Below are 57,671 nucleotides of genomic sequence, written 5' to 3'. Positions count from 1 at the left end.
GATCCTTGGGAAGGCCGATCAGGTCCACGCGGCCATCGGCGCGCGGCGTGATGTCACGCGCAACGGGGACCGGGTCAACCTGCCCGGGGATGCTCATCAAATTCGTGTCTGCCATGGGTGGCGGGCATATAGGCGCGGGAGAGCGAGATTGAAAGCCCGTGCGCGGGCGCGAAAAAATACTTCGCGCGGCTTACGGTTCCTTACGTCCGCCGAAAATGCGGCGCCACTCGTCGAAATTTTGTGCAACGCACAACTCATCGCTCGAAAGCGTCTTCTCGTCGCAGTTTATGTGGCTAAAAAATCACGTTTTTTGGTTGTACTATATTCAGGAAACCGGATCGGGTTTCGTGCCGTTTTGAGGGTCCACGCGGTCGCAAATGACGGCGGACAACAAAAACGGAGAATATCCAATGAAGACCACCGCAGCACTTCTCGTCGCAGGCTCGATGCTTGCCGCTGCTACCCCTGCCATGGCGCAGGAAAGCGAAAATTTCGATGGCTTCCGCCTCGAAGCTCTTGCCGGTTACGACGTAAGCCAGGCCGGCAGCAGCATCGATGACGATGCCAATCCGAACAACGACCAGTCGATCGACGGCCTGAGCTATGGCGTCGGTGCAGGTTACGACTTCAATGCCGGCGGCGTGGTCCTCGGACTCGAAGCCGAGTACACCGGTTCGACTGCGGAAACCGAGTTCGAAGACGGCGATTTCGAAGGCATCGGCCTTGGCAATGTCGAAGCGGGCCGCGATCTTTACCTCGGCGCACGCGTCGGTGTGAAGGCTGCTCCCGACCTCCTCGTCTACGCAAAGGGCGGCTACACCAACGCCACCTTCAACCTGCGTTCGAGCGACGGCACCACCGAGTTCGACAGCGACATCGACACCGATGGCTATCGCGTCGGTGCCGGCATCGAATACGCGCTGAGCGGCAATACCTTTGCCAAGGTCGAATATCGCTATTCGAACTACAGCGATGCGGAAATCGACTTCGAAGGCGATGCGCCAGACGTGTCGATCCCCGATATCGACCTCGACCGTCACCAGGTCATGGCCGGCTTCGGCATGCGCTTCTAAGCGTCTGTCGGAACTGAACAATCGGGCCGGGAGCGTGCATGCGCTTCCGGCCTTTTTCATGCGCGGCTCAGGAGCAGGCGAGAGTGGCCGCATCGATGGCGGTGGCCGCTCCGGCGAGGGCGTAAACGTCGGAGAAGCGCCGCCCGCGCGTATCGGTGGCGTAGATGCGCAGGCTATCGGCAGATCGGATGGCAGCGACGATGGCTGCGTCTCCTGCCGCATCGCGAGCCCAGGCATCGGCCTTGCCGCCGCTCATCGCGTAATTGCGGCGATTGATCCGCACGATCACGCTGGTCCCCTGTCGCCGCTCGCGCGAGAGGCGAAAGTGGACTTGGCCGCGGATGCGGCGGGCGGGCCAGCTTGCCACGGTGGCATAGGGCTGGAAGCTGCTCGATGCGGTGTTCGGCTCTGCTTCGGCAATCGCGTAGCAGCGCGGGACCGAGGCATCGCGGAAGGCGCCCCATGTACCGAAAACGCCGAGGCTGTCCTTGGCGGCCAGCGGCGCGGCAAGGGCAATCAGGGCGAGGGCGGGAAGGGCTATCTTACGCATAGTCGATCGCCATGACTTCCCATTCCTTGTCGCCCGAGGGAAGCTTGACCACGCGCAAATCCCCGACCGAGGCGCCTTTGAGCGCACGGGCGAGGGGGCTCGACCAGCCGATCCGGCCCGCGCTTGCGTCCTGCTCGTCGTCCCCCACAAGTGTGACGGTCTTGCGCGTGTCGTCCTCGTCGGCGAGCTCGACGCTCGCGCCGAAGAAGACGCGTGATTTATCGGGTTGGTCCGCAGGCGAGAGGACCTTGGCCGCCTTCATCCGGCGCGCAAGGTGGCCCAGCTCGCGGTCGATCTCGCGCATGCGCTTGCGTCCGTAGAGATAGTCGCCATTCTCGCTGCGATCGCCGTTTCCGGCGGCCCAACTCACGATCTCGACGATCTCCGGCCGTTCCTTGCCGAGCAGATGGTCGTAGCGCGCCTTGAGAGCGGCATAGCCTTGCGGCGTAATCGGATTGGTCTTGCCCTGCATTATGCGGGGCGACCTAGCTGAACTCAGCGCGGAAGGTAATGCTTGATGTCGCGCTGGTAGGCGGCCGACTTGTCGGGGTGCATATTGGCATAGCTCACCGCGTTCCCGATGACCCGCATGACATAATAGCGGGTTTCGAAATTGGCGGGGATCTTCTCGATCCAGGTGACCCAGTCGACGGCGCCCGTGCGCGGATCGCCGTTGAGGCGCAGCCACTCGTTCACCCGTCCCGGACCGGCATTGTATGCAGCCAGGGCGAGCGGATAGGCTCCGTTGTAGCGGCTCATCAGGCGCGCGAAGTGCTGGTCGCCGAGACGGATATTGTAGCCCGGATCGTCGGTAAGACTGGCCGACATGTACTGGATTCCGGCCTTGCCCGCTTCCTCGCGCGCAGTGCCCGGCATCAGCTGCATCATCCCGCGCGCGCCAGCGTGGCTGACGCGGGTGCGGTCGAATTCGCTTTCCTGCCGCGCGATGGCGTGAACCATGGTCCAGTTTGCGCCGTAATGCGTGTCAACCGTGGGGAAACCCAGCCGTTCGAAACCGGCAATACCATTCTCGCCCGCAACCATGCCAGCGACGACAGCCATCTCATTCATACCGGTTTCGCGTGCCAGTTCTGCCACGAGCGACATTTCGGCAGGTGTCTCGGCCTTCTCGGCGATAGCTTCGAAGAACGCGCGTTCCGTGCGCCAATCGCGGCTGTTGCGAGCGATATCGCGCAGCGCCTCGGTAAGCGGGGCGGAGTTGAATGCGCGGCGGGTTTCCTCGTCCACGCCGGCGGTCATCAGCGGCGCGAATGTCGGGGCGGGCTTGCCCATCTCAGAGAGGGCCAGCTGGCCATAGTAATAGTCGGGATAGGCCGCGGCCATTTCCCAATAGCGCTGTGCTTCGGACTGGTTGCCCGAGCGCGCGGCAGCGCGGCCGGCCCAGTAGAAGCCCTTGGCACGGGTGAGCGGAGTGCGACCTGCAGCGCCGTAGCGATAGAACAGCGGTGCGGCCTTGGCGCCGTCACCCAGCGACCAGAGCGCCTTGGTGCCGCCAAGCCACATGAGGTCGGTATATTTGTCGCGCAGCGTGAAGGAGCCGTTCGAAATGTCGGTTCCGGGCGCAAAGAGGTCGTCCACCTTGGAGGCGATGTTCACCGCGCTGCGGGCGTCGGCACCCTGCGCGATGCGCAGGCTCTCGCTGACGAAATCGGTCCCGTCGAAGGCGGGCGAAGCGAATTGCGCGCGCGTCGAAAGCAGGTTGATAGCCGAGGGAAGCTGCCCACTGCTGCGATAATATTTCGCCAGATTGTAGACATAGCCGCTGTCGTTCAGCGCACCATCGGGGACGGTCAGACCAGCCGCGCTCGGCGTGCTACCTTGAAGCAGCGCAAGCCGCGCCTGTGCCATCTGACGGTAGGCGGGCGATACACGAAGGATCTGGCGCGAAGCGGCCTCGAGATTCCCCTGCCACAGCAGCGCATCCATGCGTGCGTCATGGTCGGCGGGGGTGAAGGTCTGCGCGAACAGGCCCTGCATATAGGCTTCGGCAGGGCCGCTCATCGTGCCGCCGCGCCATGCCTTGCGCGCCATGTCGGCCGCTTCGGGCCGGTTCATGGCGGCGAGGGCAAGCGCGTAACGACCGCGTGCGCTGTTGGTGATGGGCGGATTTGCGTCGAAGAACTGGACCAGCGCCTGCGGGGTCACCGCATCGCGATCGAGCGCGTCCTCTGCGCGGCGCTGCAACAGCTCCTGCTTGGGGAAATTGGGATAGTTGGTGATAAAGCCGGCATAGGTGGCGAAGGATAGATTGTCCGCCTTCGTCAGATATTCCCACTGGCTGACGGCCTGCCCGGCACGCGTCGGCGCCTGCGCAACCATCGAATTGTCGCGATCAGGCCAACTTGTCGGAGTTTGCGCCTGCGCAGCCACGGGGAGCGCCAGCGCGCTGCCGGCGAGAAGTGCGAAAGAAAATACTGTTTTTCGGCCCATACTGGACATTATGCCCGGCCCCTCCTTATCAGGCGGTGAACAAAAGTTACCGCGGGTGCAATATTGCGCCCGTTTTTCATATAACTAACGCAGGACTCAGGAAAATGTTCTCAGGCTCGATTCCGGCTCTGGCGACTCCTTTTCGCGACGGATCGTTTGACGAAGCCGCTTTCCGCAAGCTGGTGGACTGGCAAATCGAAAACGGCAGCAAGGGGTTGGTCCCCTGCGGGACGACGGGCGAGGCTTCGACCATCTCCAATGCCGAGCATCACCGGGTGATCGAAGTCTGCATCGAGCAGGCCGCCGGACGCGTGCCGGTGATCGCCGGTTGCGGTTCGAACGACACGCGCAATGCGCTGCTGCACATGCAGTTCGCAAAAAAGGCGGGCGCTGCGGCGGGCCTCTGCGTCGCGCCCTATTACAACCGGCCGAGCCAGAGCGGGCTGATCGCCCATTTCAGCCATTTGGCCGAAAACAGCGACCTGCCCATCGTGCTCTACAACGTGCCTGCGCGCACGGTGACCGATATCGAGGACGAGACCGTTTGCCAGCTGGTCAACAAATACCCCGACCGGATCGTCGCCATCAAGGACGCCAGCGGCGATCTGTCGCGCGTTGCCGACCACCGCATGGGGATCGGACGCGAATTCTGCCAGCTGTCTGGCAATGACGAACTATGGCTGCCACATAGCGCCGCGGGCGGATCGGGCTGTATTTCGGTAACCGCCAATGTCGCACCCAAACTCTGTGCCGAATTCCACGAGGCCATCGCCGCCGCAGACCTAATAAAGGCGCGCGAGATCAACGACCGGCTCTTCCCGCTGCATTACGCCATGTTCTCCGACGCGAGCCCCGCTCCTGTGAAATACGCGCTTAGCCGCGTGCACGACTGGTTTTCGCCCGACGTCCGCCTGCCGCTGTGCAATGCGAGCGAAGAAAGCCGCAGGCAGGTAGATGAGGCGCTGGAGATCGCTGGGATCCTCTAGGCTTGGCATAAACGGTTCCAGCGCCTAGATGCGCCCACCGTTATGGCCCGTCCCAAACCCGCCACGTTCGACAAGCAGAAGACCGTCGCCGATAACCGGCGTGTGCGGTTCGACTATCATGTCGAGGAAACTTTCGAGGCTGGGCTCGCGCTGCAGGGGACCGAGGTGAAGGCACTGCGGGCGGGCGAGGCGAGCATCAAGGAAAGCTACGCCGAGGTGCGCGACGGGCAGGTGTGGCTGATCAACGCCAACTTACCCGAATATTCGCATGGCAACCGCCTGAACCACGAACCGCGCCGGCCGAGGAAACTGCTGCTCCATGCGCGCGAGATCGAGAAATTGTTCGGTGCCGTGGAGCGCAAGGGCATGACGCTGGTCCCCCTGTCGATCTACTTCAACTCGACCGGGCGGGCGAAGGTCGAGCTCGCACTTGCCAAGGGCAAGCAGGCGCATGACAAGCGCCAGACGATCAAGGATCGCGACTGGAAGCGCGACAAGGCGCGGCTGATGCGTGAAAAGGGATAAAAAACCTTCTGCCTTACCCCTTTCGCAAAGCCCATGTGCTAACCACATCGAACATCATGCCGTATTCGCTTCACAATCCTTGTTTCCGCCCCTTGCGCCTGCAAGCTGCTGCGCGCATGGCAAAGGCGTGGCAGTGAGCGGGTTCAAGTCCAAGACTTTCCTTGCGGATTTTATCCGTAAGCACATGCCTACGCGCGAAGAAATGGCGAAAAACCGTTTCCTCAAGCCGATCGCACACCGTTTTCTGTCACCCGAACTCTGGCGTTTCACCCGTCGCAGCGTGCCGCGAGGGGTGGCATTGGGCCTCTTTGCGGCCTTTATCGTGCCGCTCGGCCAGATTTTCCTGGCTGCCTTTATGGCGCTCCCCGCTCGCGCCAACGTCCCGCTAGCGGCGCTCGTGACGTTCGTCACCAATCCCTTCACGCTGCCATTCTGGCTCGTTTTCGCCAACCAGACGGGTCGCTTCGTTCTCAACATCGATGCCGCGGTCGGCACCGGTGCGGGGCAACTGGCCGAAGATAGCGGAGCGCTCGCGCGCTGGCTCGAACTCGGCGGAGTTACTGCTTTCGGCTTCCTTGTCCTGGCAATCGTGACCTCGGCCGTCGGCTACCTTGCCGCAAGTTTCGCATGGCGCTTCGTGGTCGCACGCAAGCGCGAGCGGCGCCTCGTGCGCATGGAAAATCGACTCGACGACCGTCTGGAGGACAAGGGCGAATGAGTTTCGGTGCCGATACCGAAACGGACGGTCTGCCACCGGTTCCGCTCATCCTCGGCATTTTGCTCGCATTCGCGGTTTCGGTGGGCTTCGTCTGGCTCGCCGCCGGCACTGCACTGGCAGCCGCAGCATATGGCGGCGCGTTGATCGTCGTTGTCCTGACCCTCCTCTTGGTCCCGCGCTATTCGAACAAGTCGGCAGAGGAAGTGACCGGACAGCCGGACTGGAGTGTCACCGCAGCTGCCATCCAGAACCGCCGCCGCGGCGTTGCCGTGGTGGACCGGGCCAACCGCCTCACCTGCGCAAACTCGACCTACGAGCGCTGGTTCGGTGCCGACCTCGCTCCTCACGAATTGCCTTTCTCGGAGGAAGCAAAGGGAAAGATTGCGGAAGCAGCTCGTCAGGCATGGCGCGAAGGGCACGCCGAATGCACCGAACTCGAACTTTCGATGGGCGAGAAATCCTATAGCCTCGTGATCGAACGGGTCGGGCGCGGCGAGGATTTCCTGGTCTGGCGCTTCGGGGAAATCCTCCGGGAACGCACTTATGACGGAATGCAGGAGCGCATTGCCGGGCCGCTCGGACACATCATGTCGCGCTCGGGCATCGAACTGGCGCTCGTCGCGCCCGACGGCATTGTGCAGGTTGCCACGCCCGGCCTCGGAGAACGGGCGACCGGCACCAAGGATAGCTCGCTTGCCGGGCAGGAATTCGTCCAGCTCCTTCGCTCCGACGACCGGGATCGCATCTTCTTTGCGCGCGAGGGCCAGCAGGGTTCGCCGCAGACGCTCGTGCATATCCCCCTCGATCCGCCGACCGACAAGGAAGGCGAGGCCGCGCCATCGCTCATGCTGCTGGTCGACAGCACGGTGGGCATCGGCGGCGGCTGGCAGGGCAGTGGCAAGGCGGCGATCCCGCAGCTCGAGGCGCTCTTGTCCGCTCTCCCGCTTGGCCTCGCGCTGACCGACCGCGACGGGCGCTTCCTCTTCGCCAACAAGGCCTTCCTGCGCGCGGTCGAGCGTGAGGAACTGGGCCTGCCTCAATTTCCCTCCGACCTCGTGGTGCGCGAGGACAAGGCTGCCATGGCCGATACCGTGCGCCGCTTCGCCAAGGGCGCGACCGCCAGCGGCGACATGGCGGTGCGCCTCGCCAACGACAAGGAAGAGCCGGTCTCGATCGGCCTTGCCGGTGTGCGCGGGCTGGGCGATGCAGCAGTGCTGCTCTCGATCAGCGATTCCACCGAGGAAAAGCGCCTCCGCCGCCAGGTCGCGCAGGCCACCAAGATGCAGGCAGTTGGCCAGCTCGCAGGCGGTGTCGCGCATGACTTTAACAACGTGCTGACCGCGATCATCGGCTATTGCGATCTCATGCTGCTGCGCCACACGCCGGGCGACAGCGACTATGACGACATCCAGCAGATCAAGGCGAACTCGAACCGCGCAGCCAGCCTGACGCGCCAGCTGCTCGCCTTCTCGCGCCAGCAGACCTTGCGCCCCGTTGTGCTGCAAATGCCCGACGTGGTCAGCGAAGTCAGCCAGCTGCTTAAGCGCCTGATGGGCGACAAGATCGAATTCTCGGTTCGCCACGACCGGGAACTGGGCCCCGTTCGGGCCGACCCTCAGCAACTCGAGCAGGTCATCATCAACCTTGCCGTGAATGCGCGCGACGCGATGCAGAGCCATGCCGCGAAGACGGGCAAGCAGGACTGGAAGGGCCGCCTCACGCTCGCAACCCGCCGCGTTTCGGCGCGCGACGTGCGCAAGATGGGCATCGATATCATGCCCGCCGACGATTACACCGTGCTGATCGTTCAGGACACGGGCGGCGGCATTCCCGCAGAGCACCTCAACAAGATTTTCGAGCCCTTTTTCACCACCAAGGAGCAGGGCAAGGGTACCGGCCTCGGCCTTTCGACCGTCTACGGTATCGTCAAGCAGTCGAACGGCTTCATCTTCGCCGACAATGTCACCGATGCCAGCGGCGAGGCGGCAGGTGCGCGCTTCACCGTCTACCTGCCGGTCCACAAGGGCGAGATCCCTGCCTCCATGCGGGGCGACGAGCCCGAGGAAGCCAAGGCCAGCGAATGGTCGGGTGGCGGCAAGCTGCTGCTGGTGGAAGACGAAGACATGGTCCGCGCCGTGGCCGAACGCGCGCTTGTCCGCGCGGGCTACACCGTCACGACTGCGCGCGACGGCGAGGAGGGACTCGCACAGGTCGCCAATGGCGATGTCGAATTCGACCTGATCGTGTCCGATGTGGTGATGCCGGCGATGGACGGCCCCGCCATGGCGCGCGCGGTGCGCAAGGTGAAGCCGAAGATCCCCATCCTCTTTATGTCGGGCTATGCCGAAGAGCAGCTGCGCAACGACATCGACATCGACAACATGCACTTCATCCCCAAGCCCTTCAGCGTCCAGCAGATCAACGCGAAAGTTTCCGAGGTGCTGGGAGAACAGGCAAAAGTGGACGCCTGAATCGCGCTAAACCGCAGATTCCTGCGGGTGAGGGCCCTGTTGGAAAAAAGTTTTGTTCCACTCTTGTTCTTGAAGAACAAACGCGGTACACCCCTTGGCAGTTGAAGAGTTCGATCGGGCTCTGGAAAAGCGAAAGGGGAATATGTCATGGCGGCCAGTCTGAAGCTTGTAGAGGATAAGAAAGTGGACGCAGACCGCCAGAAGGCATTGGACGCCGCGCTTGCGCAGATCGATCGCGCATTCGGCAAGGGTTCGGCGATGAAGCTGGGCCAGAAGGAAACGATGAATGTGGAGGCGGTCTCCACCGGTTCGCTCGGGCTGGACATCGCGCTCGGCATCGGCGGCCTGCCCAAGGGCCGCGTGATCGAAGTCTATGGTCCGGAAAGCTCGGGCAAGACCACGCTGGCACTGCATGTGATCGCCGAAGCTCAGAAGGCGGGCGGCACGGCTGCCTTCGTCGATGCCGAACACGCGCTCGACCCGGTCTATGCCAAGAAGCTGGGCGTCGATGTGGACGAACTGATCGTCTCGCAGCCCGACACCGGCGAACAGGCGCTCGAAATCACCGATACGCTGGTCCGCTCGAACGCGATCGACGTTCTCGTGGTCGACTCGGTGGCCGCGCTCGTCCCCCGTGCAGAAATCGAAGGCGAGATGGGTGACAGCCACGTCGGACTCCAGGCCCGCCTGATGTCGCAGTCGCTGCGCAAGCTGACCGGTTCGATCAACCGCTCCAAGTGCATGGTGATCTTCATCAACCAGCTGCGCATGAAGATCGGCGTGATGTACGGTAACCCCGAGACCACGACCGGCGGTAATGCACTCAAGTTCTATGCCTCGGTCCGTCTCGACATCCGCCGCACCGGCCAGATCAAGGACCGCGACGAGGTGATCGGCAACTCGACCCGCGTGAAGGTCGTCAAGAACAAGGTCGCTCCGCCGTTCAAGCAGGTCGAATTCGACATCATGTATGGCGAAGGTATCTCGAAGATCGGCGAAATCCTCGATCTCGGCGTGAAGGCCGGCGTAGTCGAAAAGTCAGGCAGCTGGTTCAGCTATGACAGCGTCCGCATCGGCCAGGGCCGCGAGAATGCGAAGACCTTCCTCAAGGAAAACCCCGAAATGTGCGCCAAGTTGGAAGCTGCGATCCGCGGCAAAACCGACGAGGTCGCCGAAGAGATGATGACTGGTCCGGACGCGGAAGACTGATCACATCGCTTCAAGCGGGAGCGCGTGCGGCACCTCATTCCCCGCCCCACGTCACAGCCGGACTGTCCCCCGGCGCTCCCGGAAACACGGAAAGCCGGTGCGCGCGCTCTCTCCCATTGCCGCCGCACCGGCTTTTCGCGTGTGTGGGCCCGATCCGCATTGAGGCTGGCTTAGTGCGTTTCGTCTCCCTAGGCAGGAAATAACCAGCAGGGGAAAGCGCATGACCATCACAGTCCACCACCTCAACAACAGCCGCTCGCAGCGCATCCTGTGGCTGCTCGAGGAACTCGGGGCCGATTACGATATCGTCTCCTACCAGCGCGATGCGACGACCAATCTCGCACCGCCCGAACTCAAAGCGGCGCATCCGCTTGGAAAGTCGCCGGTAATCGAGGACGACGGCCGCCGCGTCGCCGAAAGCGGTGCCATCATCGAATATCTTTGTGAACGGCATGGCGGCGAAAGCTGGCTTCCCGATCGATCGTCCGACGCGTGGATCGACCACCTCGAATGGATGCAGTTCGGCGAAAGCTCCTTCTTTGTCCCCGTCATGCTCAAGCTGGTCGCCGCCCGCTTGGGCGAGGCTGCGGCTCCGGCCATGCCGCGGATCGACGAGCAGCTCGCCGCGCATATCGAATACGCCGAGAACAACATCTCCGATGACCTCCACTTTGTCGGTTCCGACTGGTCTGCCGCCGACGTCATGATGAGTTTTCCTGCCGAAATCGCGGTGATGCAGGGGTATGGCGAGAAGGCCCCCAAGCTGGCCCGCTTCGTCGAGGCCATACATGCACGCCCCGCCTGGCAACGCGCCCGCGAGCGCGGCGGCGCATATTTCATGTGGTAGATGTTCTGCGGCGCATATGCGCGGTTTGACGCTTGTCGCGCGGGCCGCGATTGCCTAACTGCGCCCGCATGACGTCGACCAATGAAATCCGCCGCTCCTTCCTCGATTACTTCGGCAGCAACGATCATGCCGAGGTCCCGAGCGCGCCGCTCGTGCCTTTCAGCGATCCCACGCTCATGTTTGTCAACGCGGGCATGGTGCCGTTCAAGAACGCCTTCACCGGCCTTGAAACCCCGCCTGCACCGCGCGCCACCAGCGCGCAGAAATGCGTGCGTGCCGGCGGCAAGCACAACGATCTCGACAATGTCGGCTACACCGCGCGGCATCACACCTTCTTCGAGATGCTCGGCAATTTCAGCTTCGGCGACTATTTCAAGGAACAGGCGATCGACCACGCCTGGACGCTGCTGACCAAGGAATGGGCGCTCGACAAGGACCGTCTGCTGGTCACCGTCTACCACACTGACGACGAAGCCTTCGACCTGTGGAAGAAGCGCACCGGTTTTGCCGACGAACGCATCATCCGCATCCCGACCAAGGACAATTTCTGGGCCATGGGCTCGGATGGTCCGTGCGGCCCGTGCTCGGAAATCTTCTACGACCACGGCGACCACATCTGGGGCGGCCCTCCGGGATCGCCGGAGGAAGACGGCGACCGCTTCGTCGAGATCTGGAACCTCGTCTTCATGCAGTTCACGCAGGAAAACGACGAGATCGTCGGCGACCTGCCCAAGCCCAGCATCGACACCGGCATGGGGATCGAGCGTGTCGCGGCAGTGATGCAGGGTGTGCACGACAATTACGATACCGACACCTTCAAGGCGCTGATCGGTGCGAGCGAGGCATTGACCGGCGTAAAGGCCGAGGGCGACCAGACCGCGAGCCATCGCGTCATTGCCGACCATCTGCGCTCGACGAGCTTCCTCCTTGCCGACGGCGTGCTGCCGAGCAACGAAGGTCGCGGCTATGTACTGCGCCGGATCATGCGCCGCGCCATGCGTCATGCGCACCTGCTTGGGGCGAGCGAGCCGCTGATGCACCGCTTGGTGCCTGCGCTCGTCACCGAAATGGGCGCGGCATACCCCGAACTGGTGCGTGGACAGCCGCTGATCCAGGAAGTGCTCGAGCGCGAGGAAACGCAGTTCCGCCGCACGCTCGACAAGGGCCTCAAGCTGCTCGACGAAGCCACTGGCGACATGGGCGAGGGCGGCACGCTCGATGGTGCAACCGCGTTCAAGCTCTACGACACCTACGGCTTCCCCTACGACCTGACCGAGGACGCTCTGCGCAACCGCGGGATAGCGGTGGACAAGGACGGCTTCGATGCCGCCATGGCCGAACAGAAAGCCGCCGCGCGCGCCGCGTGGAAAGGCTCTGGCGAGGCTGCGAGCGAAGAAGTGTGGTTCGATATCGCCGAGCGCGAAGGTTCGACCGAATTCACCGGCTACAGTTCCGACACGGGCGAGGCCGCGGTGGTCGCGCTGGTGAAGGACGGCAAGGAAGTCGACAGCGCGGGCGAGGGCGACGATGTGATCGTCCTCACCAACCAGACCCCCTTTTATGGCGAGAGCGGCGGCCAGACCGGCGATGCCGGACGCATCTGGACGCCCGAAGGCCTGGAGATCGCGGTATCGACCACGAACAAGCCGCTCGGCCGCCTGCACACGCATATTGCGAAGATCGCCAAGGGTAGCGTGAAGGTCGGTGACGCCGTCCACCTCGAGATCGACGCAGATCGCCGGGACCGCATCCGTGCCAATCACTCGGCAACGCACCTCGTCCATGCCGCGCTGCGCAACCGCCTTGGCGGCCATGTGACGCAGAAGGGCTCGCTGGTTTCGGATGACCGTTTCCGCTTCGACTTCTCGCATCCCAAGCCTCTGAGCGACGAGGACATCGCTGCGATCGAGGCCGAGGTGAACGAGGAAATCCGCGCCAACGAAACCGTCGGCACGCGCCTGATGACGCCCGACGATGCCGTAGCCGCAGGTGCACTCGCGCTGTTCGGCGAGAAATACGGTGACGAGGTTCGCGTCCTCTCGATGGGCCGCAAGGGCGGCGAGGGCAAGAACTACTCGGTCGAACTGTGCGGTGGCACGCATGTCGAGGCGACGGGCGATATCGGCCTGTTCAAGATCGTCACCGAAAGCGCAGTAAGCTCGGGCGTACGCCGGATCGAGGCGCTGACCGGGGAAGCCGCACGCCAGTGGCTGCTCGCCCGCGACGAGACCGTGCGTGCCATCGCAAGCGCGCTCAAGACCTCGCCCGACGAGGCGGCTGCGCGCGTCTCCGCACTGGTCGACGAACGCAAGCGGCTCGAGAAGGAACTGGCCGAGGCCAAGCGCGCACTGGCGCTCGGTGGCGGCGGCTCGGGCGATTCCGGACCCGCGGATGAAGATATCGGCGGTGTGAAGTTCTCCGGGCAGGTCATCGATGGCCTCAACCCCAAGGAACTGCGCCCGCTGCTCGACGAGGCCAAGACCCGCATGGGATCTGGCATCGCAGCGATTTGCGCGGTGAATGATGGCAAGGGTGCTTTCGCCGTAGCCGTGACCGACGATCTGACCGAGCGCTTCAGTGCCGTCGAACTCGTGCGCGCAGGCGTCGAGGCACTGGGCGGCAAGGGCGGTGGTGGCCGCGCCGACATGGCGCAGGGCGGCGGGCCGGACGGTTCGAAGGCCGATGCTGCGATCGCCGCGGTCCGCGAGGCGCTGGCAAAAGAAAACGCCTGACCCGGCGCGTTGCCGGTCAGGCGTTCATTCTCCTCTCTCGGGAGTAATCAGGCGTTCGGCGTGCTCTTGGTTACGCCGCTCGAGCCCTGTTCGATGTCATAGCCCTCGGTATCGCCGGGCGCGCCGCGCTGGTCGGTCGGGGCCTGGTCCATTTGCGGGTCGGCCACGTTCTGCGGCTTGAACTTCTCGTCGTTCGGGGTCGGTTTCGTCGGGTCATGGTGGCTCATTGAACTCTCCTTTGCCTTATCAACGGCTTGAAAGTGCAATTGTTCAACACTTCACCGTGCCGGAGCATGGTTTCGGCGAAAGGAGCAGCGAGTTAGCCCGCCTAGCTGGCTGTACTCCGGTAAAGCGCGCGTAGTTCGCGCTCGATCCGGCCAAGTGCCCTGGTTTGGAAGAGACCCTCGCAACTGCCGGCAATTTCCGCAAGCTCAATAGCCAGTGCTTCCGCATTGGCGCGCGCCTCCTCCTTCCGTGTCTCGCGCGCCAGTTTTCGCGCAAGGAAACTGAGGTCGCTGACCGGACGCATCGCAAGGAACGCATCCACCATCCGGGCAAGTATCGAGGGGTCAGGATCGGGAGGACCGCCACCAAACAGCGTTTCGGTCACGTGCTGGCCCGCGCCGAAGCACTCGTATCGCACACATCCGGCGAAACCCTCTTCTTCCCGCGTCTCGTAGATGGTGCAGCGACCGTCTTTGCCCAGCTTCGGGCATTTCTCGCCGGCCTCCTTGCTGGCTGAAAAGCCGGGCATGTCCTCGGAAGGGTAAGCGATGCAGCACAGGGCTGCGCAGCGGCTGCAATCGGACCTCTCCTCGAGCAAGGGGGGCATGGTTCAGCCCTCCACGGTGCTCGAACGCAGCTTGGGTTTGTAATCGAGCGCGCCTTCCTGCTCGATCTGCGCGCGGAACTCGTCGCGCTTTTCGTGGATAGAGGCGATGACCGGCCCCATCGCCACACCGATATCGACCAGCACGGCCTCGGTCAGCTGCAAGGTCGCTTCCAGAGCTTCGGGGACGGCGTGGCTTGCGCCTGCGCGGTAAAGCTCGGCGGCATGGGCGATGTCGCGGGCGCGCGCGACAATCAGGAGGTCGGGATATTCCCCCCTCAGTTTGCGGACGAGGCGTTCGGCGAGCACCGGCTCGTCCATGGTGAGGACCACGGCAAGCGCATCCTCAACGCCGAGGTGGTGGAGTGCATCGCCCCTCGCGGCATCGCCGAATGTCGCGCGATACCCCTCGCGTTTGGCGCTCTCGATAAGGTCTGCGTCGCTGTCGAGCGCGATGTAGGGCTTTTCATGCTCGACGAGCATCTGTGCGATTAATCGTCCGACGCGTCCTGCGCCAACGATGATGACCTTGCGCTCGCCCTCGTCTTCTTCGGGCAGTTCGGGCGCAGGTTCGACCTTTCGAGCAACCACACGGCCCAGCCGCGCGAGAAGGGGCGTGATGGTGAGGCCGATGGCGGTCACGATCTGCCAGAATTGCGCCGTGCCTGGCTGGATAAGCAGCGCGGAGCTAGCCGCGGCGAGCACGATTAGCGTGGTTTCGGACGGGCTCGCCATGAGAATTCCGGTTTCGGCAGCGGTGCTGCGCCTAGCCCCCATCATCCGCAGCAGCACGCCGGTCAGCAGGGCCTTGAAGGTCAGGACGCCAACCACGGCCGTGGCGATCATCCCGATATTTTCCCAGATCGTGGCAAGGTCGATGCTCATGCCGATGGTGATCAGGAATACGCCGAGAGCGAGTCCCTTGAAGGGCTCCATGATGCTCTCGACCTCGGTGTGGTACTCGGTTTCCGCGATCAACAGGCCTGCTATCAGCGCGCCGACGATAGGCGACAGGCCGACCGCGGCTGTCGCCAGGCTCGATCCGATAACCACCAGCATGGCAGCGGCGAGGAAAAGCTCGGGGCTCTTCGTGCGCGCGGCCTGGGCAAACAGTCGGGGGAGGGCGAAGCGGCCGGCAATCATCATCACCGCGATGACCGCAGCGCCTTGCCACAAGGTGGTAACCAGGCCTTCCCAGCCTTCCGATGCGGCATTGGGCGCCATTGCGCCGAGGATGAAGACGATCGGGACGATCATGATGTCTTCGAACAGCAGCATGGAAAGCGCCGCGCGGCCCACGGGGCTGGTGCTGCCCGAAATGGGCAGGACGATGGCGGTCGAGGAGAAGGCAAGTGCGAAGCCGAGCGCCAGCGCACCAATCCAGTACTGCCCCATCATGGAAAGTACGATGGCGAGGATGACCCCGCCGATCAGTAGCTCCGCCGCGCCGAGGCCGAAGACCAGCCTGCGCAATTGCCACAGGCGTTTGAACGAAAGCTCAAGCCCGATGGCAAACAGTAGCAGGATGATCCCGAATTCCGCGAACAGGTCGAGGGATTCGGGATCGGATATGGTTATGTGTTCGAGCCATGGTCGCTCGAAGACCAGCTGGCCGAGGCCGTAGGGACCGACAAGTATGCCGATCAGGATGAAGCCGATAACCGGCGTGATGCGGAACCGGGTGAAGACCGGGATGACAAGCCCCGCCGCGCCGAGGATGACCAGCGCGTCGGATAATGCCGGTGATGCAAGTTCGCCCGATGCCATGGGTAGGCTCTAGCCAGCGAGTTTTACGAAGTCACGGCGCTTGTGCGGCTTAGCCACCGCCGGGATGCGCGGGGCCGAGCGGTTCGCGCCGCGGGCGCGGCTTGCCGGGGTGCTTGCCGTCCTCGTCCCACTCGATGCGGTAGAGGTCGAAACGGCGGTCGGCGAGATTGCGCACCGTGCCTTCCGCACGCGCCCATTGCAGGTCGGCCAGATTCACGTCGCTGATCGTGAGCGTCTCGACATTCTCGGTAGATTCCGCCGCAATCCCGTCGCGGGCGAAGGGGAAGTCGCATGGCGTCAGGATGCAGCTTTGTGCGTACTGGATGTCCATATTGCCGACATTGGGCAGGTTACCGACATTGCCCGACAGAACCACAAAGCACTGGTTCTCGATCGCACGCGCCTGACCGCAATAGCGCACGCGCAGGTATCCTTGGCGGCTATCGGTGCAGAAGGGCACGAAGATTATGCGTGCACCCTCGTCGGCAAGGCGGCGGCTGAGTTCGGGGAACTCGCTGTCGTAACAGATCTGCACGCCGATCGGGCCGCAGTCGGTCTGGATGACCTCGACCTTGTCGCCGCCCTTGATGTTCCACCAGTAACGCTCGTTCGGGGTGGGGTGGATCTTTTCCTGCGCGTGGACCGAGCCATCGCGCAAACAGACATAGGCGACGTTATGGATGTCACCGTCCTCCATGCGTGTCGGGTGACTGCCCGCGATGATGTTGATGTTGTAGCGCATCGCCATTTCGGAAATGTCGTCGCGCAGGCGCGGGGTGTATTCGGACAGGCGCTCGATCGCCTCGACCGGCGAGAGTTCCTTCTCCTCGAAACTCAGCAGCATTAGCGTGAAGAGTTCGGGAAAGACTATGAAGTCCGATTCGTAATCACTTGCAACATCGACGAAATATGTGACGTGGCGCATGAATTCGTCATAGTCGGCCACCTGGCGTGCTTGCAGCTGGCAGGTCGCCACGCGCACCGCCTCCACGCCTCGCGGTAGGCGCTTCTTCACCGGCTGGTCGCGCTCGACATAGGGGTTTCGCCAGACCATCATCACGGCGTTGGCCATGCTGGCCTTGTCCTCGGGCAAGTAGCCCTCGATGATCCGCTCGGGTTCGAAACCATTGGCGAGCTGGAAGCGCAGCACCGGATCGTGCAGCTTGCCCGCGATCACCTGGTCAAGGTAATCCTTTGGTCCCTCGACCTTGCGGCGCAAGCGGCGGTAGTTCGGCATCCGGCCGGCAAAGACGATACCGGTCAGGTCCTTCTCCTCGGCCAGCGCACGGCGTTCTTCATATAGCCGTCGTCCGATGCGCACGCCGCGTACCTTGGGGTCGACGCACATCTCGTAGCCGTAAAGCCAGTCGCCGGTCGGATCATGGCGGCTGCCGTAGCCGTTGCCGGTGATCTCGTCCCAGTCGTGATCCTGGAAGGCAAGCGCTTCGGCCAGCTGCATGGTCGCGCAATAGCCGACGACCTCATCGTCGAGCAGGGCTACGAAACAACCTTCCTTGAAATTGTTGATCTGCCCGCGGATCTCGCCGTGCGTATAGGCAGGCATGTCGTCGTAAACCCGGCGCACCAGATTGGCGATGCCGGGAATATCCTTGATCATCGCGTTCCGGACATCGAGCCGTTTCTGACCGAACTTTTCCGAACCCTTGCGGCGAGTGGTGCGCTTCTTCGCTGGCTGCTTGGCCATCAATACCCCGTCTAATTCTGGCGACCCCAAACGAAAACGGGGCCGGCTTTCGCCGACCCCGATGATCGGGCTTATCCGGTTAACGACCCGGAGGCGCTAGGGTTTCAGCCCCAGTTCGCCATTTCCGCTTCGAGGTTCTCGACGATCGCCTCGAAGAACTGTTCGGTGGTCATCCAGCTCTGGTCCGGACCGATCAGCAGCGCGAGGTCTTTGGTCATCTTGCCGCTTTCGACGGTCTTGATGCAGACCTGCTCGAGCGTCTCGGCAAACTTCACCACGTCGGGCGTGTTGTCGAACTTGCCGCGATACATGAGGCCGCGCGTCCAGGCGAAGATGCTGGCGATCGGGTTGGTCGAGGTCGCCTTGCCCTGCTGGTGCTGGCGATAGTGACGGGTGACGGTGCCGTGGGCGGCTTCGGCTTCCACGGTCTTGCCATCGGGCGTCATCAGCACCGAGGTCATCAGGCCGAGCGAGCCGAAGCCCTGAGCGACGATGTCCGACTGCACGTCGCCATCGTAGTTCTTGCAGGCCCAGACAAACTTGCCGTTCCACTTGAGCGCGGCGGCGACCATGTCGTCGATGAGGCGGTGTTCGTAGGTGAGGCCGTGCTTTTCGAACTCTGCCTTGTACTCGGCGTCGAACACTTCCTGGAACAGGTCCTTGAAGCGGCCATCGTACTTCTTGAGGATCGTGTTCTTGGTCGACAGGTACACCGGCCACTTGCGGTCGAGACCGTAAGCGAAGCTGGCGCGCGCGAAATCGCGGATGCTGTCGTCGAGGTTGTACATCGCCATGGCGACGCCGGGGCTCTGGAATTCGAACACGTCGAGATCGATGTTCTCGCCGTTCTCGCCTTCGAAAACGAGGCGCAGCTTGCCGGCGCCCGGGATCAGCGTGTCGGTGGCGCGATACTGGTCACCGAAGGCATGGCGGCCGACCACGATGGGATCGGTCCAGCCGGGGACGAGGCGCGGCACGTTGTCGATGACGATTGGCTCGCGGAAGACCACGCCGCCGAGGATGTTGCGGATCGTGCCGTTGGGCGAACGCCACATCTTCTTGAGGTCGAATTCCTCGACGCGTGCTTCATCGGGAGTGATCGTCGCGCACTTAACGCCGACGCCATGTTCCTTGATTGCATTGGCGGCATCGACGGTGATTTGGTCGTCGGTTTCGTCGCGCTTCTCGATCGAGAGGTCGTAATACTTCAGGTCGACGTCGAGGTAAGGAAGGATCAGCCGTTCGCGGATCCACTTCCAGATGATTTTCGTCATTTCGTCGCCGTCGAGTTCTACGACTGGGTTGGCTACCTTGATCTTGGCCATGGGTTTCCTGTCAGTTCGGGTAAATGTTGGCGGCGCTTTAGCATAGAGCCGCGCGAGGGCAAGGGAGGTGGCGGCGGGACTTGCCCTTGCACGCATGATTGCGGTAATGCGCGACCTATTCGATTCAAATGAGGGCCGCATCCGTACTTAATCGAATTATTTTAGCCGGTTAGGTGTCGGATCGTATTCGCATTCAAAAATGTTAATGAGTAATCCGACCACTACTGCCGTGCGCCCGGCCATGGAGCGTCGCCGCTTGCAGCTCTATGCGGGGCTCCTCGCGTGCGATCTCCTGGCGCTGATGGCGGCATTCGTGGTGGCTGGCGGCCTGTATCGCAATATTTGGCCGCTGCCATTTGCGGTCTCCATGGCATATGCATTCGTGCCGATCTACGCCATCATCGCGCTCTATCAGCGCTGCTATTCGCTCAAGGCGCTCGACACTTTGCGCTTCGCAGTGTCGCGCATGGGGCAGGCCCTGATCGTCAGCACCGTTCTTTGCACGGTGATGATCTTCTATTCGAAATCGGCCAGCGACTTTTCGCGCGTCATGCTGTCGCTCGCCATTGTCTTCGGCTTTCTCTTCATGGCCAGCGTGCGGGTTGCGATGCACCGCCTCCTGCGCTGGTCCTACGGTCCGAGCGTAACATCGACTCTCGTGGTGCTCGATGGCGGGCCTGCCGTCGATATTGCCGGCGCGCAATCGATCGACACCACGGGTTTCGACCTCGAAGCGGTAGCGACGGATCCTGCCAGCCTTGATCGGATCGGAAAACTGATGAGGGGACGCGACCGTGTAGTCGTCAGCTGTCCGGTCGAACGCCGTGTCTACTGGGCGGAAATCATGCGGGCTGCGGGGGTTCGCGGTGATGTCATTTCCGAAGCCTTGCAGGAGCTGGGAGCGCTCGCCCTCAAGCGCGAGAACGGCCAGTCATTCCTCGTTGTTTCGACCGGTCCGCTCAGCCTCTATGCGCGCGCCACCAAGCGGGCGATGGACCTTGCCTTCACAATCCCGGCGCTCATCCTGCTTTCGCCGCTGTTCCTGGTCGTGGCCTTGCTGATCAAGCTCGAAGATGGCGGCCCGGTATTCTTCGTCCAGCCACGCATGGGCCGCGGGAACTGCATCTTCGATATGTACAAGTTCCGTTCGATGCGCGTCGACAAACTCGATTCTGCTGGCAATACCTCGACCTCGCGAGCCGACGATCGCGTCACGCGGATCGGTAAGTTCATCCGTATGACCAGTATCGACGAATTGCCGCAACTCCTCAACGTTTTGAAATCGGAAATGAGTATCGTCGGGCCGCGCCCGCACGCACTTGGCTCGCAGGCCGAGGCTAAGCTTTTCTGGGAGATCGACGAAAAATACTGGCAGCGTCATTCGCTCAAGCCCGGACTGACGGGACTCGCCCAGGTCCGTGGGCATCGCGGAGCTACCGAGATCGAGGATCACCTCGTTCATCGGCTCGATGCAGACCTTGAATATATCCGCGACTGGTCGATCCTGTCCGATCTGAAGATCATCATGGCGACAGGTCGCGTGTTGCTGCATCCGAACGCTTACTAATTGGAAAGTGATGCAAAAATGTCATGCTCAGGGAATTGCGGGCGGCTGCGGAACCATACGGGCTTGCATGGCTTTGTGCATTGTGCGAACGCGAAAAAATCGTCGTAACAGCAATTTAACAGGTTGCGGCTAGTGCCAGTGATTGCTAGTCGTTGTGAGAATTCTCGTTAAGAAGAACTAGGAGATTACCAATGAAGACCACTCGCCTTCTCTCGGGCATCGGCGCGATCGCCATGGCTATTGCACCGGTTGCTGCTCAGGCCGGTACCCGCGCATCGGATGCAACCGTTTCGGTTCAGCCGGTCAAGATGTCGTCCGTGAGCCGCGCTTCGCAGGCTGCTGACCAGAAGAGCGAGATGGCCGGCGGCGCTGGCCTCATCATCGCTATCCTGGCTGCTGCTGCCGTGATCGTCGGCATCATCATCGCAGTTGACGGCGACGACGACATCCGTTCGACGGGCGTCTAAGCTTTTAATTAGCAAGTTTCGGTAGCCCCGCTGTGAAAACAGCGGGGCTACTTTTTTTCTGGGTCGTGAGTGAGGGGTTCCCGTGCGCGCACCGAAGACGGTCACGCGATCAGGAAGCCGTGGGCACGGTGGACGGTCGCGTTTTGCGATTCCCGCCATTTGGCCGGTAGCTGGAATTGCGCTGCTTTCGCTTTTGCTAGGCGGTGGCGGCAGTTTCTACGCGGTCATGAATTTCATCATCGAGCTGGCAGCGCTTGCTGCGATGCTATGGCTGGTGCCCAGTTTCAGGGAGCGACTTGCCGAACTCCCGCTCTCCCTAAAAGTTCTGTGCTTCTGCACCCTTTGTGTGCCGCTCCTGCAGCTCGTGCCGGTTCCTCCCGGCTTGTGGCAGAACGTACCCGGGGGTGACCTGTCGCTCGAATCGCGCGAGCTCGTCGGGGCGGCGGGCCAGTGGTTCCCGTTGAGCGTATTCCCGCTCCGCACCGCTGCAGCGCTGGCTGCACTGGTTGTCCCGTTGGCAATGCTCCTGCTCTATCGCCGCGAAACGATGGGTGTGCAGCCTGTCCTCTGGCTCATCGTCGGCCTCGGCGCAGTGAACCTGCTGGGCGGGGCAATGCAGATCGTGTCGGGCCAGCAGTGGATCATGCCCTATCCCATTGCCGAGCGAGAGCGTCTCTATGGCTTCTTCGCCAATCACAATAGCGCCGGGCTGCTGTTCGTGATCTCCACCTGTGCCCTTCTCGGTATCCGCTTCGATCGCAAGCGCGAAATGTGGAAATGGGCGGGCTGCCTGGGCTTGGCTGCCGCTTTCCTGATCGGGACGGTGCTGACCCAATCGCGCTCGAGCACGGCGCTCATGGCGCTTCCGCTTCTCGCCCTCCTGCTTCGCACGCTGGGCGAGTTCCGTCCGGCCGATCGCGGTCTCCCGCCGGTCACTTATATTGCCGGACTCGGGGCGGCAGTGATCGGCGGACTTACTCTTCTCCTGACGAGCAGCCGCGCGCAGGATCTGATCCTCCGTTTCGGGGATCTGGAAGATTCGCGCCCGCAAATCTGGGCGGACACGATGTATTCGATCGAGCGCTTTTTCCCGCTCGGAAGCGGTACGGGAACCTTCAACGAGGTGTTCCAGCTCGACGAGTCGCTGGAATACCTGCTCCCGACTATTGCCGGTCGCGCGCACAACGAATATCTCGAAGTCGGCGTGGAAAGCGGCATTATCGGGTGGGTGCTTATCGGCGCTTGGCTGATCTGGATGCTGTGGAGTACCTGGCGTTCGTGGCGTATTCAGCCAAGCGTGGCTACGCTGGCTGTTCCACTGGCGTTGCTGACCATCGCGCTTCAGTCGATTCTCGACTATCCGCTGCGCAATGTGGCGCTTCTGTGCCTTGCTGGCCTGCTTGTTGCCGTGTTAGCAGCGCAGGCTCGAAAGATTAGGGATCGGGTCATTGATTAGGAAATTTGCCGTCTTGCTTCTGGCGAGCCTATGCCTTGCGGGCTGCTTCTCGCCGAGCTCCGACTTGCCGACGGGCGAGGATGCCTATCGCATCATGCCGCCTGCCGAGGCGGGGGCAATGCAGCCAAGCTATCGCATCGGTGTGCTCGACGTGCTCTCGGTCCGCGTGTTCCAGGAACCGGAACTCTCGTTCGAGCAGATTGCCGTTGACGCCTCGGGAACGATCAACTTCCCGCTGGTGGGTGAAATTACCGCTGTCGGCCGTACGCCGATCGAGCTCAGCGAGGAGATCGAGCGGGGGCTCGGCACGCGTTTCATCCGTGATCCGCAGGTAGTCGTTGGCGTGGTGTCGTCTGCGCTTCAGCGCGTGGTCGTCGAAGGCAGCGTATCCGAACCGGGCGTGTACGAGATTGCCGGCACGTCATCGCTGCTCGAATCGATCGCGCGTGCAAAGGGCCTGACCGAGGTGGCGGTGGATGACGAGGTCATCGTATTCCGTGAAATCAATGGCGAACGCCAAGGCGCCGTCTTCAATGTGCGTCACATCCGTGAAGGGCGCGTTCCCGACCCGCAAATTCTGGGCGGCGACCGCATCGTGGTTGGTTTCTCCGCTGTCCGCGGCGTATACCGTGACTTCCTGAGAGCAGCTCCGCTGTTCAACGTATTTACAAGGTTCTGATTGTGAACTCCGAAGTAGGCAAACTTGCAGGCGGAAGCGCGCTTGTCGCCAGCAATTCCGAATGGCAGCCGGCCGTTGCTGAAAATTCCGTAACTGGCGCGGGGTTCGACATCGATTTTCGCGCCATCTGGATCGCCATCCGGCGCAACCTTGCCCTTATCATTGCAATCATGGTTCTGGCGTTGGGGCTTGGCGTGGTCGTGACGCTTCTGACAGTCCCGACCTATGTTGCGTCGTCGAGGGTACTCGTCGAGCAGCAGACCGATCAGATTATCGAAAACGCCGAAATTGCTCCTTCCTCGACCCAGGATGCCGATCGCTTCCTCCAGACACAGGTCGATGTGATCCGCTCGCGCTCGCTCGCGCAGCGGGTGGTCGAGAGCGAAGGGCTGTCGACAAAGCCCGAATATTACTCCGCGCTGGGTGCGGAAATGCCGACCGAGGAAGACCTCGCCGCTGCGGGGATCAGCCGTAACCGGCTTCCGCGCTATCGCGTGGATGCCGCGATCGACTTGTTGCTGGAGAACCTTACCGTCAACCTGCCGCTCGATAGCAGGCTCGTCAGCATAAGCTTTGCCAGTGCGGATCCCAAGATGTCCGCCGATATCGCGAATGCGGTGGCGACGAATTACATCGAGGCGAATCTCGCCCGCAAGTTCGAAAGCTCGTCCTATGCTCGCGAATTCCTCGCTCAGCAGCTGGCCGAAGCGCGGGCAAAGCTTGAGAACAGCGAACTCGAACTGAACCAGTATTCGCGTGTCGCCGGCCTCATCCGTGTTTCGGGGCAGGGTCAGAACGCCGACGCCGAGACCACTCTTTCGGTGACCAACGACACGCTCGTCCAGCTCAATAACGCAGCAAGTCTGGCGACGGCACAGCGCGTGGCTGCCGAGAACAAGTGGCGCAATATCGCCAATGTCCCCGTTCTTTCCGTGCCGCAGGTCCTTCAGAATTCGGCTGTGCAGAGCCTAATCCAGCAGCGTTCCGCCGCAGAGGCGCGGCTTGCAGATGAGCGTTCCCGCCATCTCGACGAACACCCCAATGTGCAGGCATTGCAGGCACAGGTCGATCGGCTGAACGAGCAAATCCAGTCGGTTGGCAACTCGATCAAGAATTCGGTTCGGCTCGAATATGAGGCAGCCCGAGACCAAGAGAACGCGCTTCAGTCGCGTGTCCTTGGCACCCGCGCGACCGCTCTCGACGAGCAGGATCGCGGCGTGCAGTACAACCTGCTCAAGCGCGAGGCCGAAACCGACCGTGCGCTCTACAATACGCTGCTGACCCGCTTCAACGAATTGAACGCCACCGCCGGTGCCGCTTCCAACAACGTGTCGCTGGTCGATGTAGCAGAGCCGCCACGCAAGCCGTCGTCGCCCAATGCGATTGCCAACATGCTGATCGCTTTGCTTGGCGGCCTCGTGTTCAGCGCCGGCCTGGTTTTCGTCCGCGATCAGATCGACGATGTAGTCCGCTCGCCCGAAGACGTGGAGCGCAAGCTCGGCGTGACGCTGCTCGGTCTCGTGCCGCGCGTTCAGGACGGCGATCCGGAAGAGGAACTGCTCGATCCCAAGTCGCCGGTCAGCGAAGCGTACCAGTCGCTCGTCACCAACCTGAGGTACAGTTCGGCCGAAGGCATTCCCAAGCTGCTGGTGGTGACCAGTTCGCAGGCGGGCGAGGGCAAGACCACGACCTCGAACCAGCTGGCCAAGGAATTCGCCGGCCTGGGCCGCAAGACGCTGTTGATCGACGCCGACTTGCGTCGACCGACGCTGCACCGCCGCCTCGACATGCGCGACGCACCGGGCCTCACAGCGGTCCTCGCACGCGAGAAGACCGTGAACGAGGTGCTGATCCCCGCCGAAGTGCCCAACCTTACCTACATGACCGCGCTGCCGCTTCCGCCGGCCCCGTCGGCCTTGTTGGCGACGGGTGGCATCGAAGCGCTGCTCGACGATCTGGCTAAGCATTTCGACTGCGTCATCCTGGACGCACCGCCGGTTCTTGGCCTGTCCGACTCCCCGACGCTCGCTGCGCATGCCGACGCCGTGCTCATGGTCGTCGATGGCGGTGCCGGTCGCCGCGGTTCCGTCAAGACCGCGCTGCGCCGCCTGCAGATGGTCAATGCCTCGGTCGTCGGTGCCGTCCTGACCAAGTTCGACGTCAGCTCGGTCAGCGGCGAATACAGCTACTACGGGTCGGACTACTACACGTACGAATCCTCACGCGAGGGGTGATGGGCCGGTGGCGCGTGGCAAACTCATGGTCCGACTGGCGATCTTCGTCGCCTTTGCTGCGGTTTTCTCGCTAGTCCAGCTCGACCAGCAGGCCCGGCTGAGCGGGCGCATGGCGATCCTCCTGCCGACAGGGCTCGGCGGCTATGCCGATGCCCGCACTTCGGCAGCGAACTTCGCACGCGAGCCGCTGAGTGCGGAAGATTCTATCACCGCGCTCCTCAAATACCGCCCGATCGAGGCTCGCCACCTGAGCCTCTACAGCCTCTGGGCAGCCGAAGCGGACCTGATGGATTCGGCCGGCAAGGCCCTGAATTACGCAGCCACCCGTGGTTGGCGCGATCCGTTCGTGCAGATCGCGGTGCTGGCAAGCGCCGTTTCCAGCAACGAGCCGGACGTGGCTGCTGCCCGGCTCGAAGCCCTGACCCGAACCGAGCGCGAGCCGCAGGTTATCTTCCGTGCCATCGACGTTCTTTCGACAGACGAAGCGGGGCGCGAGGCAATCGCCTCGAGGCTTGCCGACAGCCCCTATCTTGCCGATCAGCTGGTCGATTACGCCGAAGCGCGTCCCGGGCAGGAGACGTTGCCTCTGCAGCTGTTTGCAATGGAAGGAGCGGGCAGCGCGCTCGATTGTGAACGCAAGCTCCGGCTAGCCACCACCTATCTCAAGCGCGGCATGGGCGAGGTGAAATCGCTGATCTCCGATGAGTGCGAGGCCATGAAGGATCCGGGCCTCCAGTTCCATCCGTTCTCGGATGTGAACGGCCCACTCGCTTGGACCTTCCCAAGCGTCGCCGGGGTGTCGGTCAGGGAGGGCATGGCCGAGGGCATGCTGACATACAACAATCGCAACCTGCTCCGGAAACTGATCGCATTTCGCTATCTTACGCTTTCCCCCGGATCGCATGAGCTGACGATCGTTGAACACGATTCCTCGCGTCGACCGCTCGCCAGTGGCACCAAGGGAGAAATCGAATTGCGCATCACCTGCCCTGAAGGTCTCGACACCGACCGCAGGTTGGTGCTTCGCCAACCGGGTTATGGTATCGCTTCCTTCGATGTGCCGGAAGATTGCCCGGTCCAGCACATCCGGCTGTTTGCTGCGCGCGGTCGTGGCGAAAATATCAGCCTGACCATCAATTAAGTGCCGACGAGGTCGCTGTGTCCTTGATTCATCCCATGATCCTGTGCGGCGGAAGCGGCACGCGCCTGTGGCCGCGCAGCCGCAAGGCCAAGCCCAAGCCGTTCCTTCCGCTCGTGGGCGAACGCACCCTGTTCGAGGCGACGCTCGATCGTGTTGCGAACCCGGAAATGTTTGCGGCACCGATAGTCGTGACCGGTTCCGCGCATCTCGCTCACGTCGAGGAGCAGCTCGGTGCAAGTGACGGGGCGACCATCATCGTGGAGCCGGAGCCCAAGAATACCGCTGCGGCCATAGCGCTTGCCGCTGTCCGTCTCCCGCGGGATGCGGTCATGCTGGTGTGCCCCAGCGACCATCATATCGCCGACACTTCGGCCTTCGAAGATGCCGCGGCCCGCGCCGCACAACTTGCCAGCGAGGGCTTCCTCGTTTCCTTTGGTATCGAGGCAAAGACGCCTGAAACCGGCTTCGGCTATATCCTGAGCGGCGAGAAGCTCGAAGGCGGGGCGCGGATCGAACGCTTCGTCGAGAAACCGGACGTCGAAACAGCGCGCAGCTTCCTTGCAGACGGACGCTACAGCTGGAATGGCGGGATCTTCGCCTTTGGAGCGGGTCGCTTCCTCGACGAGCTGGCGAAATATCGTCCGGCGCTCGCCGAAGCTGTTGGAAATGCTGTGGCCGAAGGCGAGGCGGATGGAATTCGCTTCCACCCTTCGGACGAGGCTTTTGCCCGGATCGAGAGCGAATCCGTCGATTATGCCGTCATGGAAGAGACCGACAGCGCGGCAGTGGTGCCTGCCGACATGGGTTGGTCGGACATCGGGAATTGGGACGCGCTCTACCAGAGCCGCGAGGCAGGTGAGGGCGGTAATGTCGTCAGCGGCCCGGCACAGCTCGTCGATTGCCGCAATGTCATGGTCGACAGCGATGGCCCGCGCGTATCCGTGATCGGATTGGAAGACGTGGTCGTGGTTGTCGATGGCGGCGATATCCTCGTCACCACGCGCGAAGGCGCGCAAAAAGTCGGCAAGCTCGAAGGCGCGGCGAACCAGTGAGCAGCCTGCTTCCTACCCGCAGTGTCGCGAAAGTCTGGGGAAAGAAGGACCTGCCTGCGCCATTCGTCAATCCCGGCGAAGAGGCGATCGGCGAGATATGGTTCGAACCGCCGGCGGCGCTGCCCGAACTTCTTGTGAAGTACATTTTCGCCAGCGAGAAGCTTTCGGTCCAGACGCACCCGGATGACGACCAGGCCGAAGCTGCGGGCATGGGTCGCCAGGGCAAGGAAGAGTGCTGGATCATCCTCGATGCCGAAAAGGATGCCCGGATTGCGGTTGGTTTCAGGGAAGAAATCGATAGCGACAGGATGCGATCAGCGGCGCTGGATGGGTCGATCGAGGACTTGCTGGTCTGGCATGAGGTAAAGGCAGGAGACTTCTTCTATATTCCCGCCAACACCGTCCATGCCATCGGGGGTGGGGTTAGCCTGCTCGAGATCCAACAAAACAGCGATATCACCTATCGTCTCTACGACTACGGACGCCCGCGCGAACTTCATCTCGAGGACGGCATCCGTGTCGCCGATGGAAAACCCCATCCCGAAGAACTGCGCGTCAATATCCCGCAAGGCGGGTCGATCCGACTGGTCGATGGCCCTCATTTCAGGCTCGACCGGGTCGATGCGTCGCAAGGGTTCGAGCAGTCGGATTATGAAGGTAGCGCGCTCTTCGTCATTCCGACAGCCGGCCATGCAAGCGTCGACGGCGAAACTGTCTCCACCGGTAACTGCGCAATCGCTCATGATATCGGAACGGTCTCGTTTTCGCCCGATGCGCTTTGCTTCCTCGTGCAGCCCGTTACATAACACAAGATATCACGCTCGCCCGCGAGCACACAGGACTTGACGTGCAAACCACCAGCGAATTTTCGACCACCGAAACCACTGGCGACGCCTACCAGCCCGTGCTCGGCGCGCTGGATGGAAAGAAAGTTCTCATCATCGTCGAGAACCTGCCGCTGCCCTTCGACCGGCGCGTGTGGCAGGAAGCGCGTACGCTCAAGCGCGCCGGCGCGCAGGTTTCGATCATCTGCCCGACGGGCAAGGGCTTTACCGAGCGTCACGAGACGCTCGAAGGCATAGAAATTTACCGCCATCCGCTTCCCGTAGAGGCCGATTCCCCGCTGACCTACCTGCGGGAATATGGTGCTGCGCTGTGGTGGGAACTGAAACTCGCGTTCAAGATCTGGCGCAAGCACGGGTTCGACGTGATCCAGGCTTGCAATCCGCCCGATCTCATTTTCCTTGTCGCGTGGCCGTTCAAGTTGTTCGGCAAGAAGTTCATTTTCGACCATCACGACATCAACCCCGAGCTTTACGAAGCGAAATTCGGTCGCCGCGATTTCTTCTGGCGGCTGATGGTGCTGTTCGAATGGTTGACCTTCAAGACCGCCGACGTCGTGATCTGCACCAACGAAAGCTATCGCGAAATCGCCATGCGTCGCGGAGGCAAGAAGCGCGAGGATACTTTCGTCGTGCGTTCCGGTCCCGATCTCACCCGCCTGAAGCGACTGCCGGTCGACGATAAATGGCGCAACGGGCGCAAGCACATGGTCGGCTATGTCGGCGTCATGGGCGAGCAGGAGGGCATCGACCTCTTGCTCGAAAGCGTGCGCCACATGGTTTTCGAGATGGGCCGTACGGACACGCAGTTCGTGCTGGTCGGGGGCGGGTCGAGCCTTGACGGCCTCCAGCAGATGGCGAGGGACCTCGGAGTGGCTGAGTATGTCACCTTCACCGGCCGCGCGCCCGACGAAGAGCTGTTCTCCGTGTTGTCCTCCGCCGATGTCTGTGTGAACCCCGACCGGGTTAACCCGATGAACGACCTGTCGACGATGAACAAAATTCTCGAATACATGGCCTTCGAGAAGCCGATCGTGCAATTCGACGTGAAGGAAGGGCGCTTTTCTGCAGGCGACGCCTCGCTTTATGCGAAGGCCAATGATCCGCAGGATATGGCGGAGCTGGTTGTCGGACTCCTCGACGATGCGGATAAGCGCGCCGCGATGGGCCGCATCGGGCGCGAGCGCGTGGTGAGCGAGCTCTCTTGGGACTACCAGATCGATCCGCTGGTCAGCGCTTACCAACGCGCACTCGGTAGCTGAAGCGGTCATGCGCGCGCGCCTTGACCGACTGCGCCAGGACCCATTTGTCCAGGCTTTCTTCAAGGCGGCCAGTCTCTCGATGGTGTTGCGGCTCGCATGGGCTGTCGTGAACTATGCGGGCGTCGTGCTTCTGGCCCGGTGGCTCGCTCCCGACGATTACGGCATCTATGCCTTCGTCATGAGCGCGGTGATGTTCCTGTCTGTGCTTTGCGGTATGGGTGCGCAGACCTCGCTTGCCCGGTTTCTCGGTCAATATATGGGCCAGGGCACTCCAGGGCTGGGCAGGGGGGCAATCCACTTCTTCACCTGGCGCGTTCTGACCGTGTCGAGCATCGCTTCGGCGCTATGCATCGCTGGGGCATTCCTCGCATTCTATCAGGGCTACATCGACGACCCGCGCCCCTACGCCGTCGGCGCGCTGATCCTGCCGGCGTTCACGGTGATCGACGCACAGCTCGGCATTGCCAGGGCCTATGGGGCGATTTTCCTCGCGCTTGCTCCCAAGGATGTTCTCTGGCGGGCTGCGCTCATCCCGCTGGCTCTCGGTGTGACGATGTTCATCGTGCCGGAATTCCAGCTGGTCACCCTGCTTGGCGGTTCGGCCTTGCTCATAACGCTCGCCGCTTTGGGTCAACGCGTCGCCTTGCGGCGCATCATGCCCGACGATTTTCGCGATGCCGAGCCGGAGCAGGACGTGGCCGAATGGAAATCGGTAGCCGGACCGATCTGGCTGACGCTGGTGGCGGGAAACCTCCTGAACACGATAGATACGGTTACGCTGGGCTTTTTCCTGCAACCCAGTGCCGTGGGCCTTTACTATGCCGCATCGCGAACCGCAGTTCTGGTCAGCTTCCTCCTGATGGTCACGAGCACCGTGGTGGGTCCTCAGGTTTCGCGTCATTATCACGCGGCAGAATACGACAAGCTGAGGAAGCTGATCAAGATGTCGGCCGTACTCATATTCGTGCCGTCACTCTTCGCATTTGCGGTGCTGGCAATCTTTGCCCGCCAGGTCCTCGGTCTGTTCGGCGAGGAATTTGTGGCGATGAGGTGGGAACTGATCATCCTTGCAGCCGGCCAGGCGGTGAATGCCTCGGTCGGATGCGTACGCATCGTCGCCGTAATGACCGGTCACCAGCTGCAATCGGCATGGATACAGGTGCCATGCTCCGTGCTCACGTCCCTCGCCATGGTCTTTGGTGCATGGCAGTATGGTTCGCTGGGCGTAGCGATAGCGACATCGCTGGGCATTTCCGCAACGGCGATAGCGCTGTGGATCTACGTGCGGCGTGTCACCGGATTCGATCCCTCGATCCTCGGGATAATCAGCCAGCCCCGCCAACGTTAGGCCGGCTGCGCGAATGAGCCGAGGCTTGCGTCGATCCCGGACCGGACGGCCCGGAATCGACGCCAAAACGAGAAATTACTCCGGGGCTGCCATCGTCTTGAACTGATCGCGCCAGCGATCGATTTCGGCTTGCGGCAGGCTGATGCGAATTTCGCCGGGATTCTCGATGCGGGTACGAAGGGTGTCGGCAATCTCGTCCCGCATGATGATGGGAAGATTGGTATCACGCCCGATTTCTGCTGCCCGGTTGTCGATCGCGACGACAAGTGCCCTCACGTTGTGCTGCAGGGCACGGATGCCGCCATGCAGGCGATGACCGACGTAATCGAGATCCTCGGTTTCTCTGAGAAATGCGTCATAGGCCTGGAGCGATTGTCCGATCGACTTGCCACGGCCGGCAAGCAGCTTGTCGCAATACGGACGGTCGAAGATGCCCTGCGGCCAAGCATAAACGTTTTCATAAAGGTCGCATAGCGTGTCGACCATGTGCTGGTCCTGCTCGCTGGTATTGCGGGCATTGATCGTGAAAATAACGTTCTTGCCAAGTTTCTTCGGCAGGGCTGCCAGACGCGGAAGGTCGAGGCGCCACATCGTGACACATCCGGTGTTGACCACATTGGGGATACCGGCCTCTTCGAGCCGCTGTTTGGTGTAAGCATCTCGCACCGAATGGAGCGCTTCTGGATGCAGCGCGCGCTTCAGAAGGCGACGGCCGATCGGGTAGTTCCCACTGCGATAGGACCGCCAGCCGACGGCAAGAGTGATGATGTCCTTCACGAAGACGGCATCCTGCAGCCGGTATCGCCAGCCGCGGTCCCTCACCATGTCTTCGGTAAGGATGTTGCTGCCGGCCAGGATCGAATGCTTGGACTGACGCACCAGCCTGTACGAACGCGTTCCCAATATCTCGTGGGTCGGGATGTTGGAAAAGAAATGCTCGGGAAATATGTCGAGCATCTCGCGCATCGCTGCTTCGGAGATGATATTGTCACCCGAATTGGGAGTGGCGACGGCCGGGTCGAGGATCACTACCGAATTAGTCTTTTCCCAATACTCGGCCGAAAACATTTGGCGAATGCTCAAACGATATCTCCATCAATTCCTAGAAGTATTATGAATTCTGGGCGCAAACAGGTTGCGTTGACCCAAGGCAAAGCCTGTGAAGGCGAGTACCATCACGAACCGCTCATGTGTGAGGATCCCCGATGCGATAGTGATCGGCAGTGTGAAGAGCCAGCAGAGCTCCACAAATCGCAAGGTGCCGGATTGCGGAGCCTCCTGCCTCCCGCGAAGGATCGCGCGGAATAGAAACGCCAGATAGAATGCGTAGGCCAGGAAACCGGACCAGCCCCCCTCGGCCAGAACCTTGGGCCAAAAGCCATCTAGCAGGAAGTTCAGTTCTCCGTTGGGCCTCCCGCCCACATACCGGTAGAAACGATATTGGACGTATATCGGGCTGTATCCCAACTCGCGTGAAGGTGCACTGCCGAAGGTGCCGGCACCGGTGCCGAAGGGGAAGCGGTCTGCGGCAATGTCGAGCGAAGTGTTGACCAGCAGAATGCGGATGCGTGTCTCGGATTCGTCACCCACGTATCGTTCGAAACGCTGGTTCACAACGCGCGAAACAGCATTGTCTGTCACCAGGACAGCACCGGAAAGGATCGAAAAACCGATGGTTACTGCGAAGGCTTTTCGGTAATCGATTTTCGCTCCGCTGGCGCTGAAATAGAACGTCAGCGTGACGATGAATGCGATGATCTCTTTCACCGAGAACGACAGCAGGATCTGGAGGCCAGCTACGATCAGCGAAGCAAGGTAGAACTTGCGCTTGTCCGGGTTGGCCTCATGACGGGCGATAACAAGGCAGGCGAACGCCGCGAAGGCACCCATCTGGGCCGGGATCGCCTTGTGAATGTACAATCCGGTCGGCAACGCAATACCGGCACGGACAAGCAGCTTTTCACCGTAGATGTTCTCCGATCCGTCGATGACATCGCGCATGATGAACACCAGGTTCAACCAGGCCATCAGGATCAGCATCTGCATGAAGCGTTTGAACAGGATCTTGGTGGACCACTCGTCAGTCGCCGCAAAGTAGGCCACGCCGAAGGCCAGGATGATGAGTTTGGAATCGAGGAAGGTGCCCAGGAGCGCGGCTTGGATCTGCGGAAAGCCCTTGAGCGGATAAAACAGCGTGGACGCAGCTTCGCACAAGATGAACACGAAAAACGCCAGTGCTGCAAAACGCGCCACCATGTTCGCCCTCGCAAATCCGAGAATGGCGAACGGGATGGTAAGTATGGCGAAGACCTCGCCCGAAGCGTTGGCAGCCCCGCGCAATTCCAGCGGAAGCAGGCCGCTGAATGAAACCAGAAGATAGGTTGCAAAGAAACCGGCGAACCACAGGTACGCGAATTTCAGCCTGCGCGCAGAGCCGGGCATAGCATGCGCACCACCGACCGCGCCCGTGGGCGCAGATCGGGGAGCGAAGGCTGCATTCCGGCTCATTTCAGATCGTTTCGCTTCCAGGCGTTGGGGCGGAAATCGCGATGATCGATGCATTCGCGCAGGGTCTTGGCCGGCGTCCCTCCGACGAGCGCACCGGCAACCACGTCCTTCGTCACTACAGAATTCGCGGCGATCACTGCTCCGTCGCCGATTGAGATCGGTCCGAAAATTTTCGCGCCGCTGTGTATCACGACGTCGTTTCCGATCGCTGCTGCCCCATCGCGGTCGGGTTGGCCACCGATAACGACATGGCTGCCGATGAATACGTTGTCGCCCAGGCGGGTGCGTTTGTTCACAATGACGCCGAAGCCGTTATGGCCGAAGATCGTGCTACGTGGCAGGTCGAGGCCGACCGGTATGGAGGCCGTGAAAAAGGCGCGGCTCAAGAGGGCGTAGATGGCCCGCACCGGAGCGAGCTTCCTCGCTCCCAGAACATTGGCGAGCCGGTGGAACCTGACGATCTCGTTTGCCATGGCTGGTCAGCTCCGACGCAGGAAGTTGAGCGCGCGCCGGCGTCGGTCGCGGTCGGTGAGAACTTGCCCGGCGAGGAAAAGTCCCGAACCGATGAGGGACCTGGCGAGCTCGATCATGCCGCCAGGCCTAGCAGCCTGTCGTCCGCCGCGAAAGCCGAGACTGCCGAGCTTGTCGCCGATGACCTTCTCGGCCATCCACACCTCTGCGCCCGTTACCGGCTTGCTGGCGCGGCTTGCCGAATGCGAACTGTTGCGCCCGAAAGAGGCAAGGTCGATCCCGGGAAACTCGAGTTCCAGAAAATCTCCGAGTTCGCGGATCATCGCATCGGTTTCCGCCACGAGATCCTCGTAGCGCAACAGCATCACCTGCCCGGGGCGCGAGGCCTTGGCCTGCAGGTAATTCTGTGCCGCGACCTTCCACGCCAGCCCGATCGTTGCAGGGTTGTAACGCCGCGCATCATGCCAGGGGCCGCTTACGTTCTTGTACGAACGAAGCACCGCTTCAGGTTCGCGCAGGACGAACAGAACCTTCGCTCCGGGCCAGGCGGTAAGAAGTCTTTCGAGATGGAGGTGGTCCTGCGGCGTGTTCCAGCCCCAGCGACTGCAGCCTGCAAGTTCGGCGGCTTCACCCAGCATTAGCTCGATCACCGCGTTCCACGAAGTCCCGTCGGGCCAGTCCCGACACGCCAGACTACGCAGCTTTTCGACTGCCATTGCAGACAGATCCACCGACTGGTTCAGCGTCTTGCCAACTTCTTGCGTGGCGCGGATTTCTATCCGCTCGAAGACAATCCTCGCCACTCGTCCGGCGGAGGCAGCGTCGCTTTTGTCCCACAGGTTTTCGGCATCGATCGCCTGAAGTGCGTAGAAATCGTTGAGGACGAACAGTTCGCCCTGCTCGTTTAATACGCGCGTGGTGATGGTCGAGCCGCTACGCGGTTGCCCGACGACGAAAACGGGTTCCAATCGGACACCAATCGACGACACGGCAGTTTAATCCTCGGTTGCGGCTATGTTCAGCGGGAGTTTGGGATCGGGGTGGGATATATGCCCCGAGTTTACGGGCGCAACTAGGCGCAAAGTCGCGAGAAGGCAAGGAGTTGAATATGCCACGGTCACCTTGGAAAAGGGCTTCCGGACGGTTTGCAAGACGCGCAGTACTGCTTCCCGTTGCGGCTGCACTGATGGCTTCTGGCGCCTTTGCGCAACCCGTACCCGATGGCGACAGGATTTTCATCGGCCATGCCCTGTTCCGGGCACAGTCGCCCAATGACATGCGGGCGATCACGATCATGGATGACGAGGTTATCCGGTTCACCGTGGCGCCGGGCGAGCAATGGGCGCGCGACGCCAATAGGGGCAGTAACGCCGAACGTGCGGAGATGTCTGCGCACGAAAAAATCCGCTTCGGCGAGCGGACCTCGGTGTCGTTCGCAATGCGGATCGCAAGCATGGATAATTCGCCAGGCAGGCGTCATTCCCTGCTCTTCCAGCTTCATGGGCCGAACCGGACCGAGATGAAGGGCATAGAGGGTTTCGCTCCTCCGCCTTTCGATATGCGTGTTCGCAACGGCAAGATCCATTTCGTCGTCCGGTCAGGTTCGCTCGAACGCGGCGAGGACAAGGATCGGATAATCGCCTCGATCCCGGTCGAATATTCGCGCTGGCAAGATTTTCGGTTCGACATCAATCTCGGCGACGAAAGCTCGGGTCAGGTGAAAATCTGGAGGGACGGCACCCGGATCGCCGACTACTCGGGACCGGTCGGATACGAAGTTGGCAAGGGCGCGCACTATTGGAAATTCGGAATTTATCAGTATGGGCAACGCACAGCGCCCTCTGTCGTGGATTTCGGCCGGGTCAACGTGAACGGCAAGGGGTCCCTCTTACAACATGAACGTGACGTCGCTCGCCGATAGAAAAGACCAAATTGCGATCGTCGTTGCCGATGGTCTGGGAGGGAAGGGCGGGATCGAAAAGATCATGTCCTACCTCACGCGGACGCTGGCGAACGACCATCCGGACCTGCCGTTTTATATCCAGCAGACACGCTATGGCGATGCCCAGCTCGTGCGCCACGCGACGACGCCGCTTGCGCTCGCCCAATTTGCGGCGCGGTGTCTTTCCGGCAAGGTTTCGCTCGCCCATATCAACGTCGCGCCGCGCGGGTCGACCTGGCGCAAGCTTCTGTTTGCAAGGGCTGCCCAGCGAGCCGGGGTGCCGGTGCTCCTGCACCTGCACGGCAGCGGCTATGACGAGTTCTACGCCGCCCACAGCACATCGGCACAAAACCGCATTCGCGAATTTTTCCGGTCGGCAAACCACGTCGTCGTTCTCGGCGATCACTGGTACGAATTCGCGCGGGACAAACTGGGTGTAGCCGAAGACCGTTTGTCCATCGTTGTAAACGGCACACCAGACCCGCAATCGATCGCCGACCCGCAATCTGCGGAACCGGCAATCGTATTCTTCGGGCAGGTCAGCGAACGCAAGGGGATCGACATTTTGTTGCCTGCGCTCGGGAAGGTGGCTGCAAAGGGCCTGCCCTTCCGTGTCCGGATTGGCGGCAATGGCGATCTCGACCACTGGAAGTCGGTTGCGCGTGAGCAGGGCCTTGCCGAACGTGCGGAATTCCTTGGCTGGGTGGGGGAAGACACGGTCGATGCAGAGATGCGCAGGGCCGATATTTTCGTGCTGCCCTCGCGAGCGGAAAACCAGCCCGTCGCCATCCTCGAGGCGATGGCGCGCGGTCTTCCTGTCGTCTCCACCAGTATCGGCGCGATTCCCGAGACCGTCGGTAACGAAGAGTGTGGGCTCGTCGTCGCACCTGCTGATGTCGAAGCGCTTGCAGAAGCCCTCGAACGCCTTGTAAGGGACCCGGCGCTGCGCCTTGCAATGGGTCGCAAGGGCAGGGCCAAGTGGGAAGCGAATTATTCGATCCGCTCCTCGGCCAACGCCTTCGCCGATATCTATCGGCAGATTGTCTGAACGCGAATTTCACCGGAGTTAGTGATGAAGGTTGCCATTTTTGGCCTGGGCTACGTCGGCTTTACCGCCGCCTGCTGCATTGCGCAGGACGGGCACGAGGTTGTCGGCGTCGATGTGTCGAGCGCCAAGGTCGACATGATCAATTCGGGCAAGGCTCCGATATCCGAACCGGGCCTTGCCGATATGCTTTCCGATGCACTGGCAACCGGTCGCATCCGCGCCGTGACGCAATGCGATGGCGAACTTGAAGGCGTCGACCTGATCCTGGTCTGCGTCGGCACGCCGAGCGCGGCCGATGGCGCGCATGACATGCGCTATATCGCCGAAGTCAGCCGGAATATCGGCAATGCCCTGTCGAAGCGCGAAACGGCGCATCCGGTGGCTGTCGTCTATCGTTCGACCATGCGCCCCGGTTCGTGCGACGGCCTGATTGCCCCGCTGCTGTTCGGCGAGCTGTCGGACGAGCACAAGGAAAGCGTCCAGCTCGGCTACAACCCCGAATTCCTGCGCGAAGGCTCGGCGGTGAAGGACTATTACGCTCCGCCCAAGATCGTGATCGGCACGCTCGGCGGCGAGCCTTGCAAGCAGCTGGAAGAGCTCAACAAGGACCTCGATGCGCCGCGTTTCACCGTCGGCCTGCGCGAAGCGGAAATCACCAAGTTCGTCGACAACAGCTTCCATGCGCTCAAAGTGGCTTTCGCCAACGAAATCGGGCGCGTCTGCGTGGAAGAGGGCATCGATGTAGCCGCCGTGCACGAGATTTTCGTGTCGGACACCAAGCTCAACATCTCGCCCTATTACCTGCGTCCGGGCGGCGCTTTCGGTGGCTCCTGCCTGCCCAAGGACGTGCGCGCATTGAACTTCATCGCCGAGGATATCGGCGCGCAGACCCACATCATCAACACGATCGTCCGCTCGAACGAGGCGCACAAGCTGTTCCTGTTCAACCGGGCCACCAAGGACCTCGAGCCGGGCGCCAAGGTCCTGCTCAACGGCCTTGCCTTCAAGCAGGCGACCGACGACCTGCGGGAGAGCCCGAATCTCGACCTTGCACGCCGCCTGATCGCGGCCGGCTATGATCTGACCGTCTATGACGAGAACCTCGATCCCGCCGAGCTGATGGGTTCGAATCTCGGCTATTCCTACAGCCACCTGCCCCGCCTGGGCGAAATCATCAGTACCGATGTGCAGGGTAAGAAATTCGATCGCGTCATCGATGCACGCGGCGATGCAGGACGCCTGGCAGTCGATTGCACCGACGTGGTGTCGATCGAGAAGCTCTGACCGGCAGCCATTCGTACCCAAAACGAAAAAGCCCGCCATTCCGGCGGGCTTTTTTATGCGATCATTCGGTTCCGATGGTGGGCGTACCAAGGTTCGAACTTGGGACCCCTACGATGTCAACATAGTGCTCTACCACTGAGCTATACGCCCACACATGGAACGTGCCGATCGCTCGGCAGGCGCGCCAAATAGCGACCAGCTATCGGGCGTGCAAGTGCGAATTCGAATTAAATTCGCGCGCTGATCTGGTCTTCCAGCACGCGCTCCACTTCCAGCACCAGATCGCGCAGGTGGAAGGGCTTCGACAAGACCTTTGCCTGCGGCTGTTCGCGGCTGGCCTTGAGTGTCACGGCAGCGAATCCGGTGATGAACATCACCTTTGTGGCCGGGCTGATCTCGTTGCACCGCTGTGCCAGCTCGATCCCGTCCATTTCGGGCATAACGATATCCGAAAGGAGCAAGTCGTAGTGATTCTCTTCGAGCAGCGGGATGGCATCTGTGCCGCGATCTACGGCATCCACGCCATATCCCGCCTGACGCAGGGCGCGCTCGAGATAGACGCGCATGGCCTCGTCGTCTTCGGCGAGAAGAATCTGGTGTGATGGTTGATCCATACGCTGCTCCTATACGCATTCGGTTTAAAAAACCATTGCGTGTTTACCACGGTCCTTCGTCGCCGCGTACCGAAACGAGACGGCTCCAAACGAGGTCTAAGCGTGGTTAATCATTAAGCTTTGATCAATGCCGCAAGGTATATACGATCCAGGAGTGGATAGGGTGCCGTTATAGCGGCAGTCCTATCTTTTTACCCTCGAACGTTTGGATCGGGCAGGTCAAATCGCCTATACGAGAGGGATCGGGACTGGCATGCTATGCACTGCAAGTGGCATGCGGAATGGGAGGTCGTATTGGTAGGCACGCTTATTGAGCGGGTGGACGCTTTCGTGTCCGACGTTTCCGGACCGGTTGATCATCTGGCGTTTATCGCGTCCGCCGGCGAAGATACACTCTCGCACCCCTACAAATTCAGCCACCAGCATAATCACGATTGTGGCTGTCGGGTCGTGTCCGAGCAAACCAGCTTCGCCAGCAGTCCGGATCCGGTAGTTTTCATGGCGGGCGACATCGCCGGAGACAGTTCGACCACCGCGTCGATCACCGTCGGTGGTGCGTTGACCAGCCAGCTGGACTCGGTCGGTGACAGGGACTGGATCGCGATCGATCTTGTACTCGGCGAGGAAGTGACTTTCTCGCTATACGGGTCCGGCGCATCGCCGGTCTTCGATACCTATCTGCGTATCTACGATGAAAACGGCGTCCTTGTTGCGCAAAATGACGATGGCGGCGTCGGTTATTTCTCGTTGCTGCGGTTCGATGCGAAGGAAGCGGGCACCTACTATATCGAAGCTTCTGCTTTCAACGATCTGGAGCAGGGCGAGTATACCGTAGAGGCATACCAGTCGACCCCGCTGGAACTGTACAGTTACGATCAGATCGCGGACCAGCTAATCGATGGCTACTGGCCCGGTGGCCCCCGTTCATTCGACATAACCGGCGGCCAGCTGACCTATAATATCACCTCCCTATCCGCCGAAGGCCAGGTCCTGGCCGTGGCCGCCCTCGAACTCTGGTCCGATGTGACTGGTATCGAGTTCGTTGCGGTCAGCAGCGCGGGCCAGCTTCGTTTCCGCGACACGGGACCCGATGCCTATGCCGAGAGCAACAGGTCCGGTTCGACGATCAACTATTCGATCGTCAACATAAGTTCGAATTGGTTGCTGGCATACGGCACGACGCTCGATAGCTATACCTTCCAGACATACATCCACGAAATCGGCCACGCGCTCGGTCTTGGCCATGCCGGCAATTACAACGGCGATGCGAATTACGGCCTCGATGCCCTGTATCTCAACGATTCCTGGACGACGACGGTCATGTCCTATTTCGCACAGGACCAGAACTTCTACTTCGCGGACCAGGGTTACAGCTATGCGTTGGCGACCAGCCCGATGGGTGCCGATGTGGTGGCAATGGCAGAGGTGTACGGTCTGTCGACCACAACCCGCCTTGGCGATACGACTTACGGCTTCCACAGTACCTCGGATCGCGCCATCCACGACGCCACCCAGTTTGCGAACACGGCCTATACCATTGTCGATAGCGGCGGCGTGGATACGCTCGATTACGTAGGGTTCACACAGGACCAGTTGATCGATCTGCGGCCCGAAACCTACATGAACATCGGCGGCCTGACCGGTAATGTTTCCATCGGCCGGGGCACGGTCATCGAGAATGCCATCGGTGGTGGCGGCAACGATACGATCAACGGAAACAGTGCCGCCAATAAGCTTCAGGGTGCCTATGGCGATGATCATATCCATGGCTATGAAGGCAATGACAATCTCCAGGGCGCGGGCGGTGCCGACACTCTGCGCGGAGACGGCGGAAATGACCTGATCTGGGGCGGTTCCGGAAATGACCGGCTGTTCGGCAACAGCGGTGATGATGATCTCTATGGTGAAGGCCGCAATGACCGGCTCGATGGAGGCTGGGGCCACGATCTCTTGAGCGGGGGCGACGGAAACGATGCTCTCCTCGGAAATGTCGGAGAAGACATCCTGCGCGGCGATAATGGCAATGATCGTCTCTACGGCGGCAACGATGCCGATTTCCTGAGCGGCGGGCAGGGCAATGACCGGCTTTTCGGCCAATCGGGCGACGATAGCATCCATGGCGGGCAGGGAACCGACGAACTGACCGGCGGGACCGGCGATGATCGCTTCGTCTTCGATACACGATTGATCGAGGGGAATGTCGACGCCATCCTGGATTTCGGCGACGGTAACGACACCATTTTTCTCGAGAGTTCCATTTTCACTGGGATCGCGACGGGATCACTGGCTGAAACGGCCTTCGTCCTGGGAACAGAGGCGGGTGACGCAAACCACCGGATCATCTACGATTCCGCCACAGGCCAGATCTGGTACGACGCCGATGGCGCGGGCGGCGAGGCGAAGTTCCTCTTCGCTACCGTCGATCCGGGCACCGATCTGACAGCGTCCGACTTCATCATAGGATAGGCGGAGCACGCTAGCTGGGGCGCGGAAATTGCGCGCCTTGCTCGAACCTGTTTGTGTTTTGGTGCCGATGCCTCCATCTTCGTATTCGATGGGTGGAAACGCACAAGGAACGGGCGCATCGCAAGCGAACAGCATGGACGGCGGAGCAATCCCGTTTTCCGGCGGAGCCTCGTTCAGCCTCATCTCGCCCGCCAATAGCACTTTCCCGATCCTTATTAGCGTGCCGCACGCCGGTCGTGCCTATCCGGAAGAAATAGTTGCGCGCCTCAGGCAGCCGGATCTCGCTAGGTTGAAGCTGGAAGACCGTTTCGCTGACCTTATCGGGCGCCGCATCGCGGCAGAGACGGCTATTGCGATCCAGATTTGCCATGCGCCCCGGGCCATGATCGACCTCAACCGCTCGGTCGAGGACATCGATTATTCGATGGTGGCCGGTTCCGGTGGCAAGCCGCCTCGAGCCAATGGCGCGAACCGGCGGGCCCGTCATGGGCTCGGGTTGGTGCCGCGGCGGGTGTCGGGGCTGGGCGAGCTCTGGCGACAACCCCTGACGCTGGCGGAGATCGATGAGCGGATTGCCGGCGTTTACGAACCGTATCACACGAGCATAGGGCGCGAACTGGAACGGATCCGCGAAGAATGGGGCGTGGCCCTGCTGCTGGACCTGCATTCGATGCCGCCCTTGCCGAAACCTGGCCCGGAAGAACGCGCGGTCGATTTCGTAATCGGCGACCGCTTCACCCGCTCTTGTGCCAGCGATCTGTCAGCCATTGCAGTGGACACGCTTGGACGCCTGGGTCGCCGTGCCGTGCACAATCGGCCCTATTCGGGCGGCTACATTCTCGACCGCTTCGGGCGGCCCGCGAAGGGCATCCATGCCATGCAGGTGGAAATCTGCCGTTCCACCTATCTCGATGCGAAGTTTGACCTCCCCAGTCCCCGTCTGCCGGGTGTCGCGCGCGTTCTTACTGCCATGATCGGCGAGATCGGGCGAGCGTTGGTTTCCGGGCACGGAGGCCTCGCCGAGGCAGCCGAATAAAAAACCACCCCGTGCGTAACGCACGAGGTGGCCAAGGTTCAGGGAGGAGATGCACCAATGTGCATCGCGCCGGCGCCATCATGAGGGGAAACGGCAACCGGCAAGACCAAGATAGGAAGCGGGCCGGGGTGCTTCAATATCATGCCTAACGCGCACGCGCGGGATGTCGCTATTTCCGCGCATCCAATCGCAGTTCCGGTGGTTAATCGATCTTCAGAAAGGGTTCGAAATTAGTTCGCCAGTCGACTGAAAGTCCTGTGATTTCCTGACGAAACTTTTCGATTTTGCTCACTTCTGTAGCAATGAACTCTACGCGTTCGTCCCAACCGTCGTGAGTTCTCCGGCGGAGCAAGCCGCCACCGTGCCGCGGTCCGAAGCGCTGCATCATTCTCGTGGCTGCAGCAGGGTCGTATCCGGCATTGGCGAGGAGCCAGGGCATCAGGCGATCCGCATCGCGCTCGGAATTGCGCGCGCGCATGTCTCCCTTCCCGTTCTCCGCGAGATAAGGAATGTGACCGAGGAGGTTATGGGCCATTTCATGCGCGAGGACGGCAGCAAACTCCTCGTCGGTATATGCGAAGCCGGGAAAGCTCTCGCCTACCAGCACCCGCGTCCCGTCGGCTGCAGCGCCATCATCTCCGCTGAGCAATTCGAAAGTGGACGCGCAGGACGAGACCGGCAAGAGGGTCGCCTCGGTTCGAGTGCCCGAAGCATCGATCCACGCCAGCATGACCGACCCGTCACCTGCCGATGCGTCGATCGTGTCCCTCAGTTTCGCTGCTCGCTGCCAATCCTTGCGCGTGTCAGGTCGATCCTCGATTTCCTGCCCGTCGATAGCCAGAAGGGTGTCGTTCTGACGGATTCCCGCCAGCTGGGCTGGCGAGCCCTGTGCAACCGCCTGCACACCGATATCTCCCCTCAATCCCAGGAGCGAGCGGATGGCCTCGGCTTGGCCGTAAGCACGTACGTCGTGAAGCAGAAGGCCAAGCGATGGCTGTCCGTTATCGCAATAGGACGCGTTGGCTGTCCCGAGGCGGTAACCGATTTCGAAAAGTCGTGCCTCCTTGGCCTGGAACTGCTCGATCGGGCTGGGGCTGGCGGCTGTGACAGCCGGATCGGCGGCTGCGTTTGTTGCACAGGCAGTCAGGCCAAAGAAAAGGCTCGCGCCGACCAGGCAAGACCGGGCTGCCAAGCCGAAATCGAAAGGGGCGCGCGATCGCTCGCACGCCCCCTCAGAAATTGTCTTGGTGGACGATTTCGTCACACGCAGGTCAGGCCGAGGCTTCGACCTGTGCATTGGGCTGCGGCACCGTGCCCTGCTGGGCCTGGCGCGCGAAGATGTTGCGCATCAGTTCCATCGAGTAGATGTGGGCGTGGATCAGCATGAGAAGGCCGTTCTTGTTCCAGGCTTCGATCTTGTCGGCCGGCAGTTCGCGCAGCTTTTCCTGATCGATCATCTTGAAACCGCGATAGAGGAACGGCTTGTCTTCACCCTGGCGCTGGATGGCGACTTCGCCGTCCATCAGCAGGTCGGCATCCATCACTTCCTTGAGAAAGGCCTGGGTGCGCTGTGCTGCCTGCTCGAACTGCTCGCAGAACTCGAGAATGCGCTTGGTTGCGTCGGTGGTGTTGCCTTCGTCGTCGAAAAGGCGCTCGCCTTCCTCGAATTCGCCGATTGCGTCGCTGGTCGGGTCGAACATCAGCGAAAGTTCGGTCGCATCCTGCTGCAGCTTGGCGAGCATGAAGGGATAGCGGCGAATATAGGCGGGCATGTAGACCTGTTCGGTCACCTTGCCTGCGGCATCGACAAAGGTGTTCACGCCTTCGTTGAGGCCCATGAGTGCGAGCGGCAGCGGGTTTTCACCGGTCGAAAAGACGATCGGGAAGTCACGCTGTGCCTGCACGAATTCATCGGCGGTCAGCGGAATCGCATGTGCCTTGGCGAGCCACGGCGCGCTGTCGATCATCTTGGTGCGGAAGTTCTTGTGATCGCGGCTGTTGAGCGGCATCAAGTCATTGAAGAACAAGGGCAATTGGGGCTGCTGCGGCGCGCTGGCCATGGGAAATCTCCGAGAAGTCTGTGCGAGTATGATTGGATGCGGCGAACCTTGCCTGAACGGCAATACCGCCAGAAGTTGCGCCCCTTACGGGACCCGTGCCTCTTTCGCAAGCGGCACCAGCTTTCCCGGGTTCAGAATCCCCTGCGGATCGAGGGCCGTCTTGACGGCCTGCATCACCGCGACGGCAGTCAGATTTCCAAGCCTTCCGAGCTCGTCACGCTTGATCTGTCCGATGCCGTGTTCGGCACTGATCGATCCGCCCCACTCGGTAACGAGATCGTGGACGTAAGAGCTGATCAGCTTTCCTTCGCTGCGTTCCCATTCGCCGCGCACCGCTCCTTCCGGGGCAAGCACGTGAAAATGGACGTTACCATCGCCCAAATGTCCGAATGCGACAGCCCGTGTGCCGGGAAATTTGGCCTCGACCTGCGGTGAGGCCTTTTCAACGAAATCGGGCATCTTCGCGACCGGCACGGATATGTCGTGCTGCATTGCGGGGCCGATTGCGCGCTCGGCAGGGGCAATGGAATCACGCAGCTGCCAGAACGCGTCGGCTTGCGTCTCATTGGCGGCGATTACGGCATCCTCGAGCAATTCCTTTTCGAGAGCCGAACCCAGAATGTCCTCCGCCAGCTCGCCAAGCGTATCGGCCTGTCCACCGGGTGCCACGAGTTCGATCAGTGCATTCCATAAGTGCGTGTCATTGAGGGGGGCACGCGCGTCGGGCATGTGGTCGAGTACGGCAGCGAGGGAGTGGGCAGGGACCACTTCGAAGCCTTCAAGCGCATCGCCCGCTTCGGCCTCGAAATGCAGGAGCAGCTTTCTGGCGTGCTGGAGCGAGGGGAGGCCGGCCCAGATTACGCGCCGGCCGCCGATCTCGGGTAGCAGCCTCAACGTCGCTGCCGTGACGATACCGATCGTACCCTCAGATCCGATCAGCAATTGCTTCAGGTCAAAGCCGCGATTGTCCTTCTTGAGCGGGGTGAGAGTGTCCAGCACGCTGCCGTCGGCCAGCACGGCCTCGAGGCCCAGCACCTGCGCGCGCATGGTTCCGTGACGCAACACCTGCGTCCCGCCGGCATTGGTCGAAACCAGGCCTCCGATTGTCGCCGACCCCTTTCCGCCGAGCGTCAGGGGAAATCGCAGGCGCTCGCGCTCTGCGGCTTCATGCAGGGTCTGGAGGATTACGCCTGCTTCGCAAGTGACTTGCAAGGCCTCCACATCGAGGTGCCGGACCTCATCCATACGGCGAAGCGAGAGAATTACGGCGTGACCGCTCGTATCTGGCGTTGCGCCGCCTGACATCCCGCTGTTGCCGCCTTGTGGTACGATCGGCACACCGTGACGTGCGCAAAGCTTCACGAATTCGGCAACTTCCTCCGTCGACGAAGGCGAAGCCAACCCCATCGCACGGCCCGTGAAGCGGCCACGCCAGTCGGTCAGCCACGGCTCGATTATCTCGGCATCCTGCGTGAAACCGCGTTCGCCCAGCAGCGCTGTTGCCTCGGCAATAAACTGGTCCGTGTCCGTCATGTGTCGCCCATGCCACAAGGCGAGGGATAACGTCACCCTCTTGCACTCGCGTTTCAATCAATTAAGCCGATATTCAATCGTCGGGAGGCATAGGGGCATCTTTCTCACTGCCCGTGCGCCAAAATCGACGCGGCCAAAGGAGCGAGTTCGCACCGTAGATGCCCAGCCTGCCCATCCTCTTTGCACCGCTAGCGCTGCTGCTCCCGCTGGGGATGCAGGGTGTCGGCGACGGGCATGAGGCGGACGTGGTCGACAGCCAACTTTCCCGTCAGTCGCACGAGGGCGAACGCCGCATCTCGCCGCTCCCTCTGTCCGATCAGGCGCCCGCATGGTCGCCCCTGTTTGACGGGATTGCCCCGTCCAATAACGAACAGGTGCGGATCGAGCGCGGTATCATTCTTCGCATTTCGCCGGCCCCGGGTCCGGCACTACGTAACTTCAACGCAGAAGCCCCGCGCCCCATGCGCGTGGTCGAGCGACCGCTGGGCGAATGTATCGAAAGCGCTCGTGTCGGGGGCGTGGCAGATCGCGGCGAGCATTTGCTGATGTTCATGCGCGACCGGCGCACGATTGCAGCCCGTCTCGAAAAGGGTTGTTCGCCAAGGGATTTCTACCGCGGTTTCTACATGGAACGCAGCGAGGACGGGAAGATTTGCGTGCGCCGCGACAGGCTGATGAGTCGCTCGGGAGCGAAATGCCAGGTCGCCAAGTTTTCCGAGCTGGTGCTCGAACCCGCCGAATAAGCCGCTTTTCCTTGACTTGCGCGCATAAATTGGCGAAGGGCGCGCTCGCTTGAGGCCGCCTTTTGCGGCCTTTTCGTATTCCATCAATGGGGGCATTTGAAAGCCGCATGAGTTTTGCCGATCTCGGCCTGTCCGAAGACCTGCTGAAAGCCGTCGAAGAGGCCGGCTATACCGAGCCGACTGCGATCCAGGCGCAGGCCATCCCTCCGATCCTGATGATGAAAGACATCATCGGCATCGCCCAGACGGGTACCGGCAAGACCGCCAGCTTCGTGCTGCCGATGATCGACGTGATGGCCGCGGGCCGTCGCCGCGCGCTCATGCCCCGCAGCCTCATCCTCGAACCGACCCGCGAACTGGCCGCACAAGTCGCTGAGAACTTTGAAAAATACGGCAAGAACCACGATCTCAAGATGGCGCTGCTCATCGGCGGTGTGCAGATGGGCGACCAGGTTAAGGCGCTGAATGAAGGCGTCGATGTCCTTATCGCCACGCCGGGCCGCCTCATGGACCTGTTCGAGCGGGGCAAGATCCTGCTGAACGGCTGCGAACTGCTCGTGATCGACGAAGCCGATCGCATGCTCGACATGGGCTTCATCCCGGACATCGAGTTCATCTGCGACAAACTGCCCGAGAACCGCCAGACCATGCTTTTCTCGGCCACAATGCCACCGCCGATCGAAAAGCTCGCGAAGAAGTTCATGAGCAATCCCAAGCGCATCGAGACTACCCGCGCGGCGACGACGAACAAAGACATTACTGCCTTCAAGATTCCGGTCGAGACGCGCAAGAAGCGCGAGACCCTGCGCTGGCTCCTGCAGCACGACCATGTCGAGACCGCGATCATTTTCGCCAATCGCAAGACCACCGTGCGTGAACTCAACAAGAGCCTTCAGCGCCACGGTTTTGCCAGCAGCGAAATCCACGGCGACATGGACCAGGCAAGTCGCATCAAGGAACTCGACCGGTTCAAGAAGGGCGAGGTAAACATCCTCGTCGCCTCGGACGTTGCTGCGCGCGGGCTGGACATCAAGGGCGTGAGTCACGTCTTCAACTTCGACACGCCGTGGCATCCGGACGATTACGTCCACCGCATCGGTCGCACGGGCAGGGCAGGGGCCAAGGGCCGCGCCTTCACGTTCGTATCGAAGGAAGATGCCGAAGCGATCGAGAACGTCGAGAAACTCACGCAGAACCAGATCCCCGTTTTCGGCAAGAAGGACGTCCGGGTCGATCTGGTCGATACCTCGAAAACCGAGACCGCAGACGAAAAGCCGAAACGCGAGGCCAAGCCGAAGCGCGAAGACAAGCCCGCGCGCGGACGCAAGGCGAAAGACGCCGACGAACCGCGTGCCGAGCGGCCGAAGCGCAATGCGCGCCGCGACGATCGTGACGATGCGCCGGTTCCCGCAGGCGAATGGAACGGACCGAAGCCCGGTTTCCTCGAGGTTTCGGCGACCTGAGTTAACCGTTCCCTTACCATGCCTCGCCCATGATGCGCGGGCATGGAGATCTTTGCTGCACCTGCCCAATCGGTTTTCACCCTGCTCGCCATCACCGGCGTGATGTTCGGGCTGCTTGCGCTTGTCACCAAGCGGGGCCGGATCGTCGAGGCGGTCAGGCGATGTCACCGGGAGTTCATGACCAATCTCGGACTGACATTCATCAATGCCGTATTTCTCGCACCGCTGTTCCTTGTGCCGGACGGCTGGTTGAGAAACGCAGTCGGTGCTCCTGACGCGCTAGTCGCCTTCTGGGAGGATGTGCCCGGCCTAGTCACATTTGCCGTAGCCGTGCTAGCCTTCGATTTCGTGGTCTATTGGCGCCACCGGCTCGAACACACGCGCCTTTTCTGGCCGATCCATGCAACGCACCACGCCGACACGGCGATCCACTGGCTTTCGATCTTGCGCAAGCATCCGTTGAGCAAGCTGCTCAGCACGCTTGTCGATATCATGCTGCTGCTGTTGTTGGGAATTCCGGAGTGGATAGTCGGCATAGCGGGTACCGTACGGGGCATTTGGGGCTTTTTTATCCACGCGGATGTACCGTGGACGCTCGGCATTTTCGGCAAGGTGCTGATTTCGCCTGCCGCCCATCGCCTACACCACATCCGCGATGAAGCGCTGATGGGGACGAATTTCGGCAATACCGTCACGCTGTGGGACAAGCTGTTCGGTACGTATCTCGACCCCAAGCCCTACCTCAATTGTGAAACCGGCATTGCCGAAGGTACGCGCGGGCTGGGCGGCGAACTTTGGCGTCCATTCGAAAGACGCTATTGGGGCAAGGCGCCCGCACCGGCAGCGGAGACCGAAGCGACCGCCTGACCTCAGGCCAGCTTTACAAAGCTGTCCAGGACACGCTTTTCGCCCGCCTTTTCGAATTCGATGGTCAGCTTGTTGCCTTCCTGGTCGGTGACACAGCCGTAACCGAATTTCTCATGAAAGACCTGCGCGCCCACGGCGATGTCGCTGCGCGGCTTGGCAGCGAAGCTGGCGGCGCTGCGGCTGGGTTCGGCAAGGCGCTTGGGCGTGGTGTCGTAGCCGCTTGCGATTGCGCGTTGCCAGCCCGGCCCACGCGCTGTGCTGCGGTCGGGGCGAGCGGTGGAGACATGGGCGAAGGGGTCCTCGGTCTCGGTCCAGTTCGCGCGCCATAGCGAGGCGCCGCCGCTCATCGTGGTTTCGGTCTCGATATGCTCATCGGGCAATTCCTCGATGAAGCGGCTAGGTATCGAGCTGGTCCACTGTCCGTAGATCCGTCGGTTGGCCGCGTGATAGATCGTGCAGCGCCGCTTGGCGCGCGTGATGGCGACATAAGCGAGGCGGCGCTCTTCCTCGAGGCTGGCGAGGCCGCCTTCGTCGATAGCGCGCTGGCTGGGGAAGACGCCTTCCTCCCAACCGGGCAGGAAAACATGGTCGAACTCCAGGCCCTTGGCCGCATGCATGGTCATGATGGTGACCTTCTCGCCATCGTCGGCGCGGTCGTTGTCCATCACCAGGCTGACGTGTTCGAGGAAGTCTGTCAGCGTCTCGTATTCTTCCATCGCGCGGGCAAGCTCGACCAGGTTTTCGGCCCGCCCCGCGCTTTCGGCGCTGCGGTCCTTGGCAAGCATGTCGTCGTAGCCGCTTTCGGCCAGTACGGTACGCAGCAACTCGGAAGGCGTGACCTGCTCCGACATCTCCCGCCAGTGGGCAATTTGTCCGAGCAGGCCGACGAGGCTGTTCTTCGCACGCGCCGGTAACTCATCGGTATCGCACAAATCCAGCGAAGCGGCAGCAAGCGGCTTCTGCGTGCGCCGGGCATGGCGGCGCATGGCCTCTAGCGTTTTCGCCCCGAGCCCGCGCTTGGGCTGGTTGTAGATGCGCTCGAAACCCAGATCATCCGCCGGCTGCGCGATCACGCGCAGATAGGCGAGAGCGTCACGGATTTCGGCGCGCTCGTAAAAGCGGAAACCGCCGACGATGCGGTAATTGAGGCCGATCTGGATGAAGCGGTCTTCGAACTCGCGCGTCTGGTATTGCGCGCGCACGAGGATGGCGACCTCGTCCAGCGGCGCACCTTCGCTTTCGAGCCGTTCAATCGCCTCGCCCACGCGGCGCGCTTCTTCGGGAGCGTCCCATACACCGACAACCCGCACCTTCTCGCCCGCCGGAAGCTCGGTCCACAAGGTCTTGCCGAGCCGCTCGCTATTGGCGTTGATCAGGCCCGAAGCCGCCGCGAGGATTTGCGGGGTGGAGCGATAGTTCTGCTCGAGCTTGATGACCGCAGCACCGGGAAAATCCTTCTCGAAGCGCAGGATATTGGCGACCTCCGCCCCGCGCCATGAATAGATCGACTGGTCGTCGTCCCCCACTACGCAGATATTCTTGCGCGCCTGCGCGAGCAGGCGGAGCCAGAGGTACTGGACCTGGTTGGTGTCCTGGTATTCGTCGACGAGAATGTATTTGAAGCGCTGCTGGTACTGCTCCAGTACGTCGCGATGCTGCTGAAAGATCGTCAGCATATGGAGCAGAAGATCGCCGAAATCGCAGGCATTGAGCGCTTTCAACCGGTCTTGGTAGAGTTTGTAGAACTGCGCGCCCTTGCCATTGGCATAGGCCTCTTTTTCAACCGCATCTAGCTTGTCGGGCGTGAGCCCGCGGTTCTTCCAGCGGTCGATCAGTCCGGCGAGCTGGCGTGCGGGCCAACGCTTCTCATCCAGGTCGTTTTCCTGGATCAGCTGCTTCAAAAGGCGCAGCTGGTCGTCGGTGTCGATGATCGTGTAATTGCTTTTGAGGCCAACGAGCTCGGCATGGCGCCGCAGCATCTTCGCCCCGATCGAATGGAAAGTGCCGAGCCACGGCATGCCTTCCACCGCATCGCCAATATGCCGTCCCACGCGGTGCCGCATCTCGCGCGCGGCCTTGTTGGTGAAGGTGACGCAGAGGATTTCGCTCGGCCATGCGCGACGCATTGCGATGAGATGTGCCAGCCGCGCGGTGAGTGCGGCTGTTTTTCCCGTTCCTGCGCCCGCCAGCATGAGAACCGGTCCCTCCGTGGTCAGCACAGCCTCGCGCTGCGGTGCGTTGAGCATCGCGGCATAGGGCGGAATTTCGCCATTTCCGGAGGTTTCAGTGGGGGTCGGGAGGTCGGACATTGCTTTAGAACAGCTAGGGAACGCTTCACCGCAGCACAAGCCCTCGTTGTCGGCTTTCCGGAAAGCCCTTTCGGAACTATCCCGCTGCTTTGTTAGTAATATCGGCAATGACACTCTCAGGAGAGATAACAATGAAGCACATTATTCTTGCCGGCGCCGCCGCGCTGGCCTTCACCGCCGTGCCTGCTGCCGCAGACGATCACATGGACGACGAAGTCACCGTTTACGAACTCGGTGAAGACCAGGTGGTGGTCTACGATAGCTGGCCCGAAGAACGCCGCGTGATCTATGATGCATGGCCCTATGGCGTGCAGGAATACTACTGGACCCTCGAACCGGCTCAGAGCGACGGCTGGTGGGTTCTGACCGATCCGCAGCGCGTCCGCATCTACGAGATGACCCCGGACCAGCGCGCCCTCGCTTGGCAGCAGATCAACTCGCAGCTTGCCGGTTCGAACAATGCCAGCACTACGGGCACGACCGCTCGCACCACTGCCGCGACCACCACAGCACCGGCTCCGCGCTTCGTGCGCAGCGAAGTGACCCAGACTACGCCTGCAGGTTATACGGCCGCAGGTAGCGGCGACGACCTGCCGATCTGCAAGCCCGACCAGCAGGACGGCTGCATCAATGGCTGGGAAAAGAACAAGACCGGTAACCGTCCGCTTGAATACTGGCCGGGCCGCCCTGCCAGCGAAATCGACGAACCGCTTCCGGCTACCCGTCCGGCAGACATGGACGACGACAGCTAATCCGAACGTCCAGCCGCGCTGGCTAGTCTAGCGCTGACGCTTGGAGGGGGGCGGGCCTACCATGGTAGGTCTGCCCCTTTTCTGTGCGCTCAATCCTTCAGGCGCAGGATCGTGAGCTTGGCCTTGCCGACCACGCGCTCGGCCTCGATATCAAGTGCCTTGATCGCGATATCCTCGGACTTGTGCGTTTCGAGAGCGATCCATGTGGCAAGGCCGATCCAGCCGAGCCGCGCCATGCGGTCCAGGGCCACCTGTCCGGCGCCCGTGTGATAGGGCGGATCGAGCAGGATTAGATCGTGCGGAGCCTTGGCAGGACCGAGGCTCATTACCGACGCCTGCTGGACCTGCGTTCGCGTGCGGGCATCGAAGGTGTCGATATTGGTGCGGATGGCCTTCACCGCATCCGGTTCCTGCTCGACGAAGAGGCAATGCGCGGCCCCGCGCGAAAGGGCTTCCAGACCCAGCGCGCCCGAACCCGCAAACAGGTCGAGCACCGACAGATCCTCGAACGAGCCGAGCCTGCTGGCCAGCATGCTGAACAGTGTTTCACGGGTGCGATCTGCGGTCGGACGCGTCCCGTCGCCCTTGGGCGCGACGAGCTTGCGCCCACGCCACTCGCCCGCAATGATCCTCACTTGCGCCCGCCGCGCGAAAGTTCGCGCTTGAATGCCTCGACATCGCCGCGCTTCAATTCGACCGCTTGCCCGCGAGGAAGGTCGCCGAGGTGGAACGGGCCGTAACCGATACGCAGCAGCCGGTTCACTTCGAGCCCCAGGTGTTCGAGCACGCGGCGGACTTCCCGGTTCTTGCCTTCGCGCAGTGTCATTTCGATCCAGCGGTTGCGCCCCGAACCGCGCTCGAGATTGGCCTCGATCTGGCCATAGCGCACGCCGTCGATTTCGATGCCTTCGATCAACTCGTCGAGCTGTCCCTGCGTAATGTCGCCGAATGCGCGGGCCCGATAGGTGCGCGGCACGCCGGAAGACGGCAATTCCATCGCCCGCTTCATTTCGCCGTCATTGGTGAGCAGCAGCAGGCCCTCGGTGTTGAAGTCGAGGCGGCCCACCGGCATCACCCGACCGGCATTTTTGGGCAGAGCATTGCGCAGCGCGGCATAGATGGTCGGGCGACCCTTGGGATCGCGCTCGGCAGTGATGAGGCCCGAAGGCTTGTGGAAGGCGAAAAGGCGCGTGTCCTCGACCTCGCCCACCGGCTTGCCGTCGACGGTCACACCTCGCAGGCCTTCGAGCTTCACCGCAGGCGTGTCGAGCACCTTGCCATCGAGCGACACGCGCCCGTCGGCGATCATCCGCTCGACCTCGCGGCGGCTGGCAACGCCCGCACGCGCGAGCAGCTTGGCGATGCGGTCGCCGGCTTCGGGAAGTCTGTTTTCGGACATGGAGGCGCGGTTAGGCGCTCAGTTGGCGGCGCGCAAGGCTTCCTCGACTGTCTCGTGATAGCGCCTGATCCCGCCTTCCATCGTGCCGAGCGTGAGTTCGGGCACGGCTCCGGTCGAGAGGCCCTGCTGTCCAAGCTCGGCTGCGCGGAAATCCTCGCTGGCGAAGACCCCGCCGTCGAGCAGCGCCCAACTGCGCTCCCAATGGTCGCGCGCCTTGTCGGTGCTGGGGTGCTCTGGGATGAGCATGAAATCCTCGACCAGCGTACGGTCATGCGCCTGCGGCATCATCACCATCAGGTTGACGTAATCGGGACTGGGGATGACGAGTGCGCCGGGCAGGAGCTGGTAGGCGAAAGTCACTACGCGGCGCAGCTGCGCCATATCGGTGAGGTCCACGCCTTCCATTTCTTCCAGCCGCCCGACTGCGCTGCGGGCATGCGGACCGACCATATCGCCGCTGGTCACGCCGTCCTTGAAGAAAGGGCCGATGGTCTGCGCGTGGAGGCGAGTGACGTGGTAGCTTTCAAGGAAGGCATCCATAATGAGCTTCCAGTTCCCCGCCACCTCGTGAGTCTTGCGGCGGAAGAGGACGTGCTCGCCCACGCCGAGCGCATCGAAATCCTCGCCCAGTTTCTCGGCGAGTGTGAAGTCGGCCGTCTCTTCGCGGGGGCAGAACCAGATCATCCCACCAGTTTCCTTCGACGGCAATTCGACCAGACCCATCGATCCCTTGTCGAGCTCGGGAAAGGTATCCGGGCGGGGCAGGGCAAGGAGCCGACCGTCCACCGAATAGGTCCATGCGTGATAGGGGCAAACGAGCTTCTTGGTGCATTTGACCTCGTGGCCCTCGACCAGCCGCGTCCCGCGATGGCGGCAGACGTTAAGGAACACATGCGCCACCCCCTCGGCATCGCGGGTCACGAGCAGCGGCCGCCCCGTCGCATCATGCGGCACGGCCATGCCCGGATCGGGGAGCAAAGCGCTGGGGCACAGGATTTGCGGAAGCCTGTCGAAGATCGCCGCCTTCTCGCGCGCGAAATATTCGGGATCGGTATAGACACGCGCCGGAACACTCGTCTGGCCGAGCGTATCGCGCGGTGCCTCCTCGGCGATATCCTGCGCCAGCTTCAGCATGCCGTCCGTGGGACGCCGCCCGTCGAGCAATGAAGTCGGAACTCCCATCGCGACTGTTCCTTTCTCTCTCCAGGCGCTAGTGTCGCAAAAAATACGATAAAACGGAAGGACGCTAGGGCATGGCCGAAGCGGTTGCAGAACAAAAGAAATCCGCGCTCAAGGTCCTCGGCCTGGCACTCACCAACAGGAAAACCGGCTTCATGCTGCTGTTCGGCTTCGCCAGCGGCCTGCCGTTCGCGCTGTTCCTGGGCACGCTGTTCGCCTGGCTGACCGAGGCCGAAGTCGACCTCGAGACGATGGGTATCTTCAGCCTTATCGGACTTGCCTACGCCTTCCAGTTCCTCTGGTCGCCCCTGATCGACAAGGTCAATATTCCGATCCTGCGCAAACTGGGGCGGCGCAAGCAGTGGATCGTGCCAGCGCAGGTGCTCCTCGGGGCGATCCTCGTCACCATGAGTATCCTGGATCCCAAGTCGCAGCTCGGCATGTTCAGCCTTCTTGCGGGGATCGGGGCCTTTGCCAGTGCGACGCAGGACATCGCGATCAACGCATGGCGTATCGACGTGGCGGACGAGCGGGCCACCATCGATATCCTCTCGACCGTCTACCAGATGGGTTACCGGCTGTCCTCGCTTGTAGGGGGGGCGCTCGGCCTGATCATTGCCGCGCGGATCGGCTGGCCCGAAACCTACGCACTCATGGGCGCGATCTTGCTGGCAGTCGGTTTTGTCGGTCTCTGGGCGCCCAATGCCGATGAGGAGGCAGAGGATGTTGCCACCGAGAGCGAACTGCAGGTTCGCGCGCTGCGCAAGGCAGGTGAACTGGCTCCCTCTATCCGTAACCGTGCGCTTGTGATGGTTGGTCTGCTGTGGGCGGGTGCAATCGGAACGGTCCTGGCTTTCATGGTCATGTCGATGGCCAATGCGCCCGAAGACAGGCCCAATCCCACGGAATTCACTGCCACTTTCGGCCCGCTGATCATTGTGGCGACGATTATCCTACCGGGGCTGATCGCGGGATGGCTCGCTGGACAGAAGAAGCAGGGCAAGCACGTCCTCACGGCCGATGCGCCCGAGGCAAGTGGCGGCGCCTATGCTCTCGACCACCTCTATCGTGCGCTTGTCCTGCCGTTGGTGGAACTCGTCGGGCGTGTTGGCTGGGCTCTGGTGCTTATCCTTGCGGTGGTCCTGACTTACCGCATCTGCGACGCGATCTGGGGCTCATTCGCCTATCCGTTTTACCTGGGCGAACTCGAATATACGAATGACGACGTTGCTTTCGCCTCGAAGTTCTTCGGTGTGGGCGCCATCATCGCGGGCCTCGCACTTGGCGGGTTGATGCTCACCACGATTGGCCGGATGGCAACGCTACTCATCGGCGGAATTCTCGCCGCGCTGACGAACCTGCTCTATGCCGATATGGCCGTGGGTGGGCACAATATGGCGGCTTTCAGCGAGGCGGTCGGCTTTACCTACCTGATCGAGCAGGTGCCCGGCATCGGCGATGCGGACCTGGCCAAGCTTACCATCACGATCGCATTCGAAAACCTCGCCATCGGTATTGCGGGCGCAGCTTACATCGCGTGGCTATCCAGCATCGTCTCGAAGAAATTCAGCGCGGTCCAATACGCGCTTCTGGCCTCGCTGACCTTGCTTGTCGGCACGCTGGGACGTGGGGCGCTTGGCGAGATGATCGAGAACCAAGGGTATTTCGACGTCTTTATCCTGACGACCTGGATCGGCCTGGCCGCTGCGGTGCTCGTGTGTTTCGAATGGTATCGCGAAAGCCGGGGAAAGCGCGCCGCCGGTATCGTCGCTCCCGAAGCTGGCGAGAGCATGGCGGAGACCGCTCCAGCCGAGTAATCAGTCGGGTATCTCGTCGTTGAGCCGCAGGACCTCGCCCGCAAGGTAGAGCGAGCCTGCGATCAGGATGGGATAGCCGTCGGCGGGTAGATTGAAGAGTGCCTCTTCGACAGTCAGTGCCGGTTGCGCATCCCTGCCGAATGCGTCGACCGGATGCGCTTCGTGGCCAGGCACGGGTATAACGGTGAGCGAGCGGATGCGGCCTGCGAGAGCGTCGAGCAGCGAGCGCGGGTCCTTGTTGGCGAGCATGCCCATGACGAGGTGAAGGGGACCGTCGATTGCTTCGGCAATGGCAAGACCGGCACTCGGATTGTGACCGCCATCGAGCCAGATGTCCTGTCCTTCGGCCAAAGCGGAAAGCGGACCGGGTCCGAGCAATTGCATTCGCGCAGGCCAGAAGGCCGAGCCGATGCCCTTCTTGATCGAATCGCCGCTGACCGCGACCTTGTCTTGTAGCCGCAGCATTCCATTCGCCAGCGCTGCATTCCGATGCTGGTGCGGGCCGCGAATGCCCGGCTCGGGATAGTGGTAATCGTCGATATAGATGTTGCCGTTCTCGAAAGAATAGACCTCGTGGAGAGGCGCGCCTTTTGCCTCGGCAACCGCCTGGATGACCTGTTGCGCCTGTGACGGGTTGTTGCCACGCACAGAGACCAGAGGCACGCCCTGTTTCGCGATACCGGCCTTTTCGAATGCAATGCGTGCAATCGGCTCCTCCGGCACGCCCTCCTCAGGCGCCAACAAGAACCGCTCATGGTCGATCCCGAGCGCCGCGATGCCGCAGGCGGCCAGCACGTCGGCCTCCAGCACATTGGTCGCATCGAAGCGTCCGCCCAACCCCACCTCGACAACGCAGGCATCGGCGGGGACGCGCGCGAATTCGGTGAAGGCGGCGGCGATGGTGACTTCGAAGAAGCTGGGATTGAGGTCCTCGCCAGCGTCTA

General features: G+C 61.6%; 50 protein-coding genes and 1 tRNA gene (2 of these 51 running past the window's edge). 28 read left to right on the top strand and 23 right to left on the bottom strand.

Annotation, left to right across the window (positions count from 1 at the left end; genetic code table 11):
* On the bottom strand, nt 1–115 hold the beginning of the coding sequence (gene rlmN / locus K3178_RS07495; RefSeq protein WP_221570701.1) for a dual-specificity RNA methyltransferase RlmN. 1,145 nt of this gene lie to the left of the window's left edge; the window shows 115 of its 1,260 coding nt (coding positions 1–115); it begins with the start codon at nt 113–115; the stop codon falls past the left edge of the window.
* A gap of 295 nt (nt 116–410) precedes the next feature.
* Between rlmN and K3178_RS07490 the strand changes: the two genes are divergently transcribed.
* Nucleotides 411–1,073, top strand: coding sequence for an outer membrane protein (locus K3178_RS07490; RefSeq protein WP_221570700.1), 663 nt, complete (start codon nt 411–413; stop codon nt 1,071–1,073).
* A 67-nt stretch (nt 1,074–1,140) separates the two neighbouring features.
* Here the strand turns inward: K3178_RS07490 and K3178_RS07485 are convergent, their stop codons facing one another.
* Genes K3178_RS07485 through K3178_RS07475 form a run of 3 tightly spaced genes read right to left on the bottom strand, consistent with a single transcriptional unit; the run spans nt 1,141 to nt 4,083 of the window.
* Nucleotides 1,141–1,623: a hypothetical protein gene (locus K3178_RS07485; protein WP_221570699.1), complete on the bottom strand. Its 483-nt coding sequence runs from the start codon at nt 1,621–1,623 to the stop codon at nt 1,141–1,143.
* On the bottom strand, nt 1,616–2,095 hold the full coding sequence (gene greB, locus K3178_RS07480) for a transcription elongation factor GreB (RefSeq protein WP_221570698.1): 480 nt from the start codon (nt 2,093–2,095) through the stop codon (nt 1,616–1,618). The genes K3178_RS07485 and greB overlap by 8 nt, the downstream gene beginning before the upstream one ends.
* Before the next feature lie 23 nt (nt 2,096–2,118).
* Entirely contained in the window at nt 2,119–4,083 is a 1,965-nt protein-coding gene (locus K3178_RS07475; RefSeq protein ID WP_221570697.1) for a lytic transglycosylase domain-containing protein, read from the bottom strand.
* A gap of 95 nt (nt 4,084–4,178) precedes the next feature.
* Here K3178_RS07475 and dapA point away from each other — a divergent pair, with 95 nt between their 5' ends.
* The 7 genes from dapA (at nt 4,179) to alaS (ending at nt 13,562) form a co-directional block, all read left to right on the top strand.
* Complete coding sequence (gene dapA / locus K3178_RS07470; protein ID WP_221570696.1) at nt 4,179–5,060, top strand: 4-hydroxy-tetrahydrodipicolinate synthase; 882 nt, start codon at nt 4,179–4,181, stop codon at nt 5,058–5,060.
* Between the two features lie 42 nt (nt 5,061–5,102).
* Complete coding sequence (smpB, locus tag K3178_RS07465) at nt 5,103–5,585, top strand: SsrA-binding protein SmpB (RefSeq protein WP_221570695.1); 483 nt, start codon at nt 5,103–5,105, stop codon at nt 5,583–5,585.
* Between the two features lie 184 nt (nt 5,586–5,769).
* Complete coding sequence (locus tag K3178_RS07460; RefSeq protein ID WP_221570823.1) at nt 5,770–6,303, top strand: DUF2062 domain-containing protein; 534 nt, start codon at nt 5,770–5,772, stop codon at nt 6,301–6,303.
* Nucleotides 6,300–8,774, top strand: a complete 2,475-nt coding sequence (locus K3178_RS07455) for a hybrid sensor histidine kinase/response regulator (RefSeq protein ID WP_221570694.1) — start codon at nt 6,300–6,302, stop codon at nt 8,772–8,774. The genes K3178_RS07460 and K3178_RS07455 overlap by 4 nt, the downstream gene beginning before the upstream one ends.
* 147 nt (nt 8,775–8,921) lie before the next feature.
* The gene (gene recA / locus K3178_RS07450) at nt 8,922–9,983 is read left to right on the top strand and encodes a recombinase RecA (RefSeq protein WP_221570693.1); all 1,062 of its coding nucleotides are present in this window, start codon (nt 8,922–8,924) and stop codon (nt 9,981–9,983) included.
* 220 nt (nt 9,984–10,203) lie between these two features.
* Complete coding sequence (locus tag K3178_RS07445; protein WP_221570692.1) at nt 10,204–10,830, top strand: glutathione S-transferase family protein; 627 nt, start codon at nt 10,204–10,206, stop codon at nt 10,828–10,830.
* 68 nt (nt 10,831–10,898) lie between these two features.
* Nucleotides 10,899–13,562: an alanine--tRNA ligase gene (gene alaS / locus K3178_RS07440; RefSeq protein ID WP_221570691.1), complete on the top strand. Its 2,664-nt coding sequence runs from the start codon at nt 10,899–10,901 to the stop codon at nt 13,560–13,562.
* A 47-nt stretch (nt 13,563–13,609) separates the two neighbouring features.
* Here the strand turns inward: alaS and K3178_RS07435 are convergent, their stop codons facing one another.
* The 5 genes from K3178_RS07435 to K3178_RS07415 all read right to left on the bottom strand — a co-directional run bounded on the left by K3178_RS07435 (nt 13,610) and on the right by K3178_RS07415 (nt 19,188).
* Entirely contained in the window at nt 13,610–13,789 is a 180-nt protein-coding gene (locus K3178_RS07435) for a hypothetical protein (protein ID WP_221570690.1), read from the bottom strand.
* Nucleotides 13,790–13,890: 101 nt separating this feature from the next.
* Complete coding sequence (locus tag K3178_RS07430; RefSeq protein ID WP_221570689.1) at nt 13,891–14,394, bottom strand: hypothetical protein; 504 nt, start codon at nt 14,392–14,394, stop codon at nt 13,891–13,893.
* Nucleotides 14,395–14,397: 3 nt separating this feature from the next.
* Entirely contained in the window at nt 14,398–16,158 is a 1,761-nt protein-coding gene (locus K3178_RS07425) for a cation:proton antiporter domain-containing protein (RefSeq protein WP_221570688.1), read from the bottom strand.
* A 49-nt stretch (nt 16,159–16,207) separates the two neighbouring features.
* Complete coding sequence (locus tag K3178_RS07420; protein ID WP_221570687.1) at nt 16,208–17,863, bottom strand: bifunctional GNAT family N-acetyltransferase/carbon-nitrogen hydrolase family protein; 1,656 nt, start codon at nt 17,861–17,863, stop codon at nt 16,208–16,210.
* Between the two features lie 104 nt (nt 17,864–17,967).
* Nucleotides 17,968–19,188, bottom strand: coding sequence for an NADP-dependent isocitrate dehydrogenase (locus K3178_RS07415; RefSeq protein WP_221570686.1), 1,221 nt, complete (start codon nt 19,186–19,188; stop codon nt 17,968–17,970).
* A gap of 205 nt (nt 19,189–19,393) precedes the next feature.
* Here K3178_RS07415 and K3178_RS07410 point away from each other — a divergent pair, with 205 nt between their 5' ends.
* From K3178_RS07410 to K3178_RS07365, 10 genes are all read left to right on the top strand, one after another.
* A complete protein-coding gene (locus K3178_RS07410; RefSeq protein ID WP_247713534.1) occupies nt 19,394–20,755 on the top strand; it encodes an exopolysaccharide biosynthesis polyprenyl glycosylphosphotransferase in 1,362 nt (453 codons plus the stop codon).
* A 191-nt stretch (nt 20,756–20,946) separates the two neighbouring features.
* Nucleotides 20,947–21,222, top strand: a complete 276-nt coding sequence (locus K3178_RS07405) for a hypothetical protein (protein WP_221570685.1) — start codon at nt 20,947–20,949, stop codon at nt 21,220–21,222.
* Nucleotides 21,223–21,448: 226 nt separating this feature from the next.
* Nucleotides 21,449–22,678, top strand: a complete 1,230-nt coding sequence (locus tag K3178_RS07400; RefSeq protein WP_221570684.1) for an O-antigen ligase family protein — start codon at nt 21,449–21,451, stop codon at nt 22,676–22,678.
* 13 nt (nt 22,679–22,691) lie between these two features.
* A complete protein-coding gene (locus K3178_RS07395; RefSeq protein WP_247713533.1) occupies nt 22,692–23,357 on the top strand; it encodes a polysaccharide biosynthesis/export family protein in 666 nt (221 codons plus the stop codon).
* A 2-nt stretch (nt 23,358–23,359) separates the two neighbouring features.
* Nucleotides 23,360–25,591 (top strand): GumC family protein, encoded by a 2,232-nt coding sequence (locus tag K3178_RS07390; RefSeq protein ID WP_345719863.1) that lies wholly within the window; start codon nt 23,360–23,362, stop codon nt 25,589–25,591.
* Between the two features lie 7 nt (nt 25,592–25,598).
* The gene (locus K3178_RS07385) at nt 25,599–26,732 is read left to right on the top strand and encodes a hypothetical protein (protein ID WP_221570683.1); all 1,134 of its coding nucleotides are present in this window, start codon (nt 25,599–25,601) and stop codon (nt 26,730–26,732) included.
* Nucleotides 26,733–26,749: 17 nt separating this feature from the next.
* Complete coding sequence (locus tag K3178_RS07380; RefSeq protein WP_221570682.1) at nt 26,750–27,784, top strand: mannose-1-phosphate guanylyltransferase; 1,035 nt, start codon at nt 26,750–26,752, stop codon at nt 27,782–27,784.
* A complete protein-coding gene (locus K3178_RS07375; protein WP_221570681.1) occupies nt 27,781–28,590 on the top strand; it encodes a class I mannose-6-phosphate isomerase in 810 nt (269 codons plus the stop codon). The genes K3178_RS07380 and K3178_RS07375 overlap by 4 nt, the downstream gene beginning before the upstream one ends.
* 41 nt (nt 28,591–28,631) lie before the next feature.
* The gene (locus tag K3178_RS07370; protein WP_345719862.1) at nt 28,632–29,888 is read left to right on the top strand and encodes a glycosyltransferase family 4 protein; all 1,257 of its coding nucleotides are present in this window, start codon (nt 28,632–28,634) and stop codon (nt 29,886–29,888) included.
* A gap of 7 nt (nt 29,889–29,895) precedes the next feature.
* Nucleotides 29,896–31,236: a lipopolysaccharide biosynthesis protein gene (locus tag K3178_RS07365; protein WP_221570680.1), complete on the top strand. Its 1,341-nt coding sequence runs from the start codon at nt 29,896–29,898 to the stop codon at nt 31,234–31,236.
* Between the two features lie 75 nt (nt 31,237–31,311).
* On the opposite strand, the gene K3178_RS07360 is transcribed toward K3178_RS07365, so the two are convergent.
* The 4 genes from K3178_RS07360 to K3178_RS07345 form a co-directional block, all read right to left on the bottom strand.
* Nucleotides 31,312–32,319, bottom strand: coding sequence for a polysaccharide pyruvyl transferase family protein (locus K3178_RS07360; protein ID WP_221570679.1), 1,008 nt, complete (start codon nt 32,317–32,319; stop codon nt 31,312–31,314).
* Nucleotides 32,320–32,331: 12 nt separating this feature from the next.
* Nucleotides 32,332–33,678: an O-antigen ligase family protein gene (locus K3178_RS07355; protein ID WP_221570678.1), complete on the bottom strand. Its 1,347-nt coding sequence runs from the start codon at nt 33,676–33,678 to the stop codon at nt 32,332–32,334.
* A gap of 62 nt (nt 33,679–33,740) precedes the next feature.
* Nucleotides 33,741–34,217 carry a serine O-acetyltransferase gene (locus tag K3178_RS07350; protein WP_221570677.1) on the bottom strand — a complete coding sequence of 159 codons (477 nt, stop codon included), beginning with the start codon at nt 34,215–34,217 and terminating at the stop codon, nt 33,741–33,743.
* A 6-nt stretch (nt 34,218–34,223) separates the two neighbouring features.
* Nucleotides 34,224–35,183: a sulfotransferase family protein gene (locus tag K3178_RS07345; protein WP_221570676.1), complete on the bottom strand. Its 960-nt coding sequence runs from the start codon at nt 35,181–35,183 to the stop codon at nt 34,224–34,226.
* Between the two features lie 140 nt (nt 35,184–35,323).
* Between K3178_RS07345 and K3178_RS07340 the strand changes: the two genes are divergently transcribed.
* The 3 genes from K3178_RS07340 to K3178_RS07330 are packed head-to-tail and all read left to right on the top strand — an operon-like array spanning nt 35,324 to nt 38,489.
* Complete coding sequence (locus K3178_RS07340) at nt 35,324–36,136, top strand: heparin lyase I family protein (protein ID WP_345719861.1); 813 nt, start codon at nt 35,324–35,326, stop codon at nt 36,134–36,136.
* On the top strand, nt 36,111–37,205 hold the full coding sequence (locus K3178_RS07335; RefSeq protein ID WP_221570674.1) for a glycosyltransferase family 4 protein: 1,095 nt from the start codon (nt 36,111–36,113) through the stop codon (nt 37,203–37,205). The genes K3178_RS07340 and K3178_RS07335 overlap by 26 nt, the downstream gene beginning before the upstream one ends.
* Nucleotides 37,206–37,229: 24 nt before the next feature.
* Entirely contained in the window at nt 37,230–38,489 is a 1,260-nt protein-coding gene (locus K3178_RS07330; RefSeq protein WP_221570673.1) for a nucleotide sugar dehydrogenase, read from the top strand.
* A 75-nt stretch (nt 38,490–38,564) separates the two neighbouring features.
* Here K3178_RS07330 and K3178_RS07325 read toward each other — a convergent pair.
* Nucleotides 38,565–38,639: transfer RNA gene (locus tag K3178_RS07325), tRNA-Val, on the bottom strand.
* A 77-nt stretch (nt 38,640–38,716) separates the two neighbouring features.
* Complete coding sequence (gene cpdR, locus K3178_RS07320) at nt 38,717–39,103, bottom strand: cell cycle two-component system response regulator CpdR (protein ID WP_221570672.1); 387 nt, start codon at nt 39,101–39,103, stop codon at nt 38,717–38,719.
* Between the two features lie 294 nt (nt 39,104–39,397).
* Here cpdR and K3178_RS07315 point away from each other — a divergent pair, with 294 nt between their 5' ends.
* Nucleotides 39,398–41,569, top strand: coding sequence for a M10 family metallopeptidase (locus K3178_RS07315; protein ID WP_221570671.1), 2,172 nt, complete (start codon nt 39,398–39,400; stop codon nt 41,567–41,569).
* Between the two features lie 133 nt (nt 41,570–41,702).
* Nucleotides 41,703–42,605: an N-formylglutamate amidohydrolase gene (locus tag K3178_RS07310; protein ID WP_221570670.1), complete on the top strand. Its 903-nt coding sequence runs from the start codon at nt 41,703–41,705 to the stop codon at nt 42,603–42,605.
* 202 nt (nt 42,606–42,807) lie between these two features.
* Here K3178_RS07310 and K3178_RS07305 read toward each other — a convergent pair whose 3' ends face one another.
* The 3 genes from K3178_RS07305 to K3178_RS07295 form a co-directional block, all read right to left on the bottom strand.
* Nucleotides 42,808–43,797 (bottom strand): PDZ domain-containing protein, encoded by a 990-nt coding sequence (locus tag K3178_RS07305; RefSeq protein ID WP_221570669.1) that lies wholly within the window; start codon nt 43,795–43,797, stop codon nt 42,808–42,810.
* 79 nt (nt 43,798–43,876) lie between these two features.
* A complete protein-coding gene (locus tag K3178_RS07300; RefSeq protein ID WP_221570668.1) occupies nt 43,877–44,665 on the bottom strand; it encodes a SapC family protein in 789 nt (262 codons plus the stop codon).
* Nucleotides 44,666–44,749: 84 nt separating this feature from the next.
* Complete coding sequence (locus K3178_RS07295) at nt 44,750–46,198, bottom strand: FAD-binding oxidoreductase (RefSeq protein ID WP_221570667.1); 1,449 nt, start codon at nt 46,196–46,198, stop codon at nt 44,750–44,752.
* A 158-nt stretch (nt 46,199–46,356) separates the two neighbouring features.
* Here K3178_RS07295 and K3178_RS07290 point away from each other — a divergent pair, with 158 nt between their 5' ends.
* The 3 genes from K3178_RS07290 (at nt 46,357) to K3178_RS07280 (ending at nt 49,271) form a co-directional block, all read left to right on the top strand.
* Nucleotides 46,357–46,941 carry a hypothetical protein gene (locus K3178_RS07290; RefSeq protein WP_221570666.1) on the top strand — a complete coding sequence of 195 codons (585 nt, stop codon included), beginning with the start codon at nt 46,357–46,359 and terminating at the stop codon, nt 46,939–46,941.
* A 107-nt stretch (nt 46,942–47,048) separates the two neighbouring features.
* Nucleotides 47,049–48,404, top strand: coding sequence for a DEAD/DEAH box helicase (locus K3178_RS07285; RefSeq protein ID WP_221570665.1), 1,356 nt, complete (start codon nt 47,049–47,051; stop codon nt 48,402–48,404).
* Nucleotides 48,405–48,446: 42 nt separating this feature from the next.
* On the top strand, nt 48,447–49,271 hold the full coding sequence (locus tag K3178_RS07280; RefSeq protein ID WP_221570664.1) for a sterol desaturase family protein: 825 nt from the start codon (nt 48,447–48,449) through the stop codon (nt 49,269–49,271).
* A gap of 2 nt (nt 49,272–49,273) precedes the next feature.
* Here K3178_RS07280 and K3178_RS07275 read toward each other — a convergent pair whose 3' ends face one another.
* Nucleotides 49,274–51,580 (bottom strand): ATP-dependent helicase, encoded by a 2,307-nt coding sequence (locus tag K3178_RS07275; RefSeq protein WP_221570663.1) that lies wholly within the window; start codon nt 51,578–51,580, stop codon nt 49,274–49,276.
* 131 nt (nt 51,581–51,711) lie between these two features.
* On the opposite strand from K3178_RS07275, the gene K3178_RS07270 reads away from it, so the two are divergent.
* A complete protein-coding gene (locus K3178_RS07270; RefSeq protein WP_221570662.1) occupies nt 51,712–52,332 on the top strand; it encodes a hypothetical protein in 621 nt (206 codons plus the stop codon).
* An 89-nt stretch (nt 52,333–52,421) separates the two neighbouring features.
* Here the strand turns inward: K3178_RS07270 and rsmD are convergent, their stop codons facing one another.
* Genes rsmD through K3178_RS07255 form a run of 3 tightly spaced genes read right to left on the bottom strand, consistent with a single transcriptional unit; the run spans nt 52,422 to nt 54,913 of the window.
* Nucleotides 52,422–52,967, bottom strand: coding sequence for a 16S rRNA (guanine(966)-N(2))-methyltransferase RsmD (gene rsmD, locus K3178_RS07265; protein ID WP_221570661.1), 546 nt, complete (start codon nt 52,965–52,967; stop codon nt 52,422–52,424).
* Nucleotides 52,964–53,731 (bottom strand): pseudouridine synthase, encoded by a 768-nt coding sequence (locus K3178_RS07260; protein ID WP_221570660.1) that lies wholly within the window; start codon nt 53,729–53,731, stop codon nt 52,964–52,966. The genes rsmD and K3178_RS07260 overlap by 4 nt, the downstream gene beginning before the upstream one ends.
* 18 nt (nt 53,732–53,749) lie before the next feature.
* Nucleotides 53,750–54,913, bottom strand: a complete 1,164-nt coding sequence (locus tag K3178_RS07255) for an aromatic ring-hydroxylating oxygenase subunit alpha (RefSeq protein WP_221570659.1) — start codon at nt 54,911–54,913, stop codon at nt 53,750–53,752.
* A 71-nt stretch (nt 54,914–54,984) separates the two neighbouring features.
* Between K3178_RS07255 and K3178_RS07250 the strand changes: the two genes are divergently transcribed.
* On the top strand, nt 54,985–56,727 hold the full coding sequence (locus tag K3178_RS07250) for an AmpG family muropeptide MFS transporter (protein ID WP_221570658.1): 1,743 nt from the start codon (nt 54,985–54,987) through the stop codon (nt 56,725–56,727).
* Here K3178_RS07250 and K3178_RS07245 read toward each other — a convergent pair whose 3' ends face one another.
* Nucleotides 56,728–57,671, bottom strand: partial view of a bifunctional folylpolyglutamate synthase/dihydrofolate synthase gene (locus K3178_RS07245; protein ID WP_221570657.1) — the 3' portion only. It continues 337 nt past the right edge of the window; only the last 944 of its 1,281 coding nucleotides appear in the window; the start codon falls outside the window, past its right edge; its stop codon occupies nt 56,728–56,730.

It is taken from the genome of Qipengyuania sphaerica (genome assembly GCF_019711595.1).
GTDB classification, from domain to species: domain Bacteria; phylum Pseudomonadota; class Alphaproteobacteria; order Sphingomonadales; family Sphingomonadaceae; genus Qipengyuania; species Qipengyuania sphaerica.
Note: the sequence above shows the minus strand (reverse complement) of the source record. Positions and strands in the feature narration are given on the sequence as shown.

Bases quoted from the DNA above. Each gene is read 5' to 3' on its own strand.
- K3178_RS07260 (WP_221570660.1), bottom strand. From the start codon at position 53,731: ATGTCCGAAAACAGACTTCCCGAAGCCGGCGACCGCATCGCCAAGCTG.
- recA (WP_221570693.1), top strand. From the start codon at position 8,922: ATGGCGGCCAGTCTGAAGCTTGTAGAGGATAAGAAAGTGGACGCAGAC.
- K3178_RS07420 (WP_221570687.1), bottom strand. From the start codon at position 17,863: ATGGCCAAGCAGCCAGCGAAGAAGCGCACCACTCGCCGCAAGGGTTCG.
- K3178_RS07490 (WP_221570700.1), top strand. From the start codon at position 411: ATGAAGACCACCGCAGCACTTCTCGTCGCAGGCTCGATGCTTGCCGCT.
- dapA (WP_221570696.1), top strand. From the start codon at position 4,179: ATGTTCTCAGGCTCGATTCCGGCTCTGGCGACTCCTTTTCGCGACGGA.
- cpdR (WP_221570672.1), bottom strand. From the start codon at position 39,103: ATGGATCAACCATCACACCAGATTCTTCTCGCCGAAGACGACGAGGCC.
- K3178_RS07310 (WP_221570670.1), top strand. From the start codon at position 41,703: ATGGACGGCGGAGCAATCCCGTTTTCCGGCGGAGCCTCGTTCAGCCTC.
- K3178_RS07400 (WP_221570684.1), top strand. From the start codon at position 21,449: ATGAATTTCATCATCGAGCTGGCAGCGCTTGCTGCGATGCTATGGCTG.
- smpB (WP_221570695.1), top strand. From the start codon at position 5,103: ATGGCCCGTCCCAAACCCGCCACGTTCGACAAGCAGAAGACCGTCGCC.
- K3178_RS07435 (WP_221570690.1), bottom strand. From the start codon at position 13,789: ATGAGCCACCATGACCCGACGAAACCGACCCCGAACGACGAGAAGTTC.
- K3178_RS07415 (WP_221570686.1), bottom strand. From the start codon at position 19,188: ATGGCCAAGATCAAGGTAGCCAACCCAGTCGTAGAACTCGACGGCGAC.
- alaS (WP_221570691.1), top strand. From the start codon at position 10,899: ATGACGTCGACCAATGAAATCCGCCGCTCCTTCCTCGATTACTTCGGC.
- K3178_RS07285 (WP_221570665.1), top strand. From the start codon at position 47,049: ATGAGTTTTGCCGATCTCGGCCTGTCCGAAGACCTGCTGAAAGCCGTC.
- K3178_RS07290 (WP_221570666.1), top strand. From the start codon at position 46,357: ATGCCCAGCCTGCCCATCCTCTTTGCACCGCTAGCGCTGCTGCTCCCG.
- K3178_RS07445 (WP_221570692.1), top strand. From the start codon at position 10,204: ATGACCATCACAGTCCACCACCTCAACAACAGCCGCTCGCAGCGCATC.
- K3178_RS07295 (WP_221570667.1), bottom strand. From the start codon at position 46,198: ATGACGGACACGGACCAGTTTATTGCCGAGGCAACAGCGCTGCTGGGC.
- K3178_RS07250 (WP_221570658.1), top strand. From the start codon at position 54,985: ATGGCCGAAGCGGTTGCAGAACAAAAGAAATCCGCGCTCAAGGTCCTC.
- K3178_RS07300 (WP_221570668.1), bottom strand. From the start codon at position 44,665: ATGGCCAGCGCGCCGCAGCAGCCCCAATTGCCCTTGTTCTTCAATGAC.
- K3178_RS07485 (WP_221570699.1), bottom strand. From the start codon at position 1,623: ATGCGTAAGATAGCCCTTCCCGCCCTCGCCCTGATTGCCCTTGCCGCG.
- K3178_RS07350 (WP_221570677.1), bottom strand. From the start codon at position 34,217: ATGGCAAACGAGATCGTCAGGTTCCACCGGCTCGCCAATGTTCTGGGA.
- K3178_RS07425 (WP_221570688.1), bottom strand. From the start codon at position 16,158: ATGGCATCGGGCGAACTTGCATCACCGGCATTATCCGACGCGCTGGTC.
- K3178_RS07340 (WP_345719861.1), top strand. From the start codon at position 35,324: ATGCCACGGTCACCTTGGAAAAGGGCTTCCGGACGGTTTGCAAGACGC.
- greB (WP_221570698.1), bottom strand. From the start codon at position 2,095: ATGCAGGGCAAGACCAATCCGATTACGCCGCAAGGCTATGCCGCTCTC.
- K3178_RS07255 (WP_221570659.1), bottom strand. From the start codon at position 54,913: ATGGGAGTTCCGACTTCATTGCTCGACGGGCGGCGTCCCACGGACGGC.
- K3178_RS07270 (WP_221570662.1), top strand. From the start codon at position 51,712: ATGAAGCACATTATTCTTGCCGGCGCCGCCGCGCTGGCCTTCACCGCC.
- K3178_RS07430 (WP_221570689.1), bottom strand. From the start codon at position 14,394: ATGCCCCCCTTGCTCGAGGAGAGGTCCGATTGCAGCCGCTGCGCAGCC.
- K3178_RS07365 (WP_221570680.1), top strand. From the start codon at position 29,896: ATGCGCGCGCGCCTTGACCGACTGCGCCAGGACCCATTTGTCCAGGCT.
- K3178_RS07405 (WP_221570685.1), top strand. From the start codon at position 20,947: ATGAAGACCACTCGCCTTCTCTCGGGCATCGGCGCGATCGCCATGGCT.
- K3178_RS07410 (WP_247713534.1), top strand. From the start codon at position 19,394: ATGAGTAATCCGACCACTACTGCCGTGCGCCCGGCCATGGAGCGTCGC.
- K3178_RS07275 (WP_221570663.1), bottom strand. From the start codon at position 51,580: ATGTCCGACCTCCCGACCCCCACTGAAACCTCCGGAAATGGCGAAATT.
- K3178_RS07335 (WP_221570674.1), top strand. From the start codon at position 36,111: ATGAACGTGACGTCGCTCGCCGATAGAAAAGACCAAATTGCGATCGTC.
- K3178_RS07455 (WP_221570694.1), top strand. From the start codon at position 6,300: ATGAGTTTCGGTGCCGATACCGAAACGGACGGTCTGCCACCGGTTCCG.
- K3178_RS07330 (WP_221570673.1), top strand. From the start codon at position 37,230: ATGAAGGTTGCCATTTTTGGCCTGGGCTACGTCGGCTTTACCGCCGCC.
- K3178_RS07355 (WP_221570678.1), bottom strand. From the start codon at position 33,678: ATGCCCGGCTCTGCGCGCAGGCTGAAATTCGCGTACCTGTGGTTCGCC.
- K3178_RS07475 (WP_221570697.1), bottom strand. From the start codon at position 4,083: ATGTCCAGTATGGGCCGAAAAACAGTATTTTCTTTCGCACTTCTCGCC.
- K3178_RS07280 (WP_221570664.1), top strand. From the start codon at position 48,447: ATGGAGATCTTTGCTGCACCTGCCCAATCGGTTTTCACCCTGCTCGCC.
- K3178_RS07460 (WP_221570823.1), top strand. From the start codon at position 5,770: ATGCCTACGCGCGAAGAAATGGCGAAAAACCGTTTCCTCAAGCCGATC.